Origin of the sequence: Candidatus Enterococcus myersii (assembly GCF_017316025.1) — a bacterium.
Classification (GTDB): Bacteria; Bacillota; Bacilli; order Lactobacillales; family Enterococcaceae; genus Enterococcus_C; species Enterococcus_C montenegrensis.
Genome location: NZ_JAFLVT010000009.1, coordinates 57,672 through 108,440 on the forward strand (window position 1 = coordinate 57,672; position 50,769 = coordinate 108,440).

Annotated in this window: 45 protein-coding genes, 1 tRNA gene and 2 riboswitches (1 of these 48 cut by a window edge); of the genes, 7 read left to right on the top strand and 39 right to left on the bottom strand. The window is 37.6% G+C overall.

Going from position 1 to position 50,769, the window contains the following annotated elements:
- On the bottom strand, window positions 1–1,339 hold the 5' portion of the coding sequence (gene mgtA / locus JZO76_RS08585) for a magnesium-translocating P-type ATPase (RefSeq protein ID WP_206903705.1). The gene continues 1,253 nt to the left of window position 1, outside the view; only the first 1,339 of its 2,592 coding nucleotides appear in the window; the start codon lies at window positions 1,337–1,339; its stop codon lies off the left edge, out of view.
- A gap of 224 nt (window positions 1,340–1,563) precedes the next feature.
- Window positions 1,564–1,734: riboswitch (M-box (ykoK) riboswitch) on the bottom strand.
- Between the two features lie 233 nt (window positions 1,735–1,967).
- Between mgtA and JZO76_RS08590 the strand changes: the two genes are divergently transcribed.
- On the top strand, window positions 1,968–3,458 hold the full coding sequence (locus JZO76_RS08590; protein WP_206903706.1) for a helix-turn-helix domain-containing protein: 1,491 nt from the start codon (window positions 1,968–1,970) through the stop codon (window positions 3,456–3,458).
- 98 nt (window positions 3,459–3,556) lie between these two features.
- Here the strand turns inward: JZO76_RS08590 and wecB are convergent, their stop codons facing one another.
- From wecB to purC, 12 genes are all read right to left on the bottom strand, one after another.
- Complete coding sequence (wecB, locus tag JZO76_RS08595) at window positions 3,557–4,672, bottom strand: non-hydrolyzing UDP-N-acetylglucosamine 2-epimerase (RefSeq protein ID WP_206903707.1); 1,116 nt, start codon at window positions 4,670–4,672, stop codon at window positions 3,557–3,559.
- 133 nt (window positions 4,673–4,805) lie between these two features.
- Window positions 4,806–5,783: a GMP reductase gene (gene guaC / locus JZO76_RS08600; RefSeq protein ID WP_206903750.1), complete on the bottom strand. Its 978-nt coding sequence runs from the start codon at window positions 5,781–5,783 to the stop codon at window positions 4,806–4,808.
- A 188-nt stretch (window positions 5,784–5,971) separates the two neighbouring features.
- A complete protein-coding gene (locus tag JZO76_RS08605) occupies window positions 5,972–6,886 on the bottom strand; it encodes an aldo/keto reductase (protein WP_206903708.1) in 915 nt (304 codons plus the stop codon).
- Between the two features lie 185 nt (window positions 6,887–7,071).
- Window positions 7,072–8,325, bottom strand: coding sequence for a phosphoribosylamine--glycine ligase (gene purD / locus JZO76_RS08610; protein WP_206903709.1), 1,254 nt, complete (start codon window positions 8,323–8,325; stop codon window positions 7,072–7,074).
- A 14-nt stretch (window positions 8,326–8,339) separates the two neighbouring features.
- Window positions 8,340–9,881 (bottom strand): bifunctional phosphoribosylaminoimidazolecarboxamide formyltransferase/IMP cyclohydrolase, encoded by a 1,542-nt coding sequence (gene purH / locus JZO76_RS08615; RefSeq protein WP_206903710.1) that lies wholly within the window; start codon window positions 9,879–9,881, stop codon window positions 8,340–8,342.
- A gap of 67 nt (window positions 9,882–9,948) precedes the next feature.
- Window positions 9,949–10,515, bottom strand: a complete 567-nt coding sequence (gene purN, locus JZO76_RS08620; protein ID WP_206903711.1) for a phosphoribosylglycinamide formyltransferase — start codon at window positions 10,513–10,515, stop codon at window positions 9,949–9,951.
- Window positions 10,512–11,564: a phosphoribosylformylglycinamidine cyclo-ligase gene (gene purM / locus JZO76_RS08625; protein WP_206903712.1), complete on the bottom strand. Its 1,053-nt coding sequence runs from the start codon at window positions 11,562–11,564 to the stop codon at window positions 10,512–10,514. Before purM ends, purN begins: the two co-directional genes overlap by 4 nt.
- A gap of 19 nt (window positions 11,565–11,583) precedes the next feature.
- The gene (gene purF / locus JZO76_RS08630; protein WP_206903713.1) at window positions 11,584–13,023 is read right to left on the bottom strand and encodes an amidophosphoribosyltransferase; all 1,440 of its coding nucleotides are present in this window, start codon (window positions 13,021–13,023) and stop codon (window positions 11,584–11,586) included.
- A complete protein-coding gene (purL, locus tag JZO76_RS08635) occupies window positions 13,008–15,230 on the bottom strand; it encodes a phosphoribosylformylglycinamidine synthase subunit PurL (protein WP_206903714.1) in 2,223 nt (740 codons plus the stop codon). Before purL ends, purF begins: the two co-directional genes overlap by 16 nt.
- A complete protein-coding gene (gene purQ / locus JZO76_RS08640; protein WP_206903715.1) occupies window positions 15,230–15,904 on the bottom strand; it encodes a phosphoribosylformylglycinamidine synthase subunit PurQ in 675 nt (224 codons plus the stop codon). Before purQ ends, purL begins: the two co-directional genes overlap by 1 nt.
- A 1-nt stretch (window position 15,905) precedes the next feature.
- Entirely contained in the window at window positions 15,906–16,160 is a 255-nt protein-coding gene (gene purS / locus JZO76_RS08645; RefSeq protein WP_206903716.1) for a phosphoribosylformylglycinamidine synthase subunit PurS, read from the bottom strand.
- Between the two features lies 1 nt (window position 16,161).
- Window positions 16,162–16,890 (bottom strand): phosphoribosylaminoimidazolesuccinocarboxamide synthase, encoded by a 729-nt coding sequence (purC, locus tag JZO76_RS08650; protein ID WP_206903717.1) that lies wholly within the window; start codon window positions 16,888–16,890, stop codon window positions 16,162–16,164.
- A gap of 302 nt (window positions 16,891–17,192) precedes the next feature.
- Here purC and JZO76_RS08655 point away from each other — a divergent pair, with 302 nt between their 5' ends.
- Window positions 17,193–17,573, top strand: coding sequence for a hypothetical protein (locus JZO76_RS08655; RefSeq protein ID WP_206903718.1), 381 nt, complete (start codon window positions 17,193–17,195; stop codon window positions 17,571–17,573).
- 141 nt (window positions 17,574–17,714) lie between these two features.
- On the opposite strand, the gene purB is transcribed toward JZO76_RS08655, so the two are convergent.
- The 5 genes from purB to JZO76_RS08680 form a co-directional block, all read right to left on the bottom strand.
- Window positions 17,715–19,010 carry an adenylosuccinate lyase gene (purB, locus tag JZO76_RS08660; protein WP_206903719.1) on the bottom strand — a complete coding sequence of 432 codons (1,296 nt, stop codon included), beginning with the start codon at window positions 19,008–19,010 and terminating at the stop codon, window positions 17,715–17,717.
- Window positions 19,011–19,062: 52 nt separating this feature from the next.
- The gene (gene purK, locus JZO76_RS08665) at window positions 19,063–20,193 is read right to left on the bottom strand and encodes a 5-(carboxyamino)imidazole ribonucleotide synthase (RefSeq protein ID WP_206903720.1); all 1,131 of its coding nucleotides are present in this window, start codon (window positions 20,191–20,193) and stop codon (window positions 19,063–19,065) included.
- Window positions 20,177–20,665, bottom strand: a complete 489-nt coding sequence (gene purE / locus JZO76_RS08670) for a 5-(carboxyamino)imidazole ribonucleotide mutase (protein WP_206903721.1) — start codon at window positions 20,663–20,665, stop codon at window positions 20,177–20,179. The genes purK and purE overlap by 17 nt, the downstream gene beginning before the upstream one ends.
- 177 nt (window positions 20,666–20,842) lie before the next feature.
- On the bottom strand, window positions 20,843–22,138 hold the full coding sequence (locus JZO76_RS08675) for a nucleobase:cation symporter-2 family protein (protein ID WP_206903722.1): 1,296 nt from the start codon (window positions 22,136–22,138) through the stop codon (window positions 20,843–20,845).
- Window positions 22,139–22,720, bottom strand: a complete 582-nt coding sequence (locus JZO76_RS08680; protein ID WP_206903723.1) for a xanthine phosphoribosyltransferase — start codon at window positions 22,718–22,720, stop codon at window positions 22,139–22,141.
- A gap of 88 nt (window positions 22,721–22,808) precedes the next feature.
- Window positions 22,809–22,906, bottom strand: a riboswitch (purine riboswitch).
- Window positions 22,907–23,136: 230 nt separating this feature from the next.
- Between JZO76_RS08680 and JZO76_RS08685 the strand changes: the two genes are divergently transcribed.
- The gene (locus tag JZO76_RS08685) at window positions 23,137–23,412 is read left to right on the top strand and encodes a hypothetical protein (protein WP_206903724.1); all 276 of its coding nucleotides are present in this window, start codon (window positions 23,137–23,139) and stop codon (window positions 23,410–23,412) included.
- A 199-nt stretch (window positions 23,413–23,611) separates the two neighbouring features.
- On the opposite strand, the gene JZO76_RS08690 is transcribed toward JZO76_RS08685, so the two are convergent.
- Genes JZO76_RS08690 through JZO76_RS08705 form a run of 4 tightly spaced genes read right to left on the bottom strand, consistent with a single transcriptional unit; the run spans window position 23,612 to window position 26,260 of the window.
- Window positions 23,612–24,292: a hydrolase gene (locus JZO76_RS08690; RefSeq protein ID WP_206903725.1), complete on the bottom strand. Its 681-nt coding sequence runs from the start codon at window positions 24,290–24,292 to the stop codon at window positions 23,612–23,614.
- Window positions 24,293–24,318: 26 nt separating this feature from the next.
- On the bottom strand, window positions 24,319–24,936 hold the full coding sequence (locus JZO76_RS08695; protein WP_206903726.1) for a glycoside hydrolase family 73 protein: 618 nt from the start codon (window positions 24,934–24,936) through the stop codon (window positions 24,319–24,321).
- Window positions 24,926–25,723: a M15 family metallopeptidase gene (locus JZO76_RS08700; protein ID WP_206903727.1), complete on the bottom strand. Its 798-nt coding sequence runs from the start codon at window positions 25,721–25,723 to the stop codon at window positions 24,926–24,928. The genes JZO76_RS08695 and JZO76_RS08700 overlap by 11 nt, the downstream gene beginning before the upstream one ends.
- Before the next feature lie 24 nt (window positions 25,724–25,747).
- A complete protein-coding gene (locus JZO76_RS08705; protein ID WP_206903728.1) occupies window positions 25,748–26,260 on the bottom strand; it encodes a hypothetical protein in 513 nt (170 codons plus the stop codon).
- A 112-nt stretch (window positions 26,261–26,372) separates the two neighbouring features.
- On the opposite strand from JZO76_RS08705, the gene JZO76_RS08710 reads away from it, so the two are divergent.
- Window positions 26,373–27,320 (top strand): Gfo/Idh/MocA family protein, encoded by a 948-nt coding sequence (locus JZO76_RS08710; protein WP_206903729.1) that lies wholly within the window; start codon window positions 26,373–26,375, stop codon window positions 27,318–27,320.
- 181 nt (window positions 27,321–27,501) lie between these two features.
- Here the strand turns inward: JZO76_RS08710 and JZO76_RS08715 are convergent, their stop codons facing one another.
- Complete coding sequence (locus JZO76_RS08715; RefSeq protein WP_206903730.1) at window positions 27,502–28,458, bottom strand: aromatic acid exporter family protein; 957 nt, start codon at window positions 28,456–28,458, stop codon at window positions 27,502–27,504.
- A 141-nt stretch (window positions 28,459–28,599) separates the two neighbouring features.
- Between JZO76_RS08715 and JZO76_RS08720 the strand changes: the two genes are divergently transcribed.
- The gene (locus JZO76_RS08720; RefSeq protein ID WP_206903731.1) at window positions 28,600–29,205 is read left to right on the top strand and encodes an FUSC family protein; all 606 of its coding nucleotides are present in this window, start codon (window positions 28,600–28,602) and stop codon (window positions 29,203–29,205) included.
- A 15-nt stretch (window positions 29,206–29,220) separates the two neighbouring features.
- Here JZO76_RS08720 and JZO76_RS08725 read toward each other — a convergent pair whose 3' ends face one another.
- The 6 genes from JZO76_RS08725 to JZO76_RS08750 all read right to left on the bottom strand — a co-directional run bounded on the left by JZO76_RS08725 (window position 29,221) and on the right by JZO76_RS08750 (window position 36,926).
- Window positions 29,221–30,351, bottom strand: coding sequence for a sodium ion-translocating decarboxylase subunit beta (locus JZO76_RS08725; RefSeq protein ID WP_206903732.1), 1,131 nt, complete (start codon window positions 30,349–30,351; stop codon window positions 29,221–29,223).
- Window positions 30,344–30,469 carry an OadG family protein gene (locus JZO76_RS08730; protein WP_206903733.1) on the bottom strand — a complete coding sequence of 42 codons (126 nt, stop codon included), beginning with the start codon at window positions 30,467–30,469 and terminating at the stop codon, window positions 30,344–30,346. Before JZO76_RS08730 ends, JZO76_RS08725 begins: the two co-directional genes overlap by 8 nt.
- A 140-nt stretch (window positions 30,470–30,609) precedes the next feature.
- Window positions 30,610–33,972 carry an FtsX-like permease family protein gene (locus JZO76_RS08735; protein ID WP_206903734.1) on the bottom strand — a complete coding sequence of 1,121 codons (3,363 nt, stop codon included), beginning with the start codon at window positions 33,970–33,972 and terminating at the stop codon, window positions 30,610–30,612.
- Window positions 33,973–33,979: 7 nt separating this feature from the next.
- A complete protein-coding gene (locus JZO76_RS08740) occupies window positions 33,980–34,681 on the bottom strand; it encodes an ABC transporter ATP-binding protein (RefSeq protein ID WP_206903735.1) in 702 nt (233 codons plus the stop codon).
- Between the two features lie 187 nt (window positions 34,682–34,868).
- A complete protein-coding gene (nagA, locus tag JZO76_RS08745) occupies window positions 34,869–36,017 on the bottom strand; it encodes an N-acetylglucosamine-6-phosphate deacetylase (protein WP_206903736.1) in 1,149 nt (382 codons plus the stop codon).
- Between the two features lie 75 nt (window positions 36,018–36,092).
- Entirely contained in the window at window positions 36,093–36,926 is an 834-nt protein-coding gene (locus JZO76_RS08750; protein WP_206903737.1) for a helix-turn-helix domain-containing protein, read from the bottom strand.
- A gap of 132 nt (window positions 36,927–37,058) precedes the next feature.
- Here JZO76_RS08750 and JZO76_RS08755 point away from each other — a divergent pair, with 132 nt between their 5' ends.
- The gene (locus JZO76_RS08755; protein WP_206903738.1) at window positions 37,059–37,232 is read left to right on the top strand and encodes a DUF2187 domain-containing protein; all 174 of its coding nucleotides are present in this window, start codon (window positions 37,059–37,061) and stop codon (window positions 37,230–37,232) included.
- Window positions 37,233–37,367: 135 nt separating this feature from the next.
- Here the strand turns inward: JZO76_RS08755 and JZO76_RS08760 are convergent, their stop codons facing one another.
- Both JZO76_RS08760 and JZO76_RS08765 read right to left on the bottom strand, forming a co-directional pair.
- On the bottom strand, window positions 37,368–38,585 hold the full coding sequence (locus JZO76_RS08760; protein ID WP_206903739.1) for a pyridoxal phosphate-dependent aminotransferase: 1,218 nt from the start codon (window positions 38,583–38,585) through the stop codon (window positions 37,368–37,370).
- Between the two features lie 91 nt (window positions 38,586–38,676).
- Complete coding sequence (locus JZO76_RS08765; RefSeq protein ID WP_206903740.1) at window positions 38,677–38,832, bottom strand: hypothetical protein; 156 nt, start codon at window positions 38,830–38,832, stop codon at window positions 38,677–38,679.
- 70 nt (window positions 38,833–38,902) lie between these two features.
- Here JZO76_RS08765 and JZO76_RS08770 point away from each other — a divergent pair.
- Window positions 38,903–38,986: transfer RNA gene (locus tag JZO76_RS08770), tRNA-Leu, on the top strand.
- A gap of 329 nt (window positions 38,987–39,315) precedes the next feature.
- On the opposite strand, the gene JZO76_RS08775 is transcribed toward JZO76_RS08770, so the two are convergent.
- The 8 genes from JZO76_RS08775 to glgB all read right to left on the bottom strand — a co-directional run bounded on the left by JZO76_RS08775 (window position 39,316) and on the right by glgB (window position 50,572).
- Window positions 39,316–39,501: a hypothetical protein gene (locus tag JZO76_RS08775; protein WP_206903741.1), complete on the bottom strand. Its 186-nt coding sequence runs from the start codon at window positions 39,499–39,501 to the stop codon at window positions 39,316–39,318.
- A gap of 14 nt (window positions 39,502–39,515) precedes the next feature.
- The gene (locus tag JZO76_RS08780) at window positions 39,516–40,301 is read right to left on the bottom strand and encodes a hypothetical protein (protein WP_206903742.1); all 786 of its coding nucleotides are present in this window, start codon (window positions 40,299–40,301) and stop codon (window positions 39,516–39,518) included.
- 199 nt (window positions 40,302–40,500) lie between these two features.
- Window positions 40,501–42,330: a glycoside hydrolase family 13 protein gene (locus JZO76_RS08785; protein ID WP_206903743.1), complete on the bottom strand. Its 1,830-nt coding sequence runs from the start codon at window positions 42,328–42,330 to the stop codon at window positions 40,501–40,503.
- 5 nt (window positions 42,331–42,335) lie between these two features.
- Window positions 42,336–44,747, bottom strand: a complete 2,412-nt coding sequence (locus tag JZO76_RS08790; RefSeq protein WP_396140044.1) for a glycogen/starch/alpha-glucan phosphorylase — start codon at window positions 44,745–44,747, stop codon at window positions 42,336–42,338.
- A 143-nt stretch (window positions 44,748–44,890) separates the two neighbouring features.
- Window positions 44,891–46,327 (bottom strand): glycogen synthase GlgA, encoded by a 1,437-nt coding sequence (glgA, locus tag JZO76_RS08795; protein WP_206903745.1) that lies wholly within the window; start codon window positions 46,325–46,327, stop codon window positions 44,891–44,893.
- Window position 46,328: 1 nt separating this feature from the next.
- On the bottom strand, window positions 46,329–47,474 hold the full coding sequence (gene glgD / locus JZO76_RS08800; RefSeq protein ID WP_206903746.1) for a glucose-1-phosphate adenylyltransferase subunit GlgD: 1,146 nt from the start codon (window positions 47,472–47,474) through the stop codon (window positions 46,329–46,331).
- Window positions 47,464–48,606: a glucose-1-phosphate adenylyltransferase gene (locus tag JZO76_RS08805; RefSeq protein WP_206903747.1), complete on the bottom strand. Its 1,143-nt coding sequence runs from the start codon at window positions 48,604–48,606 to the stop codon at window positions 47,464–47,466. The genes glgD and JZO76_RS08805 overlap by 11 nt, the downstream gene beginning before the upstream one ends.
- A gap of 31 nt (window positions 48,607–48,637) precedes the next feature.
- On the bottom strand, window positions 48,638–50,572 hold the full coding sequence (gene glgB, locus JZO76_RS08810) for a 1,4-alpha-glucan branching protein GlgB (RefSeq protein ID WP_206903748.1): 1,935 nt from the start codon (window positions 50,570–50,572) through the stop codon (window positions 48,638–48,640).
- Window positions 50,573–50,769 lie beyond the last annotated feature (197 nt).

Genomic DNA, 50,769 nt, shown 5'->3' on the forward strand with positions numbered 1-50,769 from the left:
TTTCAGCATATTTACAAACTTGTTCCATCTCTTCCACAGCACCTTTTGTTACCATGATTTGATGATTATCAGCTTTTACCACGACAGTTAACCGACGACGAGAAAAGTCAAAAGGAATTTCATCGATTTTAACGACATTTTCAAAAGGCAACTGGCAACTATTTTCTTCAAAATAATTTAAAACGGCAATATCCATCAAATTTTTCCAACCGGTTTGATAGTGAGAATTAAGATATGTCATGTTTAGAACAGCTTGATTTTCTTTTCCCATTGGATTTAAATGTTGCACCAAAACTACACGGTCTTCAGTGATTGTACCGGTTTTATCCGTACACAATACATCCATACTGCCTAAATTTTGAATAGAAGGCAACTCTTTTACAATAACTTTTTGTTTGGATAATGCAAGTGCACCTTTGGCTAAATTACTCGTCACAATCATCGGTAACATTTCAGGCGTTAGGCCCACTGCTACGGCAATTGCAAAAAAGAACGCAGAAGTCCAATCTCCTTTTGTTAGGCCGTTAATTAAAAAGACTACCGGAAATAAAACCATTACCATCCGTAATAACAACTTGCTAACCCGAGTCAAACCGATATCAAAAGCTGTTTTTCCACGTTTACTCGTTGCATTTTTGGCAATATCGCCAAAGAAAGTTTGTTGTCCCGTTTTTAAAATGATAACTTTTCCTTGACCACTTAATACATCTGTCCCCATAAATACTAAATCATCTAAGTCTAGTGCAGAAACATCTTCATCTTTTTTAACACCAGCTTCGACAAATTTTTCCACTGGCATTGACTCACCAGTCAAAGAAGATTGATTAACAAATAAATCCTTGGTCCAAATCAAAACAGCATCAGCTGGGATCATGTCACCTGTTGCAAGGGTCACGATATCGCCTGGCACCACTTCATCCATCGGAATTTCTTTGGTGAGCCCATCTCGTGTTACTGCGCAAGTATTTTCGATTAATTCCTTTAATTCTAAACTTGCTTTTTGAGAGCGATATTCTTGCACAAAGGTAATAATGACACTAGCTAAAATCATCACTATCATAACAATGGCTGCCTCATAATCCCTCGTTGCAAATGATACAATGGCCAAAGCCGCCAAAACCAAAACAAAAGGATCTTTAAAGGCTTCTAAAAACAAGAGCCAAGCAGGTGTCGGTTTTTGCGCATCTACCCGATTTTCACCATACTCTTCTAACCGTTTTCTTGCATCTTCAGAAGATAACCCGTTAATAGAGGTTCTCAGCTCCATAAATAATTCTCGTTCTGATAAAAGTGCTAATTTTTTTAATTCTTGTTCTTTTGTGTTTTTTGTAAATAACATGTTTTCTCTCCTTGCCACTAGGAAAGACTCCCGCTTCCCTAGCCATTTTTATTTAGTTTCTGTCGCGAGGGACTGGGGTGTTCCATGTCAATCAACCTTTCTGAACTTTATTTCAAATATTTAGCTGGCAAAGCGTAACCAAAAAAATCTGCTCACATTATTTTTGAAAAGACCACCTTGTCAAAAAGAAAAAACGCGTGCTCAACAATGAGCACGCGTTTAATAAGCGTATGTTCATGTTGAGCTTTAGCACTATAGGGCGTAGATAGCATCTGCTATCAGCTGCGTTATGAATAACCTTCACGATCATTCCTGTTCTACCAACTAAGAGTCTCTCGATTCTTTCGCGGCAGCAGCTTGTGTCCATATAGGAGCCTCACCTAACAAATATTTAATTATGAAAATTTCAATCTCTTTTCACTTACATCCTAAAGAATCTAAACTTCTTTGTCAACACTAACGAAACATTTTTTTCAAAAAAAAATAACTCAATCTCATTTTAACAAAATTTTTGTAAAGATTTAAAAAGCCCGCAATTCTCATTGCGCAATCTCTTATTTCACCGTATTATTAACTGTAAAAAAATTATAATTATTATTTCCTTATAATTATTACACAGGAGAGTTTTATGAATTTACGTTCTTTTTTAGCTCGCCAGGAGCAACGTCAACTTATCGTCATTGAAACCCTTTATCAGCACCCTAATGGCATTACTTTAGAAAAATTGTTAAAGATCTGCCCATTTTCATTAAAAACCATTCGCAATACGATTGCTGAAATAACAAGCTACTTTCCTGGTTTTGAAATTGATTTTCATCAAAATCGTTATTATTGGCAAGCCCCTTTTGATTTTGGCTTAGATCGTTTTTACGATTATTTGATGCAAGAAACAAGCGAAATGCGCTTTTTAGAACACTTACTTTTTGAAGATTGTTTTACTTTTTCTGACTGTGCCAATACGCTTTACTTAAGTAACGCTAGCTTTCATCGGTTGCATCATAATTTTTCCCAACTTTTAGCTCCCTTTAACGTTAAAATAGCCAACCGTCCTGTCCGAATTGAAGGAAATGAAGTGTTTATTCGCGCGTTATACACATTATATTTTTGCGAAAAACGCTACGCTGCAGCATATCTCTTACCTGACAGTAAAAGCGATCATGCCTTAAGCGATTTGGTTCGTACCATTTTAAAAGAAAATCAATTGCCGCAAAATTACCGGCTACACGAGCAGCTCTACTTTGCAGGCGCGGTTTCTTTATGGCGTCAAAATAATAACCACCCTCTTCAAGAAAAGTTTAAAAGCAACTTTATCAAAACAGCGACAAAAAAAACAGAAACTGCACTGTTTCAGCTAAAAGACTCTTTATTAACTATGAATTGGCATTACGATTTTGAAGAAACCCTTTGGCCACTTTGCTATGATTATTTACTACTTTCTTTTGAGCATTTTACCTTGGCCAAAAAAAAGAACGCCCGTATTCAAGAGTTGAATGAATTAACGAGGCGTTTTCTAGAAGACTTACTCGCATTAACGTCAACGACCATTTCCTTTTTGCAATTGGAAGAATTAGTGTGGCACTTTTGCAATGAAAATTATATTTACTTAAAAAACAGTGACTTCATTGCGATTTTATCCAATTCAAGGCGTGGCTTTGTTTTGAATTACGAGAAAAAGTTCCCTCATATTATTGCTGGTTTGAAGCAATTTATTGGCGACTATGGAATTAAAAACAACATTCAAATCACGATTGACCATATGTACCATCAACTATTTCTTATCATTACTTTACTGCCTCAAGTTTTGGAATATTGGCAGTTTAAAACCCGAACGTTAATTTTATCCGACGTTTCTTTAGCACATCCCCACTACTTACAAAAAAAGTTACAACAGCATTTTATTAACCAAACCGATTTCGAACTAATCGACTGTGTCAATACACAGCACCAAAAGATGCACGAACAATTTGAAGCTTATGATTTAATCATCTCAACCTTCTCGCCGCAAGAAATGTTTGGTCATCTTCCCATCGTGACGATTAAACCGATACCTGATTTTCACGACTTTCTTAAAATCGAGTCGGCTTTACAACAAGTAACTGCCCACAAACATTCTGCCTAAGGGAATTTCTCTTAACTTTTCCTCTTTTGAATAATAACAACCTAACAAATTAGGACCAAAAGCCACCATGGCTTTTGGTCCTAATTTGTTAAAACTTTTTATATCCCTTCATTATTTTTTGTAAAATACGCAACAATAGCATTTAAAATTCGCTCACTCGCTTTTCCATCGCCATATGGATTTTTCGCCTGAGCCATTTTTTTATATGCCTCTTGGCTGGTTAAAAGATTTTTAGCCGCTTCATAAACTTGCTCTTCATCAGTCCCCACTAAGCGCAACGTTCCAGCTTTTATTCCCTCTGGTCGCTCCGTCGTATCCCGCAACACCAAAACCGGCACCCCAAGTGAGGGGGCTTCTTCTTGCACCCCACCAGAGTCGGTCATAATCAAATAACTTCTAGCAGCAATATTATGAAAATCCACTACATCTAGTGGTTCAATTAACGCCACATTTGCCAAATCCCCCAGCTGTTTTCGTGCATTTTGTCGTACTAATGGATTTTTGTGCATCGGAAAAACAATCGAAACTTCAGGAAATTCCGTGGCTAAGCGGCGCAATGCATGAAATACCGATGCCATTTTATCCCCTAAGTTTTCCCGTCGATGCATGGTAACTAGGATCTGTTTTTTATCTGCTGAAAGTGCAGGATGCCCATATTCTTTTTTCAGCGTATATTTCATGGCATCAATTGCTGTATTACCCGTGATATAAATATGATCAGATAAATGATGCTCTTGTTGCAAATTCTCCGCACTGGTGGCAGTCGGCGCAAAATAAAGATCACTTAAAACATCCGTCAACTGACGGTTGGCTTCTTCTGGATAAGGCGAATATTTTTTATAAGTTCTTAATCCGGCTTCGACGTGACCAATTGGAATTTGCTGATAAAAAGCGGCAGTTGCCGCAGCAAACGTTGTTGTAGTATCCCCGTGAACTAACACGATATCTGGTCGTGCTTGTTTTAACACTGGCTGTAATTCCAATAAAACTTTGGTCGTAATATCAGTCAACGTCTGCCCGTTACTCATAATATCCAAGTCAAAATCCGCTTTTAACGAAAAGATTTCCATCACTTGATCTAGCATTTCACGATGCTGTGCTGTTATAGTGACAATTGATTCAAAACGCGTATCTTTTTCCAGCGCTTTAATAAGTGGTGCCATCTTAATCGCTTCTGGTCGTGTACCAAAAATCGACATGACTTTGATTGTCATTTTATCCCCTCTTTCAAAAAAAATAATAAATTTCGATCACAAATAACATCTAATCCTTCGTCTTCATTCTAGCATAACCTGTAACAGGATGAAAAAAACCACGACTGTCGACAGTCGTGGTTAAAAGTACTACTTAAATCGTATCGCCATTAAAAATAGAGTTTTTCACAATCACATAATCGACTTTGCGAATTGCTTCTAAGTCTTTGCCGCCCGCATAAGAGATCGATGACTGTAAGTCTTGTTGCATTTCCACCAAGGTATCTGCAAGCTTACCTTTGTAAGGAATCCAAATTTTCTTACCTTCTACATTTTTCTTTTCACCTTTTTGAAATTCAGAAGCACTACCAAAATATTCCTTCAAGACAACACCGTCTTGTACTTTGGTTTCCCCTGGAGATTCTTCATGCCCAGCAAACAGCGAGCCAATCATAACCATGGTAGCACCAAAACGAACGGATTTTGCAATATCTCCGTGGGTTCTAATTCCGCCGTCGGCAATGATTGGTTTTCTGGCCGCTTTTGCACACCAACGCACAGCTGCTAATTGCCAGCCCCCTGTACCAAAACCGGTTTTAATTTTAGTGATACAAACTTTACCTGGTCCAATTCCAACTTTAGTTGCATCCGCACCAGCGTTTTCCAATTCACGAACTGCTTCTGGTGTTCCCACGTTACCGGCAATGACAAATGTCTCTGGCAATAAACGTTTAATGTGTTGAATCATTTCAATCACAGCATTAGCATGCCCATGGGCAATATCAATTGTAATGTAGTCTGGCACTAGATTTTCTGCTGCCAATTCTTCAACAAAAGTGTACTCATGAGGTTTTACGCCAACACTAATTGACGTAATCAAGTTACGACTTTGCATTTTTTTGATAAAAGGAATACGGGCATCTTCATTGAAACGATGCATAATGTAGAAATAGCCATTTTCAGCTAAAAATTCCGCGATATTTTCATCGATAATCGTCTGCATATTAGCAGGTACTACCGGCATTTTAAACGAGTGCTTCCCTAAGGTTACCGTTGTATCACACTCGGAACGAGAACTTACGATACATTTATTTGGAATCAGTTGAACATCTTCATAATCAAAAACTTTCATATCAAACATAATGAATAGCCTCCATTTGTTTATTTGGGTCACATTTTTTGCGCCCTATGTAATTTAGCCCATCTTATTCAGAAATGCAACAGAATAATCGTAAATATTTTCTTGAAACACAAAAATCGTTCGGAAATTCCGAACGATTATCGTTTTCAAGCTATTTATTATCAGAAATTATAATTAATTTATGGCAAATCATTTCCTGCTGCTAAATAAATGTCATACCAATCTTCTTTTGCCATTAACACATCACTAGCTTTGGCGATTTCTTCAATTCGTTGCGGATTCATACTACCAGCAATCACTTGCATATTGGCCGGATGACGTAAAATCCAGGCTGACGCAATACCAGTTGGTGTCGTATTATACTTTTCAGCCATTTCTGTTAATTTTTTATTTAATTCAGGGAATTTCTCGTTACCAATAAAGACCCCTTCAAAAAAACCATACTGATAAGGTGACCAAGCTTGAATTGTCATATCATTCAATCGTGAAAATTCCAAAATACCATCGTCGTGATCAACACTACGAGAATCTGTCATATTCACATGTAAGCCAAAATCAATCATGCCCGTATGCATAATTCCAAATTGTAATTGATTGGCAACTAAGGGTTGGCGCACATATTTTTTTAACAATTCGATTTGGCGTGAGTATTGATTGCTGACCCCAAAATATTTTACTTTACCTTCTGACTCCAATTGATCAAAAGCTGCCGCTACTTCTTCTGGCTCCATCAATGTATCTGGGCGATGTAGTAATAGTGCATCTAGATAGTCGACATTTAAGCGTTTCAAGCTTTTTTCTACTGAAGATATGATATGTTCTTTTGAAAAATCAAACATTTTACCTGGGACAATGCCACACTTACTTTGGATAAACATATCTTCTCTTTTATAGCCGGTTTTAGCAAAAGCTTCTGCAAAAATTTCTTCGCATTTTCCTTGCCCGTAAATATCCGCATGATCAAAAAAGTTGATGCCATTTTCTACGGCTGCGTGAATCACCGCGACAGGATCTTTGGCCTCAGTAATTCGCATACAACCTAAGACGACACTAGAGACACCTAATTCATTTGGTCCAAAGTTAACTTGTTTCATCTTGTAACCTCCAAATTTGCAAATATAATTCATTAAAAATTGCTTCCTGTTAAATTTTAACACAACTTAGAGAAAACGCTAACAACTTAATTTAAAAAATCCTCCACAAATAAAAACAGCAGACAAGACAAACATTTTGTCCCACCTACTGTTTTTCAAACATATGTCCTGCTGTTGTTCTGAATTTATTTGAATGCTCTTGCGCCAATATCTTTGCGATAAAACATTTGCGGCAAGTCCATTTGAGCTAGCGCTGCATAAACCTCATCGCGGGCCGTTTTCAAATCGCTAGCTTGGGCTGCGACTAAGAAAATTCTACCACCGGCTGCGACTAAGTTTTCAGCTTTTTTAGCTGTCCCAGCATAATATAATTCTGTCTTTTCAGTTGTAGTTTGTGGCAATACCATACCTTTTTGATAATCGCCAGGATAGCCTTGTGCGGCAACGACTACCCCAAATGCTGCCTGATCATGCCACGTCACCACCGGTTTTGTCCCTTCTAAAAGTGCCGTAATAATATCTGCTAAACTAGATTTTAAGCGCGGTAAGACAACTTGTGTCTCTGGATCACCAAAGCGTGCATTAAATTCGATTACTTTGGCCCCATCTTTTGTCGCTATTAAGCCAGCATACAAAATTCCAGTAAAAGGTGTGCCGTTTTTTACCATGCCATAAGCCGCAGGTTCCAAAATTTCTTTAACTGCCTTTGTCACCATTTCATCACTGATTTGCGGTACAGGAGAATATGCACCCATGCCGCCGGTATTTGGTCCTTTATCTCCGTCATAGGCGCGTTTATGGTCTTGGGCAATAACCATAGGGTAAACTTCTTCATTTTTAACAAACGCCAATAAGGAAAATTCTTCTCCAGCTAAAAATTCTTCGACGACTACCTTAGCACCACTTTCACCAAAACGATTTCCCTCTAACATGTCGGCTAACGCCGTTAGTGCTTCTTCTATTGTTTCAGCTACGACTACACCTTTTCCAGCCGCTAATCCATCAGCTTTAATGACAATTGGGGCACCTTTTTCCTCAACGTAAGCCGCCGCTTTTTGATAATCAGAAAAAGTTTTATAAGCTGCGGTTGGAATCTGATTATTTACCATAATTTGTTTGGCGAAATCTTTTGAACTTTCAATCTGCGCTGCCTTTTGATTCGGACCAAAAATTAGTAAACCTGCCTTTTGAAAATCATCGACAATCCCTCTTTGTAGCGGGGCTTCAGGCCCAACAAAAGTCCACGTAACATTTTCTTTCTTGGCAAAGTCAATGAGTTTTTCATGCTCGTTTTCTGCAATGGCAACAGTTATTATCCCATCTTGTTTCATCCCTGGATTTCCCGGAGCACAAAATACCTGTTCCACTTTTTCATCTGCTAACAATTTCTTAGCAATGGCGTGTTCACGACCACCGCCACCAATAATAAATAATTTCATTTTAATATCCTCTCTTAGTGACGGAAATGACGAACACCCGTGAAGACCATTGCAACACCGTATTTATCCGCCATGTCAATTGATTCTTGATCACGAATACTTCCACCCGGTTGCACAATTGCTTTAATGCCATGCTCTGCGGCAAATTCCACTGAGTCTCCCATTGGAAAATATGCATCACTGGCTAAAACTGCACCGTCCATTTTGCCAGCATTTTCTGCTTGCGCAATTGCAATTTTAACAGAACCAACACGATTCATCTGACCGGCACCAATCCCAACGGTTTGATGTTCATTTGCCAACACAATTGCATTTGATTTTACATGTTTTACGGCCTTCCAGGCAAAAGCTAAAGCATTTAACTCTTGGGCACTTGGTTGTCTTTTAGTGACCACTTTAAAATCATTTGCCTCTTCTTTTATTACATCTTGATCTTGCAGGAGTAATCCACCTAAAACGGAAACTTTTTCTGGTAATTCAGCTTTATTGACTTCACTAAAATCTAGTGTCATTAAACGAATATTTTTCTTACTACTTAACAGTTCTAAGGCATCTGTAGCAAAGCTTGGGGCAATAATAATTTCCAAGAATAATTTGTGCATTTTTTCAGCGGTCGCCAGATCTACCATTCGATTTAAAACAATGATTCCTCCAAAAATAGAAACTGGATCGGCATCATAAGCAAAATCATAGGCCTTTTCAATGGTATCAGCTGAGCCGATGCCACAAGGATTCATATGTTTTAGCGCTACTACCGTTGGTTCTTCAAACTCTCTTACGATCCGAATTGCTGCATCGGCGTCTTTAATATTGTTATAAGACAGCTCTTTACCATGAAGTTGTTTGGCTTGCGCGATCGAGTAGCTGACCGGTAATGCATCGGCGTAAAAAGCCGCCTCTTGATGAGAATTTTCCCCATAACGCAAATTTTGTTTCAAATCATACGTTAAAGTTAACTTTTCTGGCTCTTTTTCTGCCACAAGCTCTGTCATAAAGCCTGCAATCAACGCATCATAAGCAGCCGTATGTCGAAAAACTTTTGCGGCTAATTTTTGTCTGGTTGCAAAAGTTGTCTTCCCATTTTCTTTAATTTCGGCTAAAACTTTCCCGTAATCCAACGGATCAACCACAACCGTTACAAATTCATGGTTTTTAGCAGCTGAGCGCAACATACTGGGCCCACCAATATCAATATTTTCAATGGCATCTTTTGTCGTTACATCCGCTTTTAAAATAGTTTCTTTAAAAGGATAAAGATTGACCACTACCAAATCAATTGGCTGAATATTATGGTCTGTCATAGCTTTGACGTGTTCAGTATTATCACGACGACTTAATAGCCCACCGTGAATAAGAGGATGTAATGTTTTAACCCGACCGTCCATCATCTCTGGAAAATGAGTTACTTCTTCAATTCCAATTGTCGCAATACCAGCTTTTGTAAGGGCATTTTGCGTGCCGCCAGTCGAAATAATTTCCCAGCCAGCCTTTAGTAATCCTTCTGCCAGTTCTACGACACCGGTTTTATCAGAAACACTGATTAAAGCTCTTTTCATTTCATAAACTCCTCTTAATTGATTTTTATTCCGTAATAGGTATTAAAGTGTAACGATTGCCAAGTCTTTATTGCTGCCCCTGTACAATTTGTTTTAAAACGGCGGGGTATAATTGATGCTCGGCTTGGTGAATTTTGGCTTCCAAACTGGCTAGATCATCATCTAAAATTAAAACAGGAACTTGGGCAATAATCGGACCAGTATCCACACCGGCATCAATGTAATGTACCGTTACCCCCGTTACTTTGACGCCATAATCATAGGCATCTTTAATGCCGTTAAGACCAGGAAAAGCCGGTAGTAATGACGGATGGATATTAATAATTTTTTTAGGAAAAGCCGCCAAAAGTTGGGGGCCAATAATGCGCATATAACCCGCCAATACAATTAAATCAATTTTTTCTTGCTGCATTAACGCTAACAGCGCTTTTTCATAATCGTTTTTACTTGGAAAGTCTTGAGGACTAAATTGAAACGTTGCAACCCCAATTTTTTGGGCCCGTTCCAGCACAAAAGCATTTTTTTTATCACTAAAAACAAAGGCGATTTCCGCTGCTACGCTTTCTTTTTGAAAATAATCGGCAATAGCAGCAAAATTACTCCCATTCCCAGAAGCTAAAACTGCAATCCTCATTTTTTTTCCTCGTGGATCGTAAGTAAAGGCGTGTCTTTTGTTTTTTCGACAATTCGACCAATTTCATAACAAGGTTCATTTAAAGCTGCTAAAATCTGCTTAACTTGTTCCACTTTTTCGGGACTTACTGCCAATACCATACCAATTCCCATATTGAAAATTTCAAACATTTCAGCGTGATTGATTTTGCCATAATCTTCCAACACGTCAAAAATTGGTAAAACTGGCCAGGTACCTTCTGTAATTTCAACAGCAACATTTTCCTTTAACATCCGCGGAATATTTTCTACAAAACCGCCACCGGTAATGTGGGCAATGCCGTTCACCAAATTTTCTTTTACTAGCGGGAGGATTGATTTCACATAAATTTTAGTTGGGGTTAAGAGGACTTCGCCTAACGGTTTATCCCCTAGCGCAGCAATCTTTTTAGCTTCACTTAAATTATGTTCGGTAAAGAAAATTTTTCGAACGAGCGAAAAACCGTTTGAGTGAATTCCACTTGAGGGCAATCCTAACAAAATATCGCCTGCTTTAATATTTTCGCCGGTTACTATTTGACTTTTTTCGGCTACACCTACTGCAAAGCCAGCTAAATCGTATTCATCTGTTGCATACATACCTGGCATTTCAGCAGTTTCACCACCAATTAAAGCCGCACCAGCTTCAAGACACCCCTTTGCCACACCTGCAACTACTTGTTCCAAGCGAGCAGGTTCGCTTTTGCCAGTTGCCAAATAATCTAAGAAATACAAAGGTTCTGCCCCTTGCGCAACGATATCATTTACACACATCGCCACACAATCAATACCAATAGTGTCGTGTTTATCCGCTTTAAAAGCTACCATTAGTTTAGTCCCGACACCATCAGTCCCGGAAATTAAAACGGGTTCTTTTACACCTAAGCTACTTAAATCAAAACAACCACCAAAGCCACCTAGCGCACCCATCACACCTAGACGTTCCGTTTTTTTCACATGTTTTTTGATTCGCTCTACTACTTCATACCCAGCGTTCACATCAACGCCAGCTTTTGCATATGCATTGGCCACTTATTTTCGCTCCTTTTATTTAGAAAAATGAAGTTTGTTCTTTTAATGAAGCCTGATATTTTTCTTGGTAATCGTATAAAGGGGTTGGATAGTCCCCATTAAAATAGGCCATACATAAACCGCCATATGGGGCATCAAAATCTAATCCAATGGCGTTAATCAAACCCTCTTCGCTTAAATAACTTAACGAGTCGGCTCCTATCACTTGACGAATTTCTTCTACCGAATGATTGGCCGCAATTAATTCTTTGCGTGTTTGAATATCAATGCCATAAAAACAAGGATATTTTAAAGGTGGTGAAGCAATTCTGACGTGCACTTCCTTGGCACCAGCTTCTTTTAGTAAATCCACAATCCTGCGGCTGGTAGTTCCTCTTACAATCGAATCGTCCACCATAATTACCTTTTTACCAGCAACTACTCCTCGAACTGCTGATAATTTCATCCGCACTCCTTGCTCTCTTAATTCTTGAGTTGGTTGAATAAACGTGCGGGCTACATATTGATTTTTCACCAATCCCAGTTCATAAGGAATACCTGAAGCTTCTGCATAGCCACTAGCAGCTGACAAAGAAGAATTGGGCACACCAATGACCATATCGGCTGCTACTGGTGCTTCCTTGGCTAAATTTCGCCCCATATTTTTTCTCGCTGTGTGAACATTCACTCCGGCAATATTGGAATCTGGTCGCGCAAAATAGACATATTCCATCGAACAGATAGCATGTTGGGTATCTTTAGTGAAATGTTCGATTTTAACCCCATCACCATTAATGATGATAATTTCTCCGGGTTGTACATCACGAACAAATTCTGCCCCGCTAACTTCTAAGGCACATGTTTCAGAGGCCACCACATAGGCCCCGTTTTTCATCTTCCCGATGGCCAAAGGACGAAACCCATTGGCATCAAGCGCTGCAATCATGCAGTCTTCCCGCATTAAAATGTAGGCAAAACCGCCTTTAACTTGGTTTAACGCTTCTTTTAATTGATCCAACCACGTTTCTTTTTTACTCCGCCGAATCAGATGCATTAAAATTTCAGTATCAGAATTAGAATGAAAAATCGCGCCATCACGTTCTAATTCTGTCCGTAAACTACAAGCATTGGTCAAATTACCATTGTGGGCAAGACCGACAGAACAGTCGTAAAATTTAAACAAAAAGGGTTGGATATTATCAACGCTACCATTACCGGCCGTCGCATATCGCACGTGGCCAATCGCCGCATTTCCTTTTAATTGTGCGAGCTGTCTATCGTCTTTAAAAACTTCAGACAATAACCCCAATTCACGATAGCCGTACAATTTACCGGCATCGTTTGAAACAATTCCCGCTCCTTCTTGACCGCGGTGTTGCAAACTATGGAGACCAAAATAAGTGACACGCGCAGCGTCTGGGTGACCCCAGACGCCAAAAATGCCACATTCTTCATTCAAACTTTTTACTTCATAAGACATGGAATTGCTTCCTCCCAAAGTTCTTTGGCAGTGTGCGTTGCAACTGCAATGTTGCCGTCATTTGCATTAATTTTAATTTTTCCATCATTAGTGACTGTCCCAATCAAAGTTGCTTTATCTTTTGCTAACATTTCAAAATCTTTTTGATCTGTCTTTTTCACTGATAAAACAAAACGAGATTGTGTTTCTGAAAATAAGTTTTCTTTTGGCATTGAAACATCAACTGAAATCCCCAAACCATTTTTAAACGTACACTCGGCTAACGCGATCGCCAAACCACCCTCAGCACAATCATGTGCACTGACTACAAGTCCTTTTTGAATAGCATTTAAAACCAAAGCTTGATTGGCTTTTTCATTTGCTAAATCAAAATTCATAAGTCTACCTTCAATTAGACCTTTTTGCATTTTTTGGATTTCAGTTCCGTTAAAATCAGCAAACGTCTCCCCTACAAGATAAATTAAGTCATCTGCCTCTTTAAAGTCTTGGGTAGTAATATTTTTACTATCAGCAATTAAACCAACCATTCCAATCATTGGCGTTGGATAAATTGCTTTGCCGTCTGTTTCGTTATATAAAGAAACATTCCCCGAAATAACCGGCGTATCCAAAGTGCGGCAAGCTTCACTGATTCCATCAGCTGAGGTCCATAGTTCCCAAAATCCTTCTGGTTTGTCTGGCGAGCCATAATTTAAGCAATCGGTAATTGCTAGTGGCTGTCCACCACTTGCAACAATATTTCGTGCCGCTTCGGCAACGGCAATTTGTCCGCCAATTTCTGGGTTCAAATATAAATAGCGCGCATTACAATCCGTCGTCATCGCCAAAGCCTTTTTTGTCCCACGTACCCGTAAAACAGCAGCATCACTTCCTGGTGCTACTACGGTATTCGTACGTACTTGTGAATCATAAGTTTCATAAATCATTTTTTTAGAAGCAATAGTAGGTTGTTGTAAAAGTTGTAATAAAGTAGCCGTAGCGTCTTCTACTACTGGCGTAAAATCAGCTAATTTGGCAAATTCTTTGATTCGCGCTGGTTCTGCGTATGCTTTATGATAGGTCGGTGCCTCTTCTGCTAGCGCATCGACAGGTAAATTCGCTACTTCAACACCACGATGATACAACCGATATAAACCGTCATCGGTTACTTCACCAATTGTGACTGCGTCTAACTCATATTTACTAAAGAGCGCTTCAACTTCTTTTTCATGTCCTTTTTTCACACAAATTAACATGCGCTCTTGCGATTCAGATAACATCATTTCATAAGGGGTCATACCCGTTTCCCGTTGTGGTACATCATCTAGATATAGTTTTAAACCAGAGCCAGCTTTTGAAGCCATTTCTGAGCTGGAAGATACCAGACCGGCCGCCCCCATATCCTGAATGCCAACTAAAATATCTTGATGTTCTAAAATTAATTCTAGACAGGCTTCTAGTAACAGTTTTTCCATAAATGGATCGCCTACTTGAACGGCTGAACGTTGCTGTTCTTGGCCTTCAACAAATTCTTCTGAGGCGAAGGTTGCACCGTGAATGCCATCACGTCCTGTTTTGGCTCCAACGTACATAATTGCATTTCCGACACCTTTAGCTTGGCCTTTTTGAATATCTTTGTGCTCAATTAACCCAACGCACATAGCATTAACTAACGGATTGCCTTCATAGCAAGGATCAAAGGCTACTTCGCCGCCGACAGTTGGAATTCCAATACAGTTACCATAACCTGAAATTCCAGCGACCACTTCTTCTAATAAATATTTTGTGCGGGAATTATTCAGCTCGCCAAAACGCAAAGAATCTAAAACTGCAATCGGACGTGCTCCCATACTAAAAATATCGCGAATAATTCCACCAACCCCGGTAGCTGCGCCTTCATAAGGTTCAACAGCTGACGGATGATTGTGACTTTCCGCTTTAAAAACAACCGCTTGACCATCACCAATGTCAACAATCCCAGCACCTTCACCAGGTCCTTGTAAAACTTGGGGTCCACTAGTTGGAAATTTGCGTAAAACGGGCTTTGAATTTTTATAAGAGCAATGTTCACTCCACATGACAGAAAAAAGACCAGTTTCAGTATAATTAGGTAAGCGCCCTAAAATATCTTCTGAAATCATCTGATATTCTTCATCAGTTAAGCCCCACTGCGCGTAAATTTTACGCTCTTTTATTTCTTGTGGTGTTGGTTCACTTATTTTCATCATTATTTAACTGGCACCTTTCCAAAATTTTTCAAAATTGAGGCAAAAAAACGACGACCATCTGTTGAACCTAATAATTCTTCCATCGCACGTTCTGGATGGGGCATCATTCCCATAACATTACCAGCTTCATTACAAATGCCAGCGATATTTGCCATACTGCCATTCACATCTTCTTCATACGTAAAAACAATTTGATTATTGGCTTTTAATTTTGCTAATGTCTTTTCATCGCAGATATAATTGCCTTCCCCATGAGCGACGGGGATTTTAATTACCTCATCGTTTTCATATTCAGAAGTAAATTTTGTTTGATTGTTCACCTTTAAAGGTGTCGTTTTGCAAACAAAGTGCAACGACTTGTTCCGAATTAGAGCCCCCGGTAACAAGCCCGCCTCTGTTAACACTTGAAAACCATTACAAGTACCAAATACAGGCTTTCCTTCTTTGGCAAATCGTTTCACTTCAGCCAGAATTGGTGAAAAACGAGCAATTGCACCACAGCGCAAGTAATCACCATATGAAAATCCCCCAGGTAATAACACACCGTCAAAACCCGCTAAAGAAGTAACATCATAACGGACATATTCGGCTTGTGATCCCATCACATCTTTAATCGCCCAAAGCATATCCATATCACAGTTAGAGCCGGGAAATACAATTACGGCGAATTTCATATTAAACTTCCTCCATTGCAGTAATTTCGTAACGATAAGTTTCCATGTTGACATTAGCAAGTAACTTGTCACAAATATTTTCAATCATTTCCTCAACGGGTCGATCGCCTTTAGCTACTTTAATTTCAAAATATTTTCCGATGCGAATCTCATCAATTTCTTCATAACCCATACGATGAACGGCACCTTTAACTGCTTGCCCTTGTGGATCTAAAACTGATTCTTTGTACGTTACATAAACTTTTACGAAATACATGCTATTGCTCCTCCACTAAAAATTGATTTTCTAAACGCTTTAAAACTTCTTCATAAACAGGAACCAAATCCCCTAAATCACGTCGGTAAATATCTTTATCTAAATGTTCATTGGTTGCCAAATCCCAAAGTCGACAAGTATCTGGTGAAATTTCATCCGCCAAGAGCAGTTGTCCGGAAGTGGTGCGTCCAATTTCAATTTTAAAGTCAATTAATTTAATACCAATTTGGGCAAAAATTCGTTGTAACGCCACATTTACATTTCGAGCTAAATGTTTAATATCGTTAATCTCTTTGCCTGTAGCTAATTTTAGTAACTTTACGTGATCGTCATTAATGAATGGATCATCTAGTTTATCTTCTTTGTAATAAAACTCTACAACCGGAAAACTAAGGGGTGTTCCTTCTGCAACTTGTAATCGTTTTGAGAAGCTACCTGCAGCAGTATTCCGAACAACAACTTCCAGTGGAATTATTTCTACACATTCTATCAATTGTTCGGTTTTTGATATTTTTCCGACAAAATGAGAGAGAATTCCTTCGTTTTTTAGTTGTTGGAAAATTAAGCTGGTAATTTGATTGTTTAGTGCTCCTTTGCCAGATACTTGATCTTTTTTAGCGCCATTTAACGCAGTAGCTTGGTCAAGATATTCTACCCAATAAACAGCTGGATCGTCAGTCGTATAAAGTTTTTTAGCTTTGCCGGCGTAACGTAATTCTTTTTTTTGCATTTTGCACCTCATTTTATTGACATTAAATTTTTCATCGCCAAAATCGTTCGTGTTTAACTTGTATTTATTTTAACAATCGCAAGGATACGGGTCAACATTTATCTGGATAATAATTATCAAAACGCACTTAATTGTTCGTGTTTAACTTTTTTCAAAAAAAATATTTTTATTGATATAACTATTCGTAAAATTTTTTAAAATAGTTTTTCAAAACGGTTTTTAATGAAGCGTTTACAGTGAAATAAAAAAGTGTTATAGTACTTTTAGACTCATTGATAGGATTATTTTTAGGAGGCCTATGCATGGAAGAAAGTCAACTGGTTGCCAACTTTTTGGATTCCCTTGTATTCGAAGAAAAACGTCGGCTGTTTAACGACTTATTAGCAGTAGAAGAAGTTTATCAAATGAATAAAAATACTTCGTTTTATACTTTTCGCAAGGTAAAACAAGCATCAAAACGTCATGTTGACTGTCGCAAACGAATTTTTCGATATCAAAACAGTCACAACGAAGAGTTAATTATCGAACAGATTCATGAACAACGTTTCTTTAAAAACAACTATACTTTTAAAGTATTTTTTAATTTGGAAGAGTATAATTTTTCCTTTGTAGAGAACATCCTCGCTGTTTTGCGAGATGAAAGAATGCGCCATTATACACAACCAAAAGTAGTATTTGGTTAAAGATGCTGATTTATTATCAGCGTCTTTTTTTATAGAAATTTTGGTTTTGCGGCATAAGATTCAAATAGCCGCAGAGTTATTTATAAAGTTAAACAACCAGAAATAAAAAACGACGAACCCATTTGCGAGTTCGTCGTTTTTTTATTCTAGACCGACACGTTTAAAGATTGCATCTACATTTTTAAGGTGGTAATGATAATCAAAGGCATCATCTAAGTCCTCATTACTTAAAATAGAAGTGATTTTTTCATCTTCTTCTAACAAAGGTCGAAAAGCCGTTTGATGATCCCATGCAAAGGCAGTTTTTGGTTGTACCAAATCATATGCTGCTTCTCGGGTCATTCCTTTATCAATTAACTTTAACATTACCCGTTGACTGTAAATCAGGCCAAAAGTAGCATCCATATTTCGTTTCATATTTTCCGGAAAGACTGTCAAATTTTTAACGATGTTGCCAAAACGATTTAACATATAGTTCAATAAAATTGTTGTATCCGGAACAATGATACGTTCTGCTGAAGAGTGAGAAATATCCCGCTCGTGCCACAACGGTACGTTTTCATAGGCAGTTAGCATATGACCACGAATCACCCGTGCCAGTCCACACATATTTTCAGAGCCAATCGGATTGCGTTTGTGTGGCATAGCAGATGAGCCTTTTTGACCTTTGGCAAAATACTCCTCTACTTCTCTTGTTTCAGATTTTTGTAATCCACGAATTTCAGTAGCAAAACGTTCGATACTAGTTGCAATTAATCCCATTGCAGCAAAGTACTCTGCATGTAAATCGCGAGGCAATACTTGTGTTGAGATTTCTTGGGGCCGAATTTCCAAGTGTTCACAGACATATTCTTCAATAAAAGGCGGAATGTTTGCAAATGTTCCCACTGCACCAGAAATTTTGCCAGCTTCAACTGCTTTAGCAGCATGATCAAAGCGTTCGATATTTCGCTTCATTTCAGAATACCAAGTAGCTAATTTTAAGCCAAAAGTAGTTGGTTCTGCGTGGACACCATGCGTCCGACCCATACAGACTGTGTTTTTGTGCTCGATAGCTTTATTGCCGATAATTTCTAAAAAGTTTTGTAAGTCTTTGCGTAAAATATCATTAGCTTGTTTTAATAAGTAACCGTAAGCTGTGTCAACCACATCGGTACTCGTTAAGCCGTAATGTACCCACTTGCGTTCTTCTCCTAAACTTTCTGAGACTGCTCTGGTAAAGGCAACCACGTCATGCCGCGTTTCCTCTTCAATTTCTAAAATTCTTGGAATATCAAATGTTGCATGTTCGCGAATTTTTTTTACATCATCTTTTGGGATTTCACCTAATTCAACCCAAGCTTCATCAGCTAAAATTTCTACTTCTAACCACGCTTTATAACGATTTTCATCTGTCCAAATTGCACCCATTTCCGGGCGTGTATAACGTTCTAACATGCAATAGCTCCTCTATTTTATATTCTATTTAAACTTTTAAGACACGCGTTATCTAATCCCAAATATTGGTTTGGTAGATTTCCTCTAAGGTGCCATAAATATCATCTGTGGTAATGGTAATGTGTCCCATTTTACGGCCAGATTTTGCTTGTGCTTTTCCATAATAATGAAACTGCCAATTGGGTTTTCGTGCAATCAAGTCATAGGTTTCCCCTAGCTCATCACCTAAGATATTGACCATAACAGCATCACTTAATAATTTGACTTCACCTAGTGGCCAACCGCAAATCCCACGTATATGGGCGTCAAATTGGCTTTGGCTGCAAGCTTCAATAGAATAGTGACCAGAATTATGCGGCCGAGGCGCTAATTCATTAACATAAATGCTACCTGTTTTGGTTAAAAACATTTCAATGGCCAAAACACCTCGTAAATCCAGCGCTTTTGCGATCACTCTGGCAATTCGTTGTGCTTCTTGTGAAACTTCGGTTGCAACTCGTGCTGGCGCAATCGTTTCATGTAAAATATTGTTACGATGGATATTTTCTACTACTGGAAACACCATAAATTCACCGCTGCCATTACCGGCAACCATCACGGAAATTTCTTTTTCAAAAGGAATCCACGCTTCTAGTTCACAAGTACCTGAACGCAGTAGATTCATGGACGGCGCCAAATCAGCAGTGCTATATAAAACATACTGTCCTTTTCCGTCATAACCTCCCCGCGTGGTTTTTAACACACAAGGATAACCGATACTGTCAATAGCATCTTGAATATCAGTTGGGCTAATGATTGTTTCATAAGGAGCAATAACAATATTATTTTCTTCCAAGAATGCTTTTTCCATTAAACGGTCTTGGGTAATTGCTAAAAGATCTGTTCCTTGTGGGACATTGGCGCTATAAATAATCGCATTTAATGCATCAACGCTCACATTTTCAAATTCATAAGTAATTACATCACAGCGTCGTGCCATTTCTTCTAAAGCAAAAACATCGTCATATGCTGCAACAATATGCCAATCTGCCACTTGCGCTGTTGGACAGTCTTCAGCTGGATCTAAAACACCAACACGAAAACCCATTTCCTTTGCACTAATGGTCATCATTCGACCTAGTTGTCCGCCACCGACAATCCCAATTACAGCTCCTGGTATTAAAGGCTTAACCAAGTTGATCACTACTTTCCATCACAATCTCACGCATATTCGCTCTCTTTTCAGCTAATTTTTGCGCTATGCCTAAATCATACATGGAAAGCATCTGCGCCGCAAGTAGTCCGGCGTTTGTTGCACCAGCTTGTCCTATTGCCGTCGTCGCAACCGGCACTCCAGCTGGCATTTGCACAATCGAAAGCAAAGAATCCAAACCATTTAATGTTCGTGATTTAACTGGAACACCAATTACTGGCAACGTTGTTTTGGCAGCGACCATACCAGGTAAATGTGCAGCGCCACCCGCACCGGCAATGATTATTTTTATTCCTTTTTCTCTTGCCCCCTCGGCAAATTCAAACATTAAATCTGGTGTTCTGTGGGCAGATACAACTTGTTTTATATAGCTGATTTCTAATTCATCCAACTGCTCACAAGCGTGTTTCATTGTTTCCCAATCGGATACGCTCCCCATAATTATTGCAACTTCTGCTGTCATGATTTGCTCCTTTATCGTTGACTTTTTTTTATTGTAACAAGGATAATTTCGACTGTAAATAATTACTCGAATAATAATATTATTTTTAGTTTTTTCGTTCGTGTTTTATTTAAAATAAAAAAATGCAAATGACAAGCGCACTGTCATTTGCATCAATTTTCTATTTTGCTTTATTTCCTAATCAATCACGACTTTTTCATCATCTTTCAAACCGTTAAAGACAAGATTTAAAATAATCGCAGTTAAACTACTCATAACAATCCCATTACCGGTGAACATTTGAACGGTCTCTGGTAATTGGCTAAAAAGTTGTGGCATTAAGTTAAAGCCTAAGCCAAAACTAATGGACACAGCAATAATCAACAAATTTTTATCGTTGTTAAAATCAACTTTTGACAACATTTTCATCCCTTGAACAGCCACCATACCAAACATAACTAACATCCCCCCACCTAAAACGGGTTCAGGAATAATTTGAGCAATAGCACCGATTTTAGGGAAAAGTCCTAAAATAATTAAGAAAATAGCTGAAAAATAAATTGGTTTTTTCGTCTTAATCCCTGATAGTTGTACCAAGCCAACATTTTGTGAAAAACCAGTATATGGAAATGTATTAAAAATGCCACCTAAAATAACTGCCAAACCTTCTGCGCGGTACCCGCGTTTAAGATCATCTTCTGTAATTTTTTTACCCGTAATATCTCCTAGCGCAAAATAAACGCCCGTTGACTCTACCATGCTGACAATCGAGATGATAATCATAAGTAAAATCGACCAAACATCAAAAGTTGGTTTTCCAAAGTAAAATGGTTGCGGAATATGGAAAACAGGTGCGTGACCAATTGCAGCAAAATCAACTAATCCCATCAAACAAGCCAGTAGTGTTCCCCCCACAAGTCCGACTAAAACAGAAATTGAACGCAAGAATCCCTTAGCGAAAACTTGAACACCAACAATTAATAAAATGGTGACAAAAGCTAAAATCAATTGATTGGGATCACCGAAATTTTGAGCTGTCACATCGCCGCCACCCATTTTGGTAATGGCAACCGGAATTAAAGTTAATCCAATCACTGTAATAACTGTTCCTGTTACCAATGAGGGAAACAATTTTTTAATCTTTGAAAAGAAACCTGCTACTAAAACTACAAAAATTCCAGAAGCAATAATGGAACCATAAATGGCACCAACACCTGATTTACTACCAATTAAAATCAACGGGGCAACAGCTTGAATGGCACACCCTAAAACTACCGGTAAGCCAATGCCAAAAAATTTCGTTACTGTTAATTGTAAAAGCGTTGCAATCCCACACATGAAAATATCAATAGAAATTAAATAGGTCATTTGTGTTTCGTTAAAACCTAAACCTGTTCCGATTAAAAGTGGCACTGCCACGGCACCGGCATACATCGCAAGTAAGTGTTGCAACCCTAATACGGCTGCTTTTCCGTTTTGTGTCTGCTTATCCAATTAAGCATCCTCCTTGATAAATTCAACTTCACCTGCTTTTAATGATGCAATTCGTGCTAATGAAACAACTTTAATTCCCATGTCTTCTAAAAGTTTGCGGCCATCTTGGAAAGATTTTTCAATCACAATGCCGATTCCTTCAACATGAGCACCAGCTTGTTGACAAAGCTCAATTAAGCCTTTTGCTGCCTGTCCATTTGCTAAAAAGTCATCGATTAATAATACATTGTCGTCTTTTGTTAAGAATTTTTTTGAAATCGAAACAGTACTCGTTACTTGTTTTGTAAAGGAATAAACTTGCGCTGTCAAAAGTTCTTCGTTCATCGTTAAACTTTTAGACTTGCGGGCAAAGACTAAAGGAACACCTAATTCTTGTGCCGTATAAAGCGCTGGAGCAATGCCGGAAGCTTCAATCGTCACGACTTTTGTGATATTAGCTGCTCTAAAGACATCTGCAAAAACTTTGCCGATTGCCTCCATTAAAACGGGATCAACTTGGTGGGTTACAAAACTATCCACTTTTAAAACACCGTCACCTAATACACGCCCATCTTCTTTGATTCTTGCTACTAATTCTTTCATAATCACACTGCTCCTTCTTAATTTTTCATCTTTACTGCCAAACTAACAAAAAAAGACGCTTTTTGCCAGTCTAAGCAAAAAAAGCGCCTTACGCACGTTTTTTGCTTATAGTCCAGTATTTACGGTACTGGGTAGAGACTGTCGACCAGATTACGACGATATATAAGCAGGTATGTAGCTTACTGCGCCATGCGCAATAAATTATGTATTGGAGTATAACACCTTCATTGAAAACTGGCAACCAATTTTCTTGAAAGAATGATAATTTCTGTAAGATTTTTTCATTCCTTCTCAACTGCTGGTGAATAACAGTTGCGACAAAATTTTAGCTCATGGCATTTCTGTCATAAAAAGGCAGAAACTTTTTTTAAAACTATGCTATAGTGACCTTACTAGTTCGTCGTTGGAGGAAGATTATGCAAGCAAAAGAGTTCGTCACTATTTTGGCTACTATGCCAAAAAAAGAAAATTACCAAGGGCTTTATATCGAAGATGCTTTCGTTACAGCTATCAAAATCGATCAAAAAGGCGACTTTGTTTTCATTGCCGAAAAAAATAAAGCACCTTTAACCATTAAAGATTTACTGATTGCTCTTATGACCAATAAAAGTCGTGAACTGTATTATTGGCAAGACAATCACAAACAAAAAATCTACGGAATTAAAGAAAAAGACGCCAAAATTATTTTATAAGTGCGCTTTAACCTTATAAAAGCTAAATTAGAAAACGAGTGATAAGATACGAAATTTCAGCGTAAAAATTTATTTTTTTTAAAGAAACTTAAATTGGCTCGCACTTTTAATAACAGGTTATAATTGAATAAAAACCAGTCAAAAGTCTAGCAATTCAGCGAACTTTTAACTGGTTTTTTATCGGTTTTACTACAATTATTTAGCCTTCCTTATCAATTTCCATTTGACGATAATGTTCCATTTTACGACTAAATAATTCCCCATTAGATGGTGGTGTAAAGGTAATGGCATTGGCGCCAGCTTGAATCGTTTCAAAAATACTTTCTTCTGTTGGACCACCCGTTGCCATAATGGGTAAATCAGGATAGTTTTCACGGAAATGTCGAACAGTATCTGCCGTATCTTTGCCCGCACTGATATTAATAATTTTAACTCCCACCGCTAATTTTTCATCGATTGGTGTTAATTTAGAGGTCACTGTACTTACAACAGGAATATCTACTACGCGACAAACCATTTGAACGGTGTCTACTGATGTTGGTGCATTTAAAACGACACCAATCGATCCTTGTGCCTCAGCAAACATCGACATATAAGTCGAACGTTCACCTTGTGTTAAGCCGCCACCTACACCAGAAAAAACGGGGATATCAGCAGCCTCAATAATCGATTTGGTAATAGCCGGGTGTGGTGTAAAAGGATACACAGCAATAACCGCATCGGCATCGGTATTGCGAATAATCGCGATATCAGTTGTAAAGATAATGGAACGTATCCGACGTCCAAAAATTTGTATGCCGGTTGCTTCGCGGATAATTTTAGGAACGCGCACGATATCTTTGCGTAATTCAGTCGAGATTTTCGGCATTTTTTGCTCCATGAAAACACTCCTCCTTTGATTGAAAACTAGTCATATTGCATTAAATTATACTCTTCTATCATACTTATAATTTTATCAGCATATTGAGGATCTGTCGCATATCCCGCCTCTTGTAAGGCTTTTGCAGCTTGTTTATAATCTTGGGCTAATAATACAGACTCATATTTTTGTCGATCCCAGTTCACACCGTTAACAAAAAGCATCGTGTGATCATCCATAGAAGCTTCCCAAGAATTATAAACCTTAAATTCACCCTTAATGGTGATATATTGTTCGTTGACAAATTCTTGGGTATCTAATTTTACTTTCGGGACATCCCCATAAGCTTTAATGCCAAATAAATTTTTATACTCACTGGCTAATTGACTTTGACCAAAATTCGACTCTAGCGCGGCCTGACCTAGGATAATACTAGGTAAAACACCATAGCCTTTTTGAAGTTCTTGGGCGTGGGGAACTAATTTTTTTATAAATTCTTTGCGGCTGACTTCTTCATTTGTTACAGATGCCACTTGTGTCGGTGTAGTCGGCTGGCTTAATTGTTTAATTGAAAAAACAAAAGCCGCTAAAATAAGCAAAAATCCGGCTAAAATTGCTGGAAAGCCGGCCTTTTTACGTTTCGTGTATTTTCTTTTAATGCTCATAACCCTCCCACTTTTCTAATAGGTCAAGATACTCTTCCAGTGTTAAATTATGTTTTGTCATATATTCGGCGCTTTTTACTCCAACATAACGTAAATGCCAAGGTTCATAGGTGATTTTCGTAATAGCTTGTTTACCATCAGGATAGCGCACGACAAAACCAAAGCGACTGGCATTTTTTTGTAACCATTGCGCGCCTGGTTGACTACTGTAGCTTTCATCTAACACCATATTGGGATTAGAGGCTAACCAATTTTCATCTACAACATCTACTGCAAGTCCGGTATGATGTTCACTATAACCAGGTTCGGTCATGGTCAATTTGGCTTTTTGTGTTGCGGCTTCTTTAGTTAACTGCTCTTGATTTTCTAATTGCGTCACGCGCTCATTAAAAACTTGTTTTTGATAAGCAACTGAGCGAAACGCAGAAACCAGATGGAGCTTGATATTGTCTTTTTTAGCAGCGTCCGTTAATTCTTCATAACTTTTCACGATCCTTTGATCGACAATATGCCCATCAGCTAAGGTGGTTAATTGTTCTTCTGGTACTTCTGTTACGATTTTATGATCCGGGCTAACTAAGACTAACCTCCAATCATCTCGTGCAATCTGTGGCAAGTCTGTTGGTCGCATAGGTGTTGAAGAGGTGGTGGTGGTTGTCTTTTTGGCACTAATGGCTGTGGATGCCACTGTTTTATTCGCATAATTTTGTTGATATTGACCAAAAAAAACAAAAAAAGTGGCACAAGCTACGATTAAAACCGCACCTACTCCGATTAATTTATTCAAAAGTCTAAAACGCTCCTTTAATAGCTATTGATTGTAGGTTTCTTCTAAATTTTCATTAACCCAAGCTAACAGACCAACTTTTTCTTGTTGTAACTGTTGTTGAATCCGTGCTGGCAAGCGAAAACTTAAGATATCATCAAAACCCCACTCATCATACGTAATAAAAACGCGTAAATCAAGCAACTGATTATTCTCTTTTTCTTCATTATGGGTAATTACTTCAACATCAGCCAACTTTTTTTGTAACCATTTTTGCGCAATCTGCGTTTTCAAACGGCGATATTCACTAACTGCCTGCGTTCTTTTTTCGGGGAAAATAATCGTTTGGCGCAGCACTTTTTGCATGAGCATCCATTCATAATCGCTAAAAAGATTCTTAATTTTTTGATTTTGCTCTGGAGTTAATGTACCGTTTCCACTCTTCCATTTTTCCCAGCTGACCTTGTCAGTATTTAACACATTTTGATAAAATGTTACTTCATTTGTGTACTGTTCTTTAATTGTTTGTACTAAAATGGTGATATATACTTCGTGCATAAGAATCCTCCTCTTATTTATTTTACTTAAATTATTTGTTTAAGATAGGTATAGGCCTGTAACTTTCCTAATTTTTAAAAGATTGCTAAACTAAAGCAAAGGAGCTGATTTTATGAAAAATTACAAATGGGGAATTGCCGGTACTGGTGGGATTGCCCACGAATTTGCGGAAAATTTTACCGGTAAACAAAGTACCCTTACCGCTGTATCCTCTCGTAAAGAAGAAACAGCAAAAGAATTTGCCACTCGTTATCAAATTGCCAATAGTTACGGCACGTATGAGGAAATGCTCAATAGTGATATCGATATTGTCTATGTGGCGGTCCCAAATGCCACTCACTATGATTATATCAAAAAAGCTTTAATAGCAGGCAAACACGTCTTATGTGAAAAAGCCATCACAATGAACTTAGCTGAACTAGAAGATGTCATGAAAATTGCAGAAGAGAAAAAATTAATCTTACAAGAAGCAATGACAATCTTCAACATGCCATTATACGATGAACTAACACGCTTAATTGATCAAAACAAATTAGGCAAATTAAAAATGATTCAAGCACCTTTTGGCAGCTACAAAGAACCCGATCCTAAAAACCGCTTTTTTAATCCAGCATTAGCTGGTGGTGCTTTACTTGATATTGGCACATATGCGGTTTCTTTTGCCCGTTACTTTTTATCTAGCACACCAGTTGTTGTTGCAACTACTATGGTACCTTTTTCAACTGGCGTCGATGAACAGTCGGTGACCATTTTACGTACAAAAGAAGATGAATTGGCTACCGTTAGCTTAACCTTCCAAGCAAAAATGCCCAAAATTGGTATTGTAGCTTTTGAAAATGGCTATTTGGAAATTAATGACTATCCTAGAGCAGATAAAGCGACATTAACCTATACAGACGGCAGCAAAGAAACTATTATTAGCGGTGCCAGTAACGCAGCTTTTGGTTATGAAATTGATAACTTAACCGCAACTATTGAAGGCAAACCCAATAAATCTCTCTTTTTAACCCATGATGTTATTGCTATTTTAGATCAAATGCAAAAAGATTGGGCTAAATAGCACAGTTTTACAACTGGGTACTTAACAAGTCACTAACTAAAAAGCAACATAAACTACTTACCGAACATTTTTCCTAAAACATTTGGAACACCGTTTATTCGTAAAAGCGCTTGACTGATTTTAGTCACCTTCTTTTTTACAAATAAGCGGTGTTTTATAAGTAATTTTTGCGCCCTCTTTTTTAATTTTCTAACTTACTACTAAATTCCACCTTTGTTTCAATAAAACTGGTAAACAATTGCAGAAATTGAAACAACCGGGCCCGATTTTCAAATTCTAAACGGTCTTTAGGCAGTGGACTTTCTTCATAGTTACGACCAATTGCTGCAATTAACTGTAACAATTCGCGGCCATCATTGTCATACCCAAATGTTTTGGCGGTTGTTTGCAACAAATAACGCATGTCAGCTACATATTCTTCTTCGACTTCAATCTGATCCAATAAGTTTATCATGTCTCTTAAAATCAATACTTGCCCACGCCGCATCGTAAAATAGGTGGCAAAAGTCGTGTCTTCTTGAAACCATTGATTTTGCTGATGCCGCTTGGCTTTAATTTGTGCTTCGTGTAAATATGCCACGAGCTGTCCACAGGTTTGTTGGGCCTTTTTAGCAGCAGCAGGTGTATTTAACCCACTTGCCAGTTGGGCTAAAAGCTTTTTAAACATCACCTCAATAATCGTCTGTTCTTCTTTTAAATTTTTGCCAATATCAGGCATATACAAATTTGCCAATAAGGCAAGCCCTACACCTAAACTCATTAATAGAAATTCGTTAGTAATAATTTGCCACGCAAAAGATTGCTCCGTTAAGTAATGGGTAACTAAAACCGAATTGACAACGATGCCGTCATCTAGTTTGAAATAAACGGAAACTGGAATAAATAGCAATAAAAAAATACCAAAGGAAAAAGGATTAAAGCCCAATATATTAAAAATAAAAAAGGCGATAATCGTCGCAATAATCAAAGATACAACGCGATAAAAAGCGGTGAGTAGCGTAGCTTTTTTGGTATTGCCGACACTTAAGACGGCAATAATACCGGCTGCTGGTGCATATAATAAATTTAATAATTGCGCAAAAAACATCGCAAAACTGGCAGCAATTACTGTTTTAATCGTACGTAATCCAATTTTCATAAGACCCTCCTTTGCTTTTAGTTTACCGATTTCACAGTAAACTGGCAATCTTAATGGATTTTCGTTATCATATTTATAGAAGAACAATCAAATTTCACCAGCTTATTTACAAAGCAAAAATTATAGAACAGGAGCTAAATAATGCGATTAGGACGTTTTCGAATTGGAATGCGCACCATGAAAACAGCACTAGCAGTTATGATTTGTATCTTGCTTTTTCATTTTATCGACCGTGGGCAACCTTTGATTGCCGCGCTAGCTGCTGTTTTTTCATTGCGTCAAGATTTAACCACAACCGTTTCTTTTGGCAAATCTCGCGTCTTGGGTAATTCAATTGGCGGTATTGCCGCAATTCTTTATTTTTTTATCAAACAATATTTTCACCATGATTTCTTAGTAGAATTGGTTGCGTTACCGATTTTTGTAGCTTTGGTGATTATTGTCTCTGATGGAATTAATAATAATTCCGGCATTATTTCAGCAATTGCCACCATGCTTTTAATTACGCTAAGTGTAACCGAAAGCCAATCGGTTTATTTTGCCATTGATCGGGTGTTGGACACCTTTATCGGGACGTTTATTGCCTTAGCGATTAACTTCATATTGCGGCCACCAACCAACGAAAAAGAAAAAGAGATTGCCGAAGATTTAGTGGAATTAAAGAAAAAAGAAGAAAAATTACACTTTATGCTCGCAGAAGTCCAAAGTGAAATAAAAAAAAGAAATGAAAAAGAAGATGGTCAATGATGGCCATCTTCTTTTTTAACCAAAATAAGCTAACAACGTTCCCGCTGCCACGGCAGAACCAATAATGCCAGCTACATTAGGCCCCATGGCATGCATTAACAAATAATTCGTCGGGTCATTTTTTAAACCTTCCTTGTGCACCACTCTGGCTGCCATCGGCACTGCTGAGACACCGGCTGCACCTATCATCGGATTTACTTCGCCCTTTGTTAGTTTACACATTAATTTGCCAAATAATATTCCTGTGGCCGTTCCAATGGCAAAAGCAAATAATCCTAAAATGATAATTTTGATTGTTTCTAACGATAAAAAAATGTCCGCTTCTGCTTTGGCACCAACCGTTAACCCTAGCAAAATGGTAATAATATACATCATGGCATTTTGCAGCGTTTCAGTTAACTTAGGTACCACTTGTGATTCACGAATCAAATTACCCAACATCAGACAACCAATTAAGGTCGTCGCTGCCGGAACCACCAACGCTACAAAAATGGTAGTAAAAATTGGAAAAACAATCCGTTCTTTTTTTGTTACTGTCCGTTGCATTTGCATTTTAATTTTCCGCTCTTTTTTTGTAGTTAAGGCATTAATAATTGGCGGTTGAATCAACGGTACTAGCGCCATATAAGAGTATGCAGCAATTGCAATCACAGACAATAGATGCGGCGCTAATCTGGTAGTTAAATAAATGGCAGTCGGACCATCTGCACCACCTATAATTCCGGTTGCTGCCGCTTCTGGTCCAGTCATACCGAGTAAAATCGCCCCAAAGAAGGCCGCAAAAATTCCAAATTGCGCTGCCGCACCTAAAAGTAGTGTTTTGGGATTAGCTATTAAAGGACCAAAGTCAGTGGATGCCCCCAAACATAAAAAGATAAGCGGTGGATAAATTCCCAGATTTGTTCCTTGATACAAATAATACAAAAGCCCCCCTGGTTCAACATCTGTCGGGCTAGCAAAAATTCCTGTAAAAGGTAAATTCACCAATAAAATACCAAAAGAAATGGGTAATAGTAAGTAAGGCTCATACTCTTTAAAAATCGCCAAGTATAAAAAAATAATCGCAATTAAAATCATAATCAAATGTTTTCCCGTCATGCCGGCAAAACCCGATGTTTCTATCATATTTTTTATAATCTCAGTCATCTTTCATCTCCTTAAAAATCTTTTTAAATAAAAGTAACGCACCCCATAATGCCGTTAAAATAAAAAAGACAAATAACATGGCAACAATTGTAATCATTCCTGCTTCTTTTAAAGACATTTTCCTCCTCCTTTATTGTTATTACTTTAATTGTAACAAAACTGTCCTAAGACACAAAACGAAAACGGATACAAAGAAAAAATAAAAAAGATCCGTCCGCTTGTCTCTTAAGACAAAAAACAAAACGGACTTGATCTTTTTTATTCATTTGATTTTAAGGCTTCAATCATATCCACGTTTTTTAACTTAACATAGACAAAAATACCCACAATTATCGTAAAGAAGATTGTAATGAGACTAGCATACAAATAGCTCAAAGGCTGAATAGTTGGTGAAAACATGACCATATCTAACTCTACTGTCTTCAAGACAAAATCGTGTTCAATTTTACCTAAGATTAATCCAAGTAAAATACCGAAGATTGTTAAAATAATATTTTCCCGATAGATATACATGGTTAATTCATTATCGTAAAATCCTAAGACTTTGATGGTTGAAAGCTCGCGAATTCTCTCGGAGATATTGATATTGTTTAAGTTATACAAAACAATGAAGGCCAAAAGTCCCGCTGAGATAATCAATACCCAAACTACAATCGTCAACGCTTGGGTCGTGTCATCTAGTGCATTTAGTGAATCTGATAGAAAAGTTACATTGACAATACCAGGATTGTCCATCAACTTTTCGGCTACGTCTTTTTCCTGACTGCTGGTTAAATCCTTTTTAAATAATAAGAAAGCAGCATTGTAATCCGGCTTTTTATGAAAGACTTGTTCATAATAAGCTGGGCTCAAATAAGCAAAATGTCCGGTATAGTTCTCAGCAATTCCCGCGACTTTAACTGGATAGCTTTGTTTATTGTTATCTTTTAATTGAATGGTGTCCCCAATTTTTAGGTCAAAAAGTTGCGCCAATTTTTCATTAATTACAGCACCCTTGTTTTGTAATTGGTATTCCCGCTTACTTTGACGATTATTTAATAAAATGAACTGGTCTAAATCTTTGGCATTTTGCGGTAGATAGACACTAACATCTTGCGGTGTTTTACCATGACCGGAAACGTTGAAGGTCTCCATGCTAACTGACAGCGTGTCTTGATAGCGATTTAATTGTTTGGCATCTTTTTGGTAACGATCTTTTGCTGCCTGATCATCACTAAAGGAAACAACAGCTTGGTAATGCCACAATTTCTCAAATTGCAAAGGGATGATATCGGTAATGGAGTCCCGCAAACCAAATCCGGTCACAATCATGGCCGTACAGCCGGCAATCCCGACAATTGTCATCAGCATCCGCAATTTATACCGAAATAAGTTTCGCAGTGTGACTTTTTGATTAAAGTTCAGGCGTTTCCAAAACGGTTTAATATTTTCTAACCACACGCGTTTTCCGGCCTTTGGTGCTTTAGGACGCAGCAAAGTTGCAGGGGGTGCAATTAAATCAAGTCGCACCGTCAACATCGCGACTCCAACGGTACAAATCAAACCCACGACAATACCGATGATCGTATAATTTAAATACCATGGTGTAACAAAAGAAGGCAAGTTATAAAGTTGACCATAGGCTTCAATAATAATACTTGGAAACAACTTGAAGCCAACCAATAACCCCAGTAGTGAACCGATAATTCCCGCTAATAAGGAATAAATAAGAAATTTCAAAGCAATTTCATAATTGCGATACCCTAACGCTTTAAAAGTTCCAATCTCGCCTCTTTTTTCTTCTACCATTCTACTCATAGTAGTCAAACTAACCAATGCTGCAATCAAGTAAAATATCAGAGGAAAAACGGTCGCTAGCGAGGTAATGCGATCGGCATTTTGCTTGTATTCTGTATAGCCAGGATTATCATTGCGATCACTAAAAATATACTCGGCTGGCTTTAGGTCACTTAAACGTTTTTGCTCATTTTTTAATTGTAATTCTGCATCTAGTAATTTAGGCATATTGGCACTTGTTTCTGCTTGAAAATCTGCCAATTGCTTTTGGTATTCTTTCTCGCTATCTGAGATTTGAGTTTCAGCCTTTTGCAAATCCTCCTTGGCCTTTTCATTTTCTTTGGCTAGGGTTTGTTTAGCTGTGCTCAATTTTTCAGCATCTTGTTCCAGTGCTTTTTTTGCTTCTTCCAATTTTGTTTCTTCTTGGGCTAAACTCCGTTCTTTTTCTTCAATCTCACGAAGATCAAAAGAGCTGTCTGTTTGACTATTTTGCAGTTGTGTTAACTGATTTTTTAAGTCGCTCACTTGTTTGGTGACTTCTTTTAAAGCTGCCGTAATATCGGCTGACGTCGTATTTTCTTCATCCCAATTGTTGATCTTTTTAACCAGCTCGTCGGCTTGCAATGATTCTGCCAGTTGCAAAAGAGAACTTTTCTGTTCACTAATCAGGTCTGAAAGTTCTTCTTCATCAACCGTCAGTTGCTCTAACTGACTTTTCAAATCATTTCCACTCGTAATTTGTGCTTGAACTTGTTTGATTTTCAAATCATTTTCCTGGGAAGCTGGAGCAGTAGTTACCGCTTTACGCGCTTTTCTTACATTTTCTTGCTCAGTTTTTAACAATTGCGCCTGTTGGTTTAATTCTTCATTTTGCTGCTGGAGTTCCTCTTCTTCTGTGGCCAAATTTTTTGCCGCTGTTTCTTGTGCTATTTTGCCGTCTTTTGTTTTGGTAGCTAATTCCTTTTTGGCATTGTCAATTTTTTCTTTGGCTGCTTTTAGTTTATCTTCGCCTGTGTCTAAAGCTTTCTCGCCTTTTGTAATTTCAGCTTGAACTGCTTTTAATTGTACTTGAGCTTCTTCTTTGACCTCAACTAGACGTAACTGTGGTCTTTTAGCCAACTTTCTTTTTAGGCTTTTAATTCCTTTATCCGTAGTATCTTCATAAGTTTTTGAATAGGCCACCTGTTTTTTACTATCTTTAAATTGCACCAAAATCCGGCTATAGGCTTTAAGATTCAAGTCACTTTTATCAACGACTGCAAAATAATCGACCGTACCAGTGCCGACATTGGTATTCCCACGTTTAATACTTTCAATATATTCCGGGCTATTCACAAACCCCACAACTTTAAATTCTCTTCTTTTTAGCTGTTGTTTTTTATCATCATCAACTGCCACTGTAAATTTATCACCAATGCGGTAGTCTTTGTGATAGTCTGCTAAATCATCTAATGCAATTTCACCTGACTGTTTGGGTAAGCGCCCTTTTACGATGTGATACTGATTTAGTTTTTGTTTTTTATCATAACCCAAAAATCGCAATACTTGGTTTTTATCGCTTAAATTTAAATCAAGCATATATTCCGGTTCTGCGGTTGCGACTTGGCTATCTTCTTTGATTAAATCAAGATCCGTATCGGATAGACCTAATGTTGCTATTATGGTAGCATCTGCTAATTGCGTTTTATCATAATAATTATCACTGGAGGTGAGCATGTCTGGTCCTGTTGCACCAATCCCAACAAAAAAGGCTGTTCCTAAAAAGATGATACCTAGAATCGACAAAAAGCGAGCCGGTGAATTTTTTATCTCTTTTAAACTTGTTTTGAGCAAAGCACTTTTCATCTATTCCTCACCACGCAATCTCTGCAACAGAAAGTGGGTTTTCGTTTAGCGTGATACTTCTAACCTTGGCGTCGTTAATTTTAATCACCCGATCGGCCATTGGTGCAATAGCAGAATTATGGGTAATAATAATTACCGTTGTTTGAAATTCCGCTGCTGTATCTTTTAAAATTTCCAAAATCTGTTTCCCTGTTTCATAATCCAATGCCCCAGTTGGTTCGTCACAAAGCAAGATTTTAGGTTTTTTTGCCAAAGCGCGAGCAATCGTTACTCTTTGTTGCTCCCCTCCGGACAATTGTGCCGGGAAGTTATTCATACGTTTGCCTAAACCAACTTTAAGCAAAACCTCTTCTGCATCCATAGCATCAGTTACGATTTGTGATGCTAATTCTACGTTTTCTTTGGCAGTCAAGTTAGGAACTAAATTATAAAACTGGAAGACAAAACCCACGTCATTTCTTCGATAACCGGTTAATTGTTTGGCATCAAAACGGGCAATGTCTACGCCGTCCACTGTAACTTGGCCACTATCACAAGTATCCATTCCTCCCAATATATTTAGAACTGTCGATTTTCCAGCACCACTTGGCCCTAAAATAACAGCAACTTCACCCTTTTCAACACTGAAGGTAATATTATCATTGGCTATGATTTCAGTGTTGCCCATTTGATACTTTTTCACCTCATTAAATACTTCGATATAACTCATAAAATTAGCTCCCTCACAAAAAAATTCTCGTTAATTTAAGTTTAACACAAGATATTTCTTACACAAAAATTCAACTGTCGAATTTCATTTTTTCTTTGGCGGAAATTTAAAATAACGCAAAGTATTTCCTGCAACAAAAAAAGACGATAACCAATATTTTGGCTATCGTCAAAAAAATCTATTTAAATTAAGCTTCGTAGCGTTTTGTGCCATCTAAATAAGTGGCAGCTAATGTCATATCGGGATTCAAGACGATAAAGTCTGCATCCCGCCCTTTTTTAATCAAACCACATTTGTCATCGATTTTACAGCTGACAGCTGGAACCCAAGTTGCCATCATAATCGCTTCTTCTGGTGTGGCAATTTCCCAATCCACTACATTTTTGATTGCTTCTTTTAATTTCAAAATACTACCGGCTAAATTGCCTTCTTTCATACGAGCAGTACCATCTTTTACGACTACAGGAAATTCGCCTAAAATATAATTTCCATCTGGCATACCGCCAGCCATCATGCAGTCCGTGATTAATGCTACATGATCATGTCCTGCTTTTTCCATTAAAATTTCAGCCGCTTGTGGATGAACGTGGTGACCATCACAAATTAATTCTGAAAATACATGTTGCAGGCTAAGTAGCGCACCAACCATACCGGGTTCGCGGTGATTCAAACCACGCATCCCATTATAAGCGTGAACAAACACGCTTGCTCCAGCTTCAACAGCTTCCGTTGCTTCTTCTAGCGTTGCATTGCTGTGACCCAATGCAACAACAACACCTTCTTCAGTTACTTGGTTAACAAATTCGCTAACGCCTTTACGTTCAGGAGCTAACGCAATTTTTTTAATCAAGCCGCCAGAAGCTTCTTGCCATTCATGGAAAGTATCAATATCTGGGTCGCCAAAGTAAGATGGATTTTGCGCACCTTTATGTTCTTCTGTAAAGAATGGACCTTCAAAATAAATCCCTTGAATTTTAGCACCTTTTACATCTTGGTATGTGTCGCCAATTGTTTTTGCAACATCTTTTAATAACTCTTTTGTAGAAGTTAAAGTTGTTGGCAAATAAGAAGTTACGCCACATTCCAACAAACCTTCAGACATGATTTTCAAACCTTCAGCATTATTGTCCATAACATCTTGGTTTTTGTAACCATGAATATGTGTATCCACTAAACCTGGGGCAATCCATTTGCCACTATGGTCAATAATATTCGCATCTTTTTCAGGTAGTTCAGCATAGTAGTTACCAAATTTTCCGTCAATAATTTCTAAATAGCCGGCTGATTTGGTATCAGAGTTTAAGAAAAACTTGTCAGCATAAATAAATGTTCGCATTTAAATCGCTCCTTTGATTTACTAACTTAAAATTACTCCTTCTTTTCCCAGAAGTCAAGAAAGGTCTACACCATTTTACAGATTTGTAATCCGTTGGACAGCGCTAGATATTTTAAAATATTTTTCGCATTGCTCATTTTTGCCCTGCGCTTCATAAATCAAGCCCTCAAGGCGGAAAAGTTCTTCCAAATAATAATAACTTTTTTGTTTGCGCACCATTTCCGTTCCTCGTTTGACAACGTCCATCGCTTCGTCATAACGCTTTTCTCGATATAAAAACAGACCGTAATTATAGAAAACTTTTGCAAGCCGACAGTCGATACGTTCATTTGGCAATGTATAAAAGAGTTCCATACTATAGGCTAAGTTGAACTCGCCTTCTTTTTTTTGGCCTAAATCCACTTGCACGCGACCGATACAAGAAATTAATTGAATTTCATTTGAAGCAATAAAATGTTTATCTACTTGAAATGTATAAGAAAGACCGTGTTTTAAATGTTGTAAAGCCAACTCCAAATCTTTACCCAAAAAGTATTCACAACTACCTAGATAATAGTAATAGAGCTGTAAATCTGTGTCTAAATACAACTGGTCTAAAATAGCTGGTTGGTTTAATAAAGCAGCAAGCTTTATATACTCTTTATGAAAAAAGTGATAAGCCATTTGATCTAAGAGTAAATTTACTTTTCTAATCTCCTCAAAGTGGAGCGTCATAACTTGATCGATTGTTACGCCTAAGCGTTCGCACAAATTTTGCATCACCAAGACATTTGGTAATTCTTCATCATTTTCAATCCGACTTAAGACACTTTGCGAACAAATATTTTGCGACAACATTTTTTGCGTTAATTTACGATCTTTACGAATTTGTTTTAAAACATGGCCAAACGAAACATTTTCTGCTGTCATTATTCTAACTGCCTCCAATTATGCGAATTAGCATTACCCTTTTTGTATATTTTATCACATAATACCCGCAAAGGCGCTACCGAAAAGGAGCAACTTTTTCGCAACAATTGAAAAAATAAGGAGGATTTTAGAATGAAGCAACCATCAAATGTTAGCTTTATCTGGCAAGACGAAAAATTTTATGGCTGGATTGAAAAAGAATATCAAAATTCATTTTTAATCAATGTCACCGATCCAAACGAAGAATTAGAAACCAAGTACGCAAAAAGGATTATCATCAGTAAAAAAGTCTGCGAGCTTCTTTAACAAACTGAATAAAAATACATTTACATAACCACATACTTGTTTTTACATATATGTAAAAAAGAGAATGAATAATTGTGTTCCCCGTTAAAAAGTTAAACTTTTCAACGGCACAATTTTATCATTCTCTTTTTTATTTTATTTTTGTTGATAGGTTGCTAAAAACTCTCGTAATTTTTCGGCTGTAAATTTCAGGTCGTCCATTTTTGGTAAATAGACAATCCGAAAATGGTCAGGCTCTTGCCAGTTAAAGCCGCCACCATGCACCAATAAAATTTTGTGTTCATGTAAAAAGTCCAGAACAAATTGTTCGTCATTTTTGATATTGAACCGTTTAATATCAATTTTAGGAAAAATATAAAAGGCAGCTTTTGGTTTTACTGCTGAAAGTCCGGGAATATCATTTAATGCATTGTAAATGTATTCCCGCTGCTCATAAATTCGACCACCCGGCAATAATAATTCATCACTACTTTGATACCCTCCAAGAGCAGTTTGAATGATTTGTTGGGATAATACATTAGAACACAAGCGCATGGAAGACAACATGTTTAGCCCTTCAATATAATCTTTTACACCTTTTTTATCCCCACTTAAGACCATCCACCCCACGCGAAAACCCGCAACACGATGTGATTTTGACAGACCATTTAAAGTAACGACAAACCGATCTGGGGCCAAAGTTGCAATTGGGACATGGGTTAGACCATCCATAACTAAACGATCGTAAATTTCATCTGAAAAAATAATCAAATCAAATTCCCGCGCTAATTCCACGATACCTTCTAATATCTCTTTTGGATATAGAGCACCTGTCGGGTTATTGGGATTAATAACTACAATTGCTTTGGTTTTACTGTTAATCTTCGCACGCATATCCGAAAGATCAGGATACCATTCACTTTCTTCATCACAAATATAATGAACGGGTTTACCACCAGCAAGCGAAACAGATGCTGTCCACAGTGGATAATCCGGGGAGGGTACCAATATTTCATCACCGTCATTACACAAGCCTTGCATGCACATTGTAATTAATTCGCTAACACCGTTGCCAGTATAAATATCATTTATCGTAACATTAGGAAATCCCTTTAATTGGCAATATTGTTCAATTGCCTTTCGTGCCGAAAAAATTCCCTTAGAATCAGAATAGCCTTCTGATGAACGGACATTCATAATCAAATCACGAACAATTTCATCCGGGGCTTCAAAGCCAAAAGGTGCAGGATTACCAGTATTTAGTTTTAAAATACTAACGCCTTCTTCTTGCATGCGATCGGCCTCTTCCAACACCGGACCGCGCACGTCATAGCTGACACCTTCTAATTTATTTGATTTCTCAAAGTGTTTCATCATCATCGCCCCTTTTTAATTGAATTCTTTTAATTACTTTACTTTTTTATCCTTTAAAAAGCAATCTTTCCTGTGATTTTTCGCAAAAGTTTTAATTTTTTTTCCACCAAGAATTAATACCAATGTCAATAGCGATACTTGCCACAATGCCCAGAAAAATTCCCAATAAAAGCTTATCTAAAATTAAGCCAACTAAAAGCCCCAACAAAACTGCAGGCAAAAGAAACGTACCGTCAGATTTTTTCATATTAACCTTCCTTTTTAATCTTAATCTTGACAAAGGATTTTTTTCTAAGGTATCATAAGTTGTTGTTTTCGCAGAAGTGTTGGAATTGGCAGACAAGCAAGATTGAGGGTCTTGTGGGCGTAAGCTCGTGCGGGTTCGACTCCCGTCTTCTGCATCACTCCAGTAGGTTTAAAAAGGATACAAATCTTATTTTTTTAAGATTTGTATCCTTTTATCTTTTTATCGCGCTTAAAAAATGAAATGGAATCACTTATTTGCAGTTGCTAAATAAGACCAAAACAAAACCTTGGACAGTCCTTTTTATAAATAGCCTTTTCTAAATACTTTGCCTTAAAATAAAGCAAATAATCAAAAATATATAAAAATTTCTTTAATTAGCCAATTTATTACAAAAGAGACCGTACTTGCTGCAACACAACTGACCTAAATACCTAACTGTTTTTTAGCGCAGCAGATATCTGAGCCTTTTGCACTAGCCCATTTCTACAAAACAGTCGGGTCATAATGATACGTAATATCGCCATTATGATGCGCTTCACCGACAAAGTATTTTTTATCTTCACGACTAGCCCAAGCATTGCGAAAAAGGAAAAAATTTTCCTGTGTCACTTCAATTTTTTCAATTTCACCATTTTTCAATTTTTCTAGTTGTAAATCATATGCTTCCATTTAATCAAAACCTCTTACTCTTCAAAATAGCTGGGGCTGCGGCGACTTTCTGATTGCCCCTCTTCAATTAAACCTTTTAAATCGCGCTCTAAAACTTTCCCCTTTTTTTCCTTATTTACTGCTTCTTTAGCAGTTGTATCCTCTTTTTCGGAATTTTTTTCATGATGAAATTTTTCAACAGTAGGATCATCACCTTTTTTTTCTTGAAAAGCAGCCGGTTCATGATCAAACAGCAAATACTGTTCTTTGTTTTTGTGTAACGAGTCGATTAATTCTGTTTCCTCCACAGCTGCTTTTTTCTCATCAGGAATTAAAGAAGCTGGAATATATTTGGGGACAAAATAAGAACGCCCTGAAGAATAACGCTTCATTGTACTTTCTTCAGGTGTTATTTGCGGTTTGTTCTTCACTTTATAGGTGGAGCGCTTATAATCTTTCCCAAAAAGAGAAGTTCGACCGGCTAAATCTGTCTCAGGTTTAATTTTCTTGCTATAGTCTGGTAAATTTTCCCGATGTTTTTTTAGCTCTTCTTGCTGCGCCAAGGTATGTCCTTGTTTTGCAGCAGTCGCTTTACGGGAACGGCGCAAGGCCCGTTCTTCTTGCATCTGTGTGTTTTTTAAAACACTTTTTTTAGGTGGTGTATAAAAGGCGGTTCCCTTGTCTTCTGGCTCATCAGTTAAAAGCCAGCTGCGATCTTTAGCAAAGAGATTCCGCTTTTCTTTTTGAATTTTTACGTTTTCATTATCATCATAGGCTGGAAAACGGTAATGTTTACGGTTAATATCTGTATATTTTCCCATTTTAATTCATCCTTTATCTACTTTGTTTCATCATACCATAAAGTACCAAAATCTAGCGAAATTCGCTACGAATAACAATTGTTTTAAAAAAATATACAAAAAAACCTGAACAAAATTTGCCACAAACGCAGTTTACCTGTAGGAGCTTACTTGCAGTTTTATTTTGTTCAGGAATATTTTTATTAATCAAAAAGATAAATTATTCAAACAACTTACCACTAAAAGTTAGCGTTCCGGCCTCTTGAATCGTATTGTTACGCCCAATAATCGCCTGCAAGCGTTCTTTAGCAATCGGTAAGGGACGCAATGTTTGAATTTCTGCTACATTCAAAACTTGAAGCCCGTTTGTCGGATTAAAAAAGACTAAAACAAAGTCTTCTGCATCATAACGCAGTACTCCTAAAATCCGTTCTGTGTACAACAGCAGAAAATCTCCCTCGTAAATAACCGGATTTTCTGCCCGTAAAGAAATCCATTTACGACAAGCTTCATAACAGTCTTCCTCAATATTATCCCAAGGGAAAAACTTGCGGTTATCTGGATCTTTGCCCCCAGTTAAACCAGCTTCATCACCATAATAGACACAAGGGACACCCGGAAAAAGATGCAACAGAGCAAAAGCCAGTGACAGTTTTCGTTTATCGCCATTTAATTGCGTTAAAATTCGCTCCGTATCGTGGGTCCCAATATTATTGAAACTATTGTAAAAGATGTCCCGAGGATAATTTTCTTGTAAGGTTGTAAAATGGCTGGCAATAGTTTCTGGACGACAATCTGCCATAAGAAAAGCTAGTGCTTGCTCTCTTAGAGGATAGTTCATAACCCCTTGGAGATGGTTTCCTAAAATATATTGGCGTCTTTTGCCATAAGAAATTTTATTAGAGGCGTCTTCCCAGACTTCACCTAACAAAACTTTGTCCGCAAATTGGTCCAAATTGCTTCGAATACCGGCAATAAACTCGTCTGGCAATTCATCCGCCACATCTAAGCGCCAGCCATCAATACCAAATTTATTCCACTTTTGTAAAACACCAGCAGAACCAAAAATAAAATCTTGGAATTCTTTGTTCTCTTTATTAATTTCTGGTAAATCTTTTACTCCCCACCAAGAATTATATTCATCTGGATAGCGGTTAAAGGTAAACCAAGGATAATACTGGCTATGAATATTACGATATGCTCCTTTATCAATACCGTAAGCGCCGTCGTAATTAAAGTAAAGACTGTTACGCCCTACGTGGCTAAATACACCATCTAAAATGACATGAATATCATTTTGATGCAACGCATCTAAAAGATCAGCAAAGTCTTCTTCTGTTCCTAAAATGGGGTCGATATTCAGATAGTTACTCGTATCATAACGATGATTACTTCTGGCTTCAAAAATCGGATTCAAATAAATCCCTGTAATTCCCAATTCTTTTAAGTAGGGAATTTTAGCTTTAATTCCTTTAAAGTTGCCTCCAAAAAAATCCCAGCGGGCAATATCGCCGTTTTCATCTTTAATATACATCGGAGTATCTTCTTTACTACCATAAATAAATGTATTGGCCTTAGGATTATTTACTAACTCCTTGGGATTACCATTATAAAAACGGTCGGGAAAAATTTGATAAAAAACGCCTTTACGATACCATTTAGGAGCTGTTTCTTTTTTTTCAAAACAGGTCACTTGATAGGCATTTATCTCCTCTAAGTGATCGACCAGCTTTCCTGGGCCGCCTCCTGCTACTGCACCATAATATCGGGTATATTCTGCGTGGTTGGCATCTAAATAATGTAATTCAAAATAATAAAAATAAACACCTTTCCCCTCGTTGAAAAAGTAATCAAAATGATAAATTGCCGTGCCATAACTTTCCATCTTAATCGTATGGCTTTGACCGCCATCACGGGCTATTACTAACGTTACCCCTGTGACGTTAGGATCATCTGCTTTAAACTTAAAGGATATAAACTCATTAACCAAAATCGCGCCAAAGGGCTTTTTATACTCTTCTAACCATGAATTAAAATACACTTTGGTCATGGGGATTACCTCATTACTTCTTTATGGGCAAAAACTGGTTCAATTTGCCAAATATCTTCTGCATAACGTTCTACCGTATGATCGGCCGAAAACTGACCGGCATTGGCGATGTTAATTAGACTAATTTGTTGCCAATGTCTTTTATCTTGATAAAGTTCTTCAATTTGTTTTTGTGCGCGACAATAAGAATCAAAATCTCTTAGTACAAAGAATTCATCATTGTATTTGATTAACGAATCAAAAATTTCTTGTCCTTCAGAATGGATATTAGGAATCGTGCCATCGATAAAGGCATTCAAAACCTTTTGAATAGTCGGTGAATCCTCATAAATTCCCATCGCATTGTAGTTTTGTGCATGATAATAGGCATAAACTTCTTCTTCAGTTAAGCCAAAAATAACAATATTGTCTGTTCCTACGGCATCGCGAATTTCGATATTAGCACCGTCTAAAGTTGCCAAGGTAACTGCACCATTTAACATTAATTTCATATTGCTAGTACCAGAGGCTTCTTTTGAGGCCAGTGAAATTTGCTCACTTACATCAGCAGCTGGAATAATCCGTTCTGCTAATGTCACATTATAATTTTCTAAAAAGACAATTTTCAGTCGATCTTTAATGTCTGGATCATTATTAATTAATTGCGCAGTTTCATTGATTGCTTTAATGATGGCTTTAGCATATGTGTAACTCGGCGCCGCCTTAGCCCCGAAAATAAATACCCGCGGTTCTATCGGTAAATCGGGCTGTTTCTTTAAATCAAAGTATAATTTCAAAATGTGTAAAAGATTTAGCAGCTGTCGTTTATATGCATGCAGTCGTTTTATTTGGACATCGAAAATCGCATCAGGAGAAACGGTAATAGCAGTTGTCTCTTTAATATATTTGGCTAAAGCAACTTTATTTTCTCGTTTTGCTTTTGCTAGGGCTGTCAAAACGTCATCATCTTCAACGAAATTTTGTAGTAAATGCAAGTCATTTGGTTTTTTACGCCACGAAGTTTTAATTGTTTCGTCTAAAATCTTTGCCAAAGGTTCGTTAGAAAGTTGCAGCCAACGTCTTTGGGCAATACCATTGGTTTTATTATTGAAGCGCCCTGGGAAAATCACGTAAAAATCATGTAACACGACATTTTTCAATAAGTCGGTATGCAATTTAGCAACACCGTTGGTACTATGGCTACCAATAATTGCTAAATTCGCCATGTGAACTTGGCCATTTTGGATAATCCGAGTACGCTCGATTAAATTTGTTTCATAATATTTGCGATATTGCGTAACAAAACGACGGTCAATTTCAGCAATGATTTGATACATCCGTGGCAGCATTTCCTGCATTAACTCAATTGGCCATTTTTCCAGTGCCTCTGCCATAATCGTATGATTGGTGTAACTCATTACTTTAACAGTCACTTCCCAGGCTTGCTCCCAAGATAAATCACATTCATCCAGCAAAATTCGCATCATTTCTGGTATACATAAAGCCGGATGGGTATCGTTAATGTGAATGGCAATAGATTGGCTCATGGCAGTTAGCGGTTTATTTAGTTTTTTAAAGTAGCGAACGATACTTTGAACACCTGCCGAAACAAAGAAATACTCTTGTAAAAGTCTGATTCTACGACCTCTTTCATTGGAATCGTCAGGATACAAAACTGCGGTTAAATCTTCTAATTCGCGGCGGTCTTCTAAACTGCGATACTTACTTTCTTCAGAAGCTGGAATTTCGACAGACCATAATCTTAAGGTATTTACCACATCATTTTGATACCCTACCATTGCTGTATCATAAGGAACAGCTTTAATGAGACGACTATTTTCATAGACTGGTTTTAAGCGACCATCGGCTAGTGGCATCATGTAAACATTTCCACCAAAGCGCACATCGACAGCCTTACTTTCTTTGCGCACTTCCCAAACATTCCCATTATTTAACCATTCGTCTGGTAATTCGACTTGATACCCATCAACAAAACGCTGTTTGAACAAGCCATAATCATAGCGAATACCATTGCCGTTTCCTGGTAAGCCACAAGAAGCAATCGAGTCCATAAAACAAGAAGCTAAGCGCCCTAAGCCCCCATTTCCCAAAGCCATGTCTTTTTCTTGTTCCACAATCGAATCCAATGAAAAACCTAATTCGGTTAAACCATCCCGAACGGTGTCTAAAATTCCTAAATTTAATAAATTACTTTTGAGCATTTTCCCGGGTAAAAATTCAATGGAAAAGTAATAAACTTGCTTTGTTTCCTCAGTTAAATAATCTTTCCACGTTTGTACCCAATCATCAGCATAATACGTTTTTACCACGCTTCCCAAAACGTGAAAAAGTTCTTGCGGTGTTGCATCACTGATATCCATCGCATATTTTTCTTTGAGCCGCTGGATCATTTCCTCTTTAAAAACCTTCTTGGTAATTTTCATCTCTTTTCCTCCCGGATATTAAAAAGTTGAAGAAGATTCCTTCTTCAGCTAAATATTTTTTAGTAATTTCCTTTTTAATTCGACAGGTAAGAAACCGAAAAACAGTCAGCTGTTTCTCGGTTTCCTCTGCCTACTTGCTAAATTAGCGTTTCATATAACGCAACATATTCTTTTGAAGAAGTTTTCCAACTAAAATCTTTGACCATTGCTTGTTTGATTAAGCTTTGCCAAGTTGCAAAATCATCAGTGTACAAAATCAGCGCTCTTTCAATTGCTTTTAAAAGCTGATAGGAACTAAATTCAGCAAAACCAAAACCAGTTCCGACGCCGCTCACGATATTAAAAGGTGTAACCGTATCTTTTAGGCCACCGATTTCATGAACAATCGGCAACGTTCCATAACGCATCGAAATCATTTGTGATAAGCCACATGGCTCAAATGCAGAAGGCATTAAAAAGACATCTGCGGCTGCATACATCATTTGAGCTAAGTTCACATCAAAAGAGATACTAACGGAACATTTTTCTGGATAAGTCGCTGCAAAATAGCGGAAGCCATTTTCAAAATCCTTATCTCCTGTTCCAAGTAGGACTAATTGGACATCATTTTGTAAAATATTGTGTAGTTCATCTAATAAAAGGTTAAATCCTTTTTGGTAAGTTAGACGGCTGACAACTGCTAAAAGCGGCACATCGGCTCTTTGAGATAGTCCCATTTTTTCTTGCAACGCAGCTTTATTTTGCGCTTTTCCCGTCAAGTCTGTGTTGTCATAATGAAAAGGTAAAGCAGGATCTGTTTTAGGATCGTTTAAATCGTAATCAATCCCATTTAAAATACCGCTTAACTTGCCAGCTTCCATTCGTAAAATAACATCCAGCCCTGAACCAAATTGTGGTGTTTGTATTTCCTCAGCATAAGAAGGACTCACCGTATTGACGCGATCAGCGTATAAAATTCCTGCTTTCATAAAATTCAAGCAATCATTCATGCGCACAGTTCCATCTTCATAACGCTCCATCCCCACACCAAATAAATCAGGTAAAACACTGCCGTCGTATTGTCCTTGAAATTCAATATTGTGGATGGTTAAAACCGTTTTGATGCTTTTATACGCATTAATCCAACGATACTTCTCTTTTAATAAGAAAGGAACCATGGCAGTATGGTAGTCATTAACATGTAAAACATCTGGAACAAAACCAATTCGTTCCAGCATTTCAATTAATGCCAATTGGAAAAAGGCAAACCGTTCGCCATCATCATAATAACCGTATAAACCATCCCGATTACCAAAGTAATATAAATTGTCTAAAAAATAATAGGTAACATCATTTAAAACTAACTGTTTTACCCCGCAATACTGCCTGCGCCAACCAACATTTACATAAAAAGAAAATAAATCTTCACACTGATCAGCATATTTTTCAGGAATTTTTTTAGCGAAATAAGGCAATACGACACGACAATCAATTCCTTTTTTTACTAATTCCTTTGGCAGGGCACCTGCAACATCCCCAAGTCCGCCTGTTTTAAAAAAAGGGGCACATTCAGCGGCAGCAAATAATACCTTCATTTTATTCGCCTCCGTAAATATCTGAAATCACATGACTTTGTTTTTTGATTACTAACGGCTCTTCTTTTGTCCCAATGATTTTAACGCCAGGGGCCACTTGAACTTCTTTATCTAAAATCGCATATTTTACTAGCGCCCCAGTACCAATTTTATTATTTGCCATAATGATAGAATCTTCTACTGTCGCGTCTTCACTAATTAGTGTGTGACGAGAAACTAACGAATTCTTCACGGTTCCTTCAATAATTGAACCTGTTGCAAATTGTGAATTCTCTACTTGTGAAGTCGGTGCATAATATGTCGGCACTTCATTTTTTAATTTAGTATAAATTTTCTTACTTGAATATAACAGTGAACTAAATTTTTGTGGTTCCAACATATCCATATTCGCTTGATAGTAAGAATTAATATCAAAAATATTGTTTAGATAACCAGTATATTCATAAGCAGAGCTTTTCACGTTGGTAATATTAGAACGTAAGAAGCTTTCTAAGTTAACAGATACTCCCTCATTTTGACCTTGAGATAAGGCCTCGATTAGGCGGTTAGTTTGAACGATATAAATATCGGCTGATAAATTCACCAAGTCTGTCAATTGCGCATCTTTTGCTTGTGTTGCACCAATAATTTTGCCGTGTTCTTCAACGTCTAAAACAATGTCGGTTGGATAAACTTGTGATTTTGGCATCCGTTTATAGACAACTGTCATATCGTTTTCTTGCATTTGATGAATTTTTAAAACAGCACGTAAATCAATGTTGCAAAGCATTTTGCTGCCCATAAAGACCGTATATTCTGACTTTGATTTGCGTAAGTAATCAATTACGGTATCGTAATAATGTTTATTTTCTGCTTTTTGTTTTAAGAAATCTTGGTAGACATGAATAAAGAAACGATTGCGAACGCTGTCTAAGTTCCACTCTTTGCCACCGCCGATGTGGTCAAAAACCGACTGTGTTTCCCCTTCATTAAAGACCATAAACACCGTATTAATGTTGGCATTTACAATACTGGATAAATTAAAATCGATTAAACGATACTTACAATCGAAGGGTAATGTTGCTAGCGGACGGTTTTCGGTTAATGGTAATAACTCATTATAACGATGTAAATTACCCAAAATCGCACACATTTTATTAGTTCTCATCAAGAGTCACTCCAATCACTTCAGAATAGCCGACAACAGCAATTTCCTCGCTGCCATCAATAACCGCATCGTCCCCGACAATCGCATTTTCCCCGATAATCGCCCGATGAATTTTAACATTTTTTCCAATCGTTGCCCCAGGCATTACCACACTATCAGTAATAACGGTTCCTTCTTTCACTTGTACGTCGTCTGATAAAATGGAATGATTAATTTCACCTGAAACATAACAGCCATCCACAATTAATGAATTTTTCACTGCAGCTGTTTCGGTTAAAAAGTGCGGAGGGGAAATCGTATTTTTTGAAAATACGCGCCATGATTTGTCTCGAATTTCTAATTCCATATCCGGCTCGATGAATTCCATATTGGCTTCCCAAAGTGAATCAATTGTGCCTACGTCTTTCCAATAGCCAGAAAAACGGTAAGCAAATACATTTTCACCTGATTCCAGATAGTTTGGAATAACGTGTTTCCCAAAGTCGATCATTTGACCATCTTTTGAGTAGCTGTTCATTAAGACATTCCGTAAGCGTCCCCAGTTAAAAATATAAATCCCCATCGATGCTAAGTTGTTTTTGGGTTCCTCTGGTTTTTCTTCAAATTCAATAATGCGATCACTTTCATCTGTATTCATAATCCCAAAACGTGAAGCTTCTTTAATTGGGACTTCAATAACAGCGACAGATAATGAAGCATTATTGGCTTTATGGGTTTCTAACATGTCTTCGTAATCCATTTTATAAATGTGGTCGCCAGACAAAACTAAAACATATTGTGGATCCATTTGATCAATATAGGCGATATTTTGATAAATTGCATGGGCCGTACCTTCAAACCACTTACTTCCTTCAGAGCTTGAGAATGGTTGCAAAATCGTTGCCCCTGAATTGATGCCGTCTAATCCCCAACTAGCGCCATTACCAATATGATTGTTTAATGCTAATGGTTGATATTGTGTAACCACACCAACATTGCGAATTCCTGAGTTGGCACAATTGCTTAAAGTAAAGTCAATAATTCGATAACGTCCGCCAAACGGGACTGCTGGTTTGGCAATATTTTTGGTTAATTTTCCTAGCCGCGTTCCTTGACCGCCGGCTAAAATCATTGCTAACATTTCTGTTTTCATTTTTGCGGTGAAATTTCACCATTCCCCCCTTTTATTTTTCAGCTTTTACATTTTTACGCTTACTACTTGATTTCACCCGTGTATTAATTTCAGCTGGTTTAATCAATAATGCCCCAAGTGCTGGCACAATAGTCTGAATTTGATAATCATAATCTTTAAACGGAACAGTAATTGCCTCTTTTATAGCATTGGGTTTAACCCACGTTCCGCCAAATTCTTTCATTTCCGTATTCAAAATTTCTTGGTAAGTTCCTTTATATGGCACACCCACGGCAAAGTTTTTTCGCTCGACAGGCGTTAAATTTAAAACGACAATGACAAAATCTTTTTTGGTTTTCCCCCGCCGAATAAAACTTAATACTGTATCGGCATCATTATCGGCATCAATAATTTCAATCGTGTCATAGCTGCCCTCTAGTTCCCAAAGCGCTTTTTCTGTTCGATAAAGTTCATTTAACGTCTTAGTGAAATGTTGCATCTTAAAATTCATCTCGTCATTTAAATCAACCCATTCCAAACCATGGTCATATTTCCACTCTAAAAATTGACCCCATTCGCTTCCCATAAAAAGCAGCTTCTTACCCGGGTGCGCAATCATATAAGTATATAGATTACGTAGTTGTGAAAATTGTTTGTACCGATCTCCCCACATCTTATGCATCAGGCTTTTTTTACCATGAACCACTTCGTCATGAGACAAAGGTAAAATATAGTTTTCACTCATCATATACATGAAAGAAAATGTCAAAAGATTAAAATTATGCCCACGATAAATTGGATCCATTTCGTAAAAACGCAAGACGTCATTCATCCAACCCATATTCCATTTATAATCAAAGCCAAGCGCACCGCTTTCAATCATACCGGTAATTTTCGTATCAGAAGAACTTTCTTCAGCAATCATTAGAGCTTCAGGATGTGCTAACTTCACCACAGCATTTAATTTTTGCAAGAAGTAATAACCTTCAAAATTACGATTGCCTCCTTCATGATTTGGCGTCCACGGACCTTCATCGTAATCGCGGTAAATCATGTTAGACACAGCATCCACACGAATACCATCGAGATGGTAAAATTCCAACCAAAAAAGTGCACTGGAGATTAAAAAGCTTTGAACTTGTGGTTTACCTAAATCAAAGTTAATTGAACCCCAACGAACATTTCGAGCCCGATTTCTATCTTCATACTCAAAAGTTGGCGTGCCGTCATAGTAGGGTAAGGTATCTTCATTGATACAAAAATGCCCCGGAACCCAATCGACTAAAACGCCAATATTTTCTTTATGACAAGCTTCAACAAAATCTTGAAATTCTTCTGGTGTACCATAATAAGAACTTAAAGCAAAATACCCAACTAATTGATAACCCCAAGATTTTCCTAAGGGATGCTCCATTAATGGCATAAACTCAATATGGGTATAGCCCATTTCTTTAACATACGGAACGAGTTCTTTTGTTAAGTCAGAAAAGGTATAAGGTGTATTGTCTTCATGATGCTTCCAAGAACTTGCATGCACTTCATAAATGTTAAGAGGCCGCTTAAAATGATTCGTCCGCTTTTTGCGTCCTTGCCATAACCCATCTTTCCATTTTTTCTCCTGTAAAGTATGTAAAACCGCTGCACTTCCGGGACGTTCTTCAAAACGAATGGCAAAAGGATCAATTTTAAAAATCTCGCGTCCGTTTGCTTGGCGCACCTTAAACTTATAAAGATCTCCCTCGTGAGGTTTATCTGTTATAACTTCCCAAATTCCTGATTCTCGCTTTAGTAAAGGTAGTGAATCATCCCATTCATTAAAATCTCCCACCAACCAAACTTGTTGCGCATTAGGAGCCCAAACTCGGAAAACAAAACTGTCATCAGTTAATTTATGTGCACCCAAAAAATGCTGGCTATAAAAATTTTCCCCTGTTAAAAACCGTTCTTCTGCTGCTAGCACTTCAACTTCTTGCTTTTTTTCAACCATACCAGTTTCCTTTCTATAATGAATCTTCCCCATCAGACAATTAAATTCCAATCAAAAGTTAGAAATAAACTCAGTTAAACTGCTAACTTTTTCTAATATAATAATAACACACTTCTAATCTTTGAAAAGTATTTTGTGTAAAAAAATAACTCAGTTTCTATAAAAGAAATTCATTCTATTGGTGTTAGTATTAAATC

Excerpts from the sequence above, each read along its gene's own strand:
- JZO76_RS08735 (WP_206903734.1), bottom strand. The coding sequence starts at position 33,972 with ATGAAAAGTGCTTTGCTCAAAACAAGTTTAAAAGAGATAAAAAATTCA.
- purD (WP_206903709.1), bottom strand. The coding sequence starts at position 8,325 with ATGAAATTATTTATTATTGGTGGCGGTGGTCGTGAACACGCCATTGCT.
- purN (WP_206903711.1), bottom strand. The coding sequence starts at position 10,515 with ATGAGGATTGCAGTTTTAGCTTCTGGGAATGGGAGTAATTTTGCTGCT.
- purC (WP_206903717.1), bottom strand. The coding sequence starts at position 16,890 with ATGCAAAAAAAAGAATTACGTTACGCCGGCAAAGCTAAAAAACTTTAT.
- JZO76_RS08680 (WP_206903723.1), bottom strand. The coding sequence starts at position 22,720 with ATGAAAGAATTAGTAGCAAGAATCAAAGAAGATGGGCGTGTATTAGGT.
- JZO76_RS08750 (WP_206903737.1), bottom strand. The coding sequence starts at position 36,926 with ATGACAGCAGAAAATGTTTCGTTTGGCCATGTTTTAAAACAAATTCGT.
- purE (WP_206903721.1), bottom strand. The coding sequence starts at position 20,665 with ATGACAGCAGAAGTTGCAATAATTATGGGGAGCGTATCCGATTGGGAA.
- JZO76_RS08720 (WP_206903731.1), top strand. The coding sequence starts at position 28,600 with ATGCGATTAGGACGTTTTCGAATTGGAATGCGCACCATGAAAACAGCA.
- purQ (WP_206903715.1), bottom strand. The coding sequence starts at position 15,904 with ATGAAATTCGCCGTAATTGTATTTCCCGGCTCTAACTGTGATATGGAT.
- JZO76_RS08695 (WP_206903726.1), bottom strand. The coding sequence starts at position 24,936 with ATGAGCATTAAAAGAAAATACACGAAACGTAAAAAGGCCGGCTTTCCA.
- JZO76_RS08705 (WP_206903728.1), bottom strand. The coding sequence starts at position 26,260 with ATGCACGAAGTATATATCACCATTTTAGTACAAACAATTAAAGAACAG.
- purF (WP_206903713.1), bottom strand. The coding sequence starts at position 13,023 with ATGTCTTATGAAGTAAAAAGTTTGAATGAAGAATGTGGCATTTTTGGC.
- nagA (WP_206903736.1), bottom strand. The coding sequence starts at position 36,017 with ATGCGAACATTTATTTATGCTGACAAGTTTTTCTTAAACTCTGATACC.
- glgB (WP_206903748.1), bottom strand. The coding sequence starts at position 50,572 with ATGGTTGAAAAAAAGCAAGAAGTTGAAGTGCTAGCAGCAGAAGAACGG.
- purB (WP_206903719.1), bottom strand. The coding sequence starts at position 19,010 with ATGTTAGAACGTTATACACGCCCGGAAATGGGTGCAATTTGGACAGAT.
- JZO76_RS08725 (WP_206903732.1), bottom strand. The coding sequence starts at position 30,351 with ATGACTGAGATTATAAAAAATATGATAGAAACATCGGGTTTTGCCGGC.
- JZO76_RS08605 (WP_206903708.1), bottom strand. The coding sequence starts at position 6,886 with ATGAAACAAGTTAACTTTGGACCAAATGAATTAGGTGTCTCTAGTGTC.
- glgA (WP_206903745.1), bottom strand. The coding sequence starts at position 46,327 with ATGAAGGTATTATTTGCTGCCGCTGAATGTGCCCCTTTTTTTAAAACA.
- purL (WP_206903714.1), bottom strand. The coding sequence starts at position 15,230 with ATGATGAAAATAAGTGAACCAACACCACAAGAAATAAAAGAGCGTAAA.
- purS (WP_206903716.1), bottom strand. The coding sequence starts at position 16,160 with ATGTATTTCGTAAAAGTTTATGTAACGTACAAAGAATCAGTTTTAGAT.
- JZO76_RS08740 (WP_206903735.1), bottom strand. The coding sequence starts at position 34,681 with ATGAGTTATATCGAAGTATTTAATGAGGTGAAAAAGTATCAAATGGGC.
- JZO76_RS08710 (WP_206903729.1), top strand. The coding sequence starts at position 26,373 with ATGAAAAATTACAAATGGGGAATTGCCGGTACTGGTGGGATTGCCCAC.
- JZO76_RS08715 (WP_206903730.1), bottom strand. The coding sequence starts at position 28,458 with ATGAAAATTGGATTACGTACGATTAAAACAGTAATTGCTGCCAGTTTT.
- JZO76_RS08805 (WP_206903747.1), bottom strand. The coding sequence starts at position 48,606 with ATGAAAACAGAAATGTTAGCAATGATTTTAGCCGGCGGTCAAGGAACG.
- JZO76_RS08685 (WP_206903724.1), top strand. The coding sequence starts at position 23,137 with ATGCAAGCAAAAGAGTTCGTCACTATTTTGGCTACTATGCCAAAAAAA.
- JZO76_RS08780 (WP_206903742.1), bottom strand. The coding sequence starts at position 40,301 with ATGGGAAAATATACAGATATTAACCGTAAACATTACCGTTTTCCAGCC.
- JZO76_RS08785 (WP_206903743.1), bottom strand. The coding sequence starts at position 42,330 with ATGACCAAAGTGTATTTTAATTCATGGTTAGAAGAGTATAAAAAGCCC.
- JZO76_RS08760 (WP_206903739.1), bottom strand. The coding sequence starts at position 38,585 with ATGAAACACTTTGAGAAATCAAATAAATTAGAAGGTGTCAGCTATGAC.
- guaC (WP_206903750.1), bottom strand. The coding sequence starts at position 5,783 with ATGAAAGTTTTTGATTATGAAGATGTTCAACTGATTCCAAATAAATGT.
- JZO76_RS08730 (WP_206903733.1), bottom strand. The coding sequence starts at position 30,469 with ATGTCTTTAAAAGAAGCAGGAATGATTACAATTGTTGCCATGTTATTT.
- JZO76_RS08765 (WP_206903740.1), bottom strand. The coding sequence starts at position 38,832 with ATGAAAAAATCTGACGGTACGTTTCTTTTGCCTGCAGTTTTGTTGGGG.
- wecB (WP_206903707.1), bottom strand. The coding sequence starts at position 4,672 with ATGACAATCAAAGTCATGTCGATTTTTGGTACACGACCAGAAGCGATT.
- purH (WP_206903710.1), bottom strand. The coding sequence starts at position 9,881 with ATGAAAAGAGCTTTAATCAGTGTTTCTGATAAAACCGGTGTCGTAGAA.
- JZO76_RS08775 (WP_206903741.1), bottom strand. The coding sequence starts at position 39,501 with ATGGAAGCATATGATTTACAACTAGAAAAATTGAAAAATGGTGAAATT.
- JZO76_RS08655 (WP_206903718.1), top strand. The coding sequence starts at position 17,193 with ATGGAAGAAAGTCAACTGGTTGCCAACTTTTTGGATTCCCTTGTATTC.
- JZO76_RS08590 (WP_206903706.1), top strand. The coding sequence starts at position 1,968 with ATGAATTTACGTTCTTTTTTAGCTCGCCAGGAGCAACGTCAACTTATC.
- JZO76_RS08690 (WP_206903725.1), bottom strand. The coding sequence starts at position 24,292 with ATGGAGCAAAAAATGCCGAAAATCTCGACTGAATTACGCAAAGATATC.
- glgD (WP_206903746.1), bottom strand. The coding sequence starts at position 47,474 with ATGAGAACTAATAAAATGTGTGCGATTTTGGGTAATTTACATCGTTAT.
- JZO76_RS08755 (WP_206903738.1), top strand. The coding sequence starts at position 37,059 with ATGAAGCAACCATCAAATGTTAGCTTTATCTGGCAAGACGAAAAATTT.